Genomic DNA, 57,671 nt, shown 5'->3' with positions numbered 1-57,671 from the left:
GGATGACGATAACGAATATTACTGTCTGCCAGTACGATATCACCGGTCAGCCCACGCTCTTTCATCAGTAACCAAGTCATTCCCCAACCCGTTAGAGTCGCCAAGGTAAAGGCGGAGCCAGCAAACATGGTGTTATGAGGGTTAAGGTTGGGATTCAACTGAGCGCTACACTCAAACTGATAACCCGTGTATTGGTTAATCTTGATGCCCATTTTGTCACTGATCGGGATCTGATTTTCCCAACGCTGCTGAAGCTCATTACACCATTCTGGTTTGCGCAGTACATCAGCCATTGGGTCAAGAGGTTTCACCATCTGTTGGTGACGCACAGGGCCGCGTTGATCGTTAATTTCACCTCGACGTTCAAACTCATTCTTCTCATAGAATGAGATCGCATCTTCACGTGCATTACACACCAAACGCTTCGCCCCTTCTTGACGTGCCAGTGACTCTAGCGCAACCAAGATAAGTGAGCCCATGCCTTTACTCTGGCGAGATTTCTTCACCGCCATATAGCGAATCTGCCCCTCTAGATCTGGGGTGATATAGAGACGACCAATCGCCATCGGGCGACCTCGACCATCGACAATCATGCGATGGTGACTCATGGCATCGTATTCATCGCGCTCTGAACCTACCGGCATTCGCCAAGGTTCACGGAGCATCTGCCAGCGAAAATGGTAATACTTGTTCAGTTGATTTTCGGTGGTCGGTGTTATGAGTTTAAACATGCTTATTCCTTTAAGCCTAAACTTGCAGCCAGAATGTTACTGGGCCATCATTAACCAAAGACACTTTCATGTCGGCTGCAAATCGGCCACGTTCCGTTGGTAACACTGATTCACACTGGTCAGAGAAATAGTTGTAAAGACGCTCTGCATCTTCTGGGTGAGCACCGCGAGAAAATCCTGCTCGTGTGCCTTTCTTAGTATCAGCTGGCAGAGTGAATTGAGAAACCACTAATACCTTACCTTCTACCTGCTTTACATTGAGATTCATTTTATCGTCTTCATCTCCAAAGACACGATAAGTGGTCACTCGTTCCATCAAACGTTTGGCTTTGGCTTCGTCATCACCTTTTTCTACGCCTAACAGAACCAATAAGCCTTGCTCAATCTCACCCACTACTTCGCCATCAACACGGACGGCAGCTTCACTTACTCTCTGGATCAGTGCTATCACTGTTGTTTCCTTGCTCTGTGATTTTGTCTTTATCCGACGAGTGTACCATTTCTTGCGAGTCACTCCACTGTTCCTGCTCGCCCAACGCGGCCGTCACCTCGGCACCCACCAACACAATCAACCAGCACAAATACACCCAGACAAAAAGAATGGGAATCGCCGCTAATGCGCCATAAATCAACTGGTAAGAGGGGAATTGAGTAATGTAAGCCGCAAAGCCTTTCTTACTGAGTTCGAACAACAGAGCCGCAACCAAAGAGCCCGCTGCCGCATGAGAAAAGTGTATCTTTTTGTTGGGAACCAACAGGTACAGACCGAAAAACGCAAAGAATGAGGTAATCAAAGGGAGCTTGCGAATCACGGTATTAAAGGCACTCGACACGACTTCGTTTTGTAACAAGTTCAATGATGTCACATACGACGTTGCAGCAATGCTCGCCCCAATCAAAATAGGTCCAAGCGTTAGCACCATCCAATACATTGAAAAGGACAACACGGCCCGACGCTTTTCTGTTACTCGCCAGATGTAGTTTAGATTCTTATCGATGTTGGAGATCAGCATCAATGCCGCAATGAATAAGAACACACTGCCCACCGCCGTCATCTTGCCGGTATTGGCAACGAACTCTAGTAGAGCACCATGCACCGCATCCCCAGATGCTGGAACAAAGTTGGTAATAACGAAGTTTTGAATCACTAGGCCAACATCAGCAAAGACTGAAAATGACGATAAGATAGAGAGCAAAACCGTCAACATCGGTACGATCGAGAGCAAAGTAATGTACGCCAAGTAACCCGCATTCACATTGACCCTATCGTGCGTCATTCGCGCCAAAAGATAGCGGGAAAACTGGATGCTTCCTGTGACTGCGTTTTTTATCTTCAACTTGTAACTCCCTGGTAACTCGTTCATAGTCCTAATTAATATTCCGTTGTATTAATCACAGTAAGTAAATGTTCAAAAATAGCGTAGGAAAAAGGCTTGAGAACAAGGCAGCTTTTTTTGATAAGTAGTTATTCTACAATCAAAAATTCTAACGCCGTTATCGAGCATTTTAACAAGCTAGGTTGAGCAGTTATTTACTACGATTGATATTATTTAACTATAGGAAACTAGGATGCCTTATTTAATAGTTATAGTCCTCTCTATTTTTACTCTTACTGGATGCCAGTCCGCTTATTACTCCGCCATGGAGCAAGTGGGTTACCACAAGCGTGACATTATGGTCGATAGAGTGGAAGACGCTAAAGAGTCGCAGCAGGATGCTCAGGAAGAGTTTACTAGCGCACTTGAAGCCTTGAGTAGCCTGACGAACTTCAGTGGCGGCGACCTTGAAGACATGTACAACCAAATCAACGATAAATACCAAGACAGCGAGAAAGCCGCACAAAATGTCAGTGATCGCATTGCTGCGATTGAAGACGTGTCAGATGCGCTGTTTGCAGAGTGGCAGAGCGAGTTAAACCTCTACACCAGTGCTTCACTGCGCCGTTCGAGTGAACAAAAACTGCGAGAAACCCAATCGTCTTACAAGACCATGCTTTCAGCAATGAAACGCGCTGAGAAGAAAATGGACCCGGTACTCAACACCCTTCGCGACAATACGCTTTATCTCAAACACAACCTCAATGCGAGTGCTGTCGGTTCGTTGCAGGGCGAATTTATGAGCTTAGAAAAAGACATCGCCTACGCGATAGAACAGATGAATGCTGCAATAGCAGAATCGGATAAGTTCCTAGCTCAACTGAACCAGAAGTAGCGCTACAGATAAAGAACACGATGCAACCTATCATTATTACTGGCGGCCCCGGAGCCGGGAAGACAACACTGATCAATGCCTTGGGTGACATGGGTTACCCAACCTTCGCGGAATCTTCTCGACAGTTAATTGAACAACAGAGCCAACTTGAGAACGGTATCTTACCTTGGTTAGACCTACCGGGCTTTGCTCGCCTGTGTCTCACTGTCATGAATGAGCAAAAGGAACAGGCCAACCAGCATCCAGTTGCGTTTCTCGATCGCGCCATTCCAGATATCTGCGGTTACTTAACTCAGGCGAACCTTGAGATTGACAAAATCTACCGAGAAGCTAGCCAAGGCTATCACTCACAAGCCTTGTTCTGTCGCCCTGAGGCATCTATTTACGTACAAGATGATGTTAGGCCTTATCCGCTTGAAGAGGCATTAGAGATTCACCACGCGTTGGTCAGAGTCTATCAAGAGCTTGGGTATGAGGTGGTCGAGGTGCCATTTATGTCAGTCGAAGAGCGGGCTCTATTTGTTAAAAGCCAACTAGGTATCAAAAGCTAGCTCCCCAACTCGGTCGTTCCTCCCTCTTGAGGATGACGAAGACTTGAACGCCCTTCGTATCTCTCATCTCGTTTACCCGTATCTGAACAAACTTACCGTCATTCCCTACAGTGAAGAACGAGCGTGATAGGGAATCTCTTGTATGCCGAAAAAGAAAGATTCCAGATATCTCGTCCCTCAATTCTGGAATGACGATTCAATGAATTGGTATGGAGCATGCTCTTCGTATCTCGCATCTCGTTTACCCGTATCTACTTCAATATCACATAAAACAAAAGCCCCGTGTAGCTAGGCTACTCGGGGCTTTCTTACTTATTCTAAAACGTATTGCTTGATAGCTAGAAGCTAGTCAGCTGGCAATTAAGCCTTAGCTGGACGTGCTGCACGCTTACGGTCGTTTTCAGTAAGAAGTTTCTTACGGATACGTACGTTTAGTGGCGTTACTTCTACTAGTTCATCTTCATCGATAAACTCAAGAGCTTGCTCTAGAGTGTGCTTGATCGGTGGAGAAAGAACTTGTGCTTCATCAGTACCAGATGCACGAACGTTCGTTAGTTGCTTACCTTTCAGACAGTTTACTGTCAGGTCGTTTGAACGGTTGTGAATACCGATTACTTGACCTTCATAAACTTCATCAGCATGCTCTGTGAATAGACGACCACGAGCTTGAAGGAAGAACAATGCGTAAGTCAGTGCTTTACCCGTTGCGTTCGAAATTAGAACACCGTTGTTACGCTGACCAATGATACCGCCTTTGTAAGGACCGTAGTGATCGAACGAGTGGTAAATAAGACCAGAACCAGACGTCATTGTAAGGAATTCAGTTTGGAAACCGATAAGACCACGAGAAGGCATCATGAAGTCCATGCGAACACGGCCTTTACCATCTGGTGCCATATCTGTTAGCTCACCCTTACGTAGACCGATGCTTTCCATGATCGCACCTTGGTGCTCTTCAACTACATCGATAGTAACCGTTTCGAACGGTTCCATTTTCTGACCATCTTCTTCTTTGATGATTACTTCTGGACGAGATACTGCTAGCTCGAAACCTTCACGACGCATGTTTTCGATCAGGATAGAAAGGTGAAGCTCACCACGGCCTGATACGCGGAAACGGTCTGGACTTTCAGTTTCTTCAACACGTAGTGCAACGTTATGAACCAATTCTTTTTCAAGACGCTCAAGGATGTTACGTGAAGTTACAAACTTACCTTCTTTACCCGCGAACGGAGAAGTGTTTACTTGGAAAGTCATTGTTACTGTTGGTTCATCAACAGACAGTGGTTCCATTGCTTCAACATTGTTTACGTCACAGATAGTGTCTGAAATTTTCAGTTCACCAAGACCTGTGATTGCAATGATGTCGCCAGCGTTAGCTTGTTCTACTTCGTGACGCTCAAGACCTAGGTAACCAAGTACAGTACCTACTTTACCGTTACGTTTTTTGCCTTCAGCATTCACGATAGTTACTTGTTGGTTTGGTTTAACAGAACCACGAGTAACACGAGCAACACCGATAACACCTACGTAAGAGCTGTAATCAAGTTGCGAAATTTGCATTTGAAGTGGGCCTTCAAGGTCAACTGCAGGTGCTTCTACTGTATCAACAACAGCTTGGAACAATGGTTCCATGTCTGTGCCAACTTCGCCTTCTTCCATTGTTGCCCAACCGTTTAGAGCTGAAGCGTAAACAACAGTAAAGTCTAGTTGCTCATCAGTCGCGCCTAGGTTGTCGAACAAGTCAAATACTTGGTCCATAACCCAATCAGGACGAGCACCAGGACGGTCAATCTTGTTGATAACAACGATTGGCTTAAGGCCGTGTGCGAAAGCTTTTTGCGTTACGAAACGAGTTTGAGGCATTGGGCCATCAACTGCATCAACGATCAGAAGAACTGAATCAACCATAGACATGATACGTTCAACTTCACCACCGAAGTCCGCGTGTCCAGGGGTATCTACGATGTTGATACGGTAGTCATTCCAGTCAATTGCTGTGTTCTTAGCAAGGATTGTAATGCCACGCTCTTTTTCGATGTCATTCGAATCCATGACACGCTCTTCAGCTTCACCACGAGACTCAAGAGTGCCTGACTGTTGTAGTAGTTTATCAACCAAAGTCGTTTTACCGTGGTCAACGTGCGCGATGATCGCGATATTTCTTAACTTATCAATCTGTGGAGTAGACATGGATTCTCGATTCACTCATAAAAGGTAGCCGTCAATTATCTCAAAAGTTTGGATAATAACCGCTAGCTTGATTTAAAAAACGGTCAATAATATACCAGATTTTAGACAAAAACCCAGAAATATGTGATCTCAACCAAGGCTTTTTTCTTTATTAGCGATTCATATCCGCTTAACTTTGATTCAATACAGTATCTAACAGTCTAATTCGTAGGATTCTAAAAAAGCATCCGCCGCAAGATGGGCAGCCAAATCTCCGGCAAAATAACAAAAGTGGATTGACAACTTAGGCAATTCATTGCTGAATGGTGCTCGCTTATGTTTCATATTGGTGCACAGATAAACAATTGCACCAATAATGTGCACCAGGAGATCATTTTGGTGCAAAAACCAGAATTAACGAAACAAGTAAACAAGTAAATCATTGAAATTAATGGAATAATTTTTTTGGCACGTTTTTGGCTATAGATAAATCAGCATCGATTAATGCACTTATAGACATTAATCAATGCTAGTTTCAACCGAATCGAGCTAATACCGAATTAATAACACTGGAGGTTATCCAAGATGTCAGTAGAAAATGTACTATCCCTGATCCAAGAGAACGAAGTTAAATTTATCGACTTACGTTTTACTGATACAAAAGGTAAAGAGCAGCACATCTCTATTCCTTCTCACCAAGTTGATGCAGACTTCTTCGAAGAAGGTAAAATGTTTGACGGCTCTTCAGTAGCTGGTTGGAAAGGCATTAACGAATCTGACATGGTAATGATGCCAGACGCAGCTTCAGCTGTACTGGACCCATTCACAGAAGATGCAACGCTAAACATCCGTTGTGACATCCTTGAGCCTGCAACAATGCAAGGCTACGACCGTGACCCACGCTCTATCGCTAAGCGTTCTGAAGAATACCTACGATCTACTGGTATCGCAGATACAGTTCTAGTGGGTCCAGAGCCAGAATTCTTCCTATTTGATGACGTTAAGTTCTCAAACGACATGTCTGGTTCTTTCTTCAAGATTGATGACGTAGAAGCAGCTTGGAACACAGGTTCTGACATCGAAGGCGGTAACAAAGGTCACCGTCCTGGCGTTAAAGGCGGTTACTTCCCAGTAGCTCCTGTAGATTCATCTCAAGACATCCGTTCAGCAATGTGTCTAGTAATGGAAGAGATGGGCCTAGTAGTTGAAGCTCACCACCACGAAGTAGCAACTGCGGGTCAAAACGAAATCGCAACTCGCTTCAACACGCTAACAACAAAAGCGGATGAGACTCAAATCTACAAGTACGTTGTACACAACGTTGCTCACGCATTTGGTAAAACAGCGACATTCATGCCTAAGCCACTAGTTGGTGACAACGGTTCTGGTATGCACGTTCACCAATCTCTAGCAAAAGACGGCGTTAACCTGTTTGCTGGTGATAAGTACGGCGGCCTATCTGAAATGGCGCTTTACTACATCGGTGGTGTAATCAAGCACGCTCGTGCAATCAACGCATTTGCTAACCCATCAACGAACTCGTACAAGCGTCTTGTACCTGGTTTTGAAGCTCCGGTAATGCTTGCTTACTCAGCACGTAACCGTTCTGCTTCTATCCGTATCCCAGTAGTACCAAGCCCGAAAGCACGTCGTATCGAGCTACGTTTTGGTGACCCAGCAGCGAACCCATACCTATGTTACTCAGCAATGCTGATGGCTGGCCTTGACGGTATCAAGAACAAGATCCACCCAGGCGAAGCTATGGATAAAGATCTATACGACCTTCCAGCAGAAGAAGCGGCTGAAATCCCAACCGTTGCTGAATCTCTAGAAGTAGCACTTAAAGCGCTAGACGACGATCGTGAGTTCCTAACAGCTGGCGGCGTATTCTCTGACGATTTCATTGATTCTTACATCACACTGAAATCTGACGACGTACAACGCGTGAACATGGCAACACACCCACTTGAGTTTGAACTGTACTACTCAGTTTAATCTCCTGTAGAGATAAGCCATTTCTTACTGCAACCTTGTAAGAATTGCTGACTAAATATTAGGCTCGCCTCGCAGGCGGGCCTTTTTTATATACTCCCTCCCCCTGCTTCCTCGTACCATACCTTAGACAAAAGCCCTCAGAGGCTACTGCTATAAAAACAATAAAATCAATAACAAAACCAACGCCAAACGTGAAATCACCTAGCGGTGAAAAGAGGCTAAAGATATGAAAAATATACTGTTCCTGATCGGGTTAACAGTCGCGATCTCGTGCTCTGCTCAAACGGTGTATACCTGGGTGGATGAGGATGGTGTTCTCCACTTTAGTGATAACCCTAGCGCTCAAGATGCCAAATCTCTTCGCCTACCGGATGTGCAAGCATCAGCGCCGGCTCCTAAATTTGAAGCCTCGACGCCCGTTGATGCTGCAGCTTCATCTACAACTAAAACGGCAACGCCAGCTCAGGCTCAGGAAAAAACAGAAAGCACGAAACGTGAGGCACCAGCTCAACTAGCCCTCATCATGCTGACTCCCGTTCATGACCAAACCATCCGTAGCAACCGCGGCTTAATCCCTATTCAAATAGAACTTAGCCGCAAGCTTGGTATTGGAGAACAGTTGCAATTGATGCTCGATGGTCGTCGCTATGGCGCCCCACAAACCCAACCGAATTGGGAACTGAAAGGTATCGATCGAGGTACTCACACCATTGCAATTCAAGCACATAGAAGCGGCAAGCTTATTGCATCTACTAGTCCAGTCACCGTGTATTTACATCGAGCGACGCTCAAGTAGGCCAATGTGTTAAAAGAGACTGAATTACCTCTACTTTTCACCTAATCGAAGCAGCTTTCAGCGACTCTAATGAATTATCTTTAGCTTCTGGTTGATATGCGCCATACTTGAACTTAGCTACGCACCAATTTGGTGCAGTGAGAAAAACACCAGTTCAAGGACGAAATAGTGAATCGATCAGCCAAAAGCGACAGCATAGATACACATCATCTTTCCAGCGCCATTCTCGACAACATGGTGACCTCAACATTGATGCTCGATGAGCAACTGTATGTCCGATACGCCAACCCGGCGGCTGAACAACTCTTTTCACAAAGCGCGCGACGCATCGTCGATCACCCATTGAGCCAACTCATCCAACACGCCTCACTGGATTTGGCGCTTCTGACGCAACCGCTACAAAGTGGCCAGAGCATTACCGACAGTGACGTTACCTTCGTTGTTGATAACCGCCCACTGATGCTTGAAGTCACGGTTAGCCCAATCTCTTGGCAACGAGAGACGCTGTTATTGGTTGAGATGCGCAAGATAGACCAGCAAAGACGCCTCAGCCAAGAACTCAACCAACACGCACAACAACAAGCAGCTAAGCTGTTGGTGCGCGGGTTAGCACATGAGATTAAGAACCCACTCGGTGGCTTAAGAGGTGCGGCGCAGTTACTTGGGAAAATGCTTCCTGATCAGTCTCTTAATGAATATACGCAGATCATTATTGAGCAAGCCGACCGCCTAAGAGCTTTAGTTGATCGCCTGCTTGGCCCTCAGAAGCCGGGGACCAAGTCAGAAGAGAACCTACACCAGATACTTGAGAAAGTCAGGCAGCTCGTGGAACTCGAGTCGGGTTCAACGCTCGCCATCGAACGAGATTACGACCCGAGCTTACCGGACATTCTGATGGATTCAGCACAAGTTGAACAAGCGATGCTCAATATCGTGAGTAACGCGGCACAGATTTTAAAGGCGCAAGAATCAGGGAAAATCACCATTCGCACCAGAACGGTGCATCAAGCCAATATTCATGGGCAGCGACACAAACTCGCAGCGCGCATTGAGATCAGCGATAACGGCCCCGGCATCCCCGATGATTTAAAAGACACGCTGTTTTACCCAATGGTCAGCGGACGAGAGGGTGGCACAGGGCTGGGACTATCGATTTCTCAAAACCTGATCGATCAGCACAATGGAAAAATTGATGTTGAGAGCTGGCCGGGTAACACCACATTCACGATTTACCTACCCATTTAGGTCAACAGAACCTCGCGATTGGACAGCGAGATGAAAGGCTTAACTCGGTAACACAAAGATTAAAGACATCATAAAAACAACAATGATTATCACAATAGAATTGGCTGCAAAGGAATTGAATTATGAGTAAGGGATACGTTTGGGTCGTCGATGACGACAGTTCTATACGCTGGGTCGTAGAGAAAACACTGTCATCTGCGGATATAAAGTGTGAAACATTTGCTGATGCTGAGAGCGTATTGCTTGCTCTTGAACGCGAAACACCAGACGTTTTGGTGTCCGACATTCGCATGCCTGGCATTGACGGGATTGAGCTGTTACACCAAGTTCACCAGCGCTCTCCCGACCTGCCAGTGATCATTATGACCGCGCACTCAGACCTCGATGCAGCGGTGAATGCTTATCAAAAAGGGGCTTTTGAGTATCTACCTAAGCCGTTTGATATTGATGAGACACTGACTCTAGTAGAGCGAGCCATCGCACACAGCCAAGAGCAAAAGCGAGAACAAGCCAGCGAAGTAGCCGAAGAGACCAACGCACCAGAAATCATCGGTGAAGCACCGGCAATGCAGGAAGTTTTCCGAGCTATTGGCCGTTTGTCTCGTTCATCCATTTCGGTTCTTATTAATGGTGAATCGGGGACTGGTAAAGAATTAGTCGCGCACGCTCTGCATCGTCACAGCCCAAGAGCTAAAAAGCCATTCATTGCATTAAACATGGCGGCAATCCCTAAAGACTTGATCGAATCAGAGCTGTTTGGCCACGAGAAAGGCGCCTTTACTGGCGCTAACAGTGTTCGCCAAGGACGATTCGAACAAGCCAACGGCGGCACTCTGTTTCTTGATGAAATAGGCGATATGCCACTCGATATTCAGACTCGGCTACTGCGCGTGCTTTCTGATGGTCAATTTTATCGTGTCGGTGGGCATTCTGCGGTTAAGGTTGATGTTCGTATCGTTGCAGCAACCCACCAAGATCTTGAGCGCTTGGTGCATGACGGTGGTTTCCGTGAAGACCTTTTCCATCGACTGAACGTTATCCGAATCCATATTCCGGCACTGCGCGAACGTAAACAGGACATTGAAAAACTGACTCACCACTTCCTAGCATCAGCCGCTGAAGAGCTTGGTGTAGAAGTGAAGACACTGCACTCAGAGACCATCATGAAGCTCAATCAGCTAAATTGGCCGGGCAACGTACGTCAGCTTGAGAACATCTGTCGTTGGCTCACAGTCATGGCGAGCGGCAGTGAAATACTCCCTTCAGACTTGCCTCCAGAACTATTGGAAGAAAAAGTGGTGACGACCTCAGGGACTGGAGACAACTGGCAACAACTGCTCGCTAATTGGGCAAAATGTGCGCTTGATTCCGGAGAAAAAGAGCTACTAACTTATGCTCTGCCAGAGTTTGAACGTATACTGCTAGAGGCTGCACTCAACCATACCAATGGTCATAAACAGGATGCAGCCAAGGTTTTAGGTTGGGGAAGAAACACCCTAACCCGTAAACTCAAAGAACTGTACTGACCAGATATGACTTTCGATACAGCGACTTTTTAACCAAAAAAGGGTCGCTTGGTTTGAATAGTGTCGGTACAATTAAGGTATGCCATTCACTAAAGTTGTAGCTAAAGATGTCTTTGAAAACACAAATTACATTGAGAACCGCGGTGGTTCTGCCATTCGTGATGATTTTTCTGTTCACTATGAGCGTAATGGTTTTCACTCAAAAGCAAAGCTACAAAGAGATGGTGAGTGATGTTAGTGCACGCCAACTAACATCACTTACTGACCATGTTCATCAAAGCCTGTCCAATTTTTTAGAAAAACCATTTCACGCGAACCTCTCGCTCAGCCATAACATTGGCTACCATCATCTTTATCAAGCGGGCAACCTTAGCAAGGTCCAAGACTACATTCTTTATACGTTTTCAGACCATTTCACAGCTATACCTCAACTCGATGTGATCGGCTTTGGTTCTGAAGATGGTAACTATGTCGGTTTTCGTAAAGAAGCTAACAACGGCTATACCTTGATGGTACAAGACGACCGTACTAACGATCAGCTGGTCATTTACCGTGGCAGCAAGATCAGCGAAGACATTCGATCGGTGATTTCAGGTTACGACCCGAGAGTCCGCCCTTGGTACACACCCGTTGCTACGCAAAAAAAGGCTGTATGGTCGCCAATTTATGCCAATGCAGATGAACGACAAGAGATCACCTTATCTGCCCTCGCCCCTATCTATGATGACAACGAATTCAAAGCCGTCGTCGTTAGCGACATTAAGATCAATACCTTTAATGCGTTTCTCAAAGAACTCAAAGATAAAACGGATGCCTCTGTTTATATCATTGATAAGCAGCAACGCTTGGTCGCTCACTCGGGCGGAGGTAGCGTGGTCTCTTGGGGAACAGGGAAAACCAATAAGGGCCAACGCTTACTGGCATCAGAGAGTGCTAACCCGGTAATACGTGAAAGTGCTAGCTACGTAGACCAATTTCACCTAATCGATAATTTGGGCGTGCAGCGCTTTAGTTTTCGCCTAGACAACGAACGATACTTCAACCAGATCACCCCTTATGAAGATGAGCACGGCATCACTTGGTTTATTGGTATGTCGATCCCTGAAAGCAACCTACTCGGTGAATTACCTGAAAACCAAAGAAACAGTTGGTTGCTCGGGCTAGCGCTGAGTTGCATTGGTGTCATTGCTGGGTTAATTGCGTTTAATCGCGTTACCCAACCCATCACCTCAACAGCGGATGCGGCAAAGCGTCTTGCTAAAGGTGATTGGGGCACGAGCATGCCAAAGACAGGGCATATCTATGAAACCAGCATGTTGGTGGAGTCATTCAATGAAATGGCCAACAACTTAAAGGCTTCCTTTCAAGCATTACAGTCTCAGCTTACCTATGACTCACTAACCAAATTATATAGTCGAGAAGGCTTTATCGACGCTGCCAAGAAAAACTCTGCAAACGAAAAAGGCACACTTTATTTAGTGGGTATTGATCGCTTCCGAGACATCAATGACAGCCTTGGTCATTACAATGGTGACCAATTGCTTATCATTGCGGCCGCTCGTTTAAGAGGTACATTGCCATCCGATTACCTATTAGCTCGCACTGGCGGTGATGAATTCGCCATTTACGCCCCGAACGTCATCCAAAGCAAGGAAGCTCAACTACTGACTAATCGCTTGCTTCAAACCTTTGCTTCCCCATTTTCAATGGAATCAGAAAGTGTCGCCATTAAGGTATCGATGGGCGTCGTCGGTGTATCTAACGTCCACGACATTGCGCTATTGCTGCGTAGTAGTAGCATTGCTTTGAGCAACGCAAAACAAGACAAAGCCAGTGTCAGCATTTACAGCCCTGAGATGGGTAAAGCATCAAGACATCGTACTAAGATGCTAGCGCGGATGAACCGAGCGATTGAACTTCAACAGTTCGAACCCTTCTATCAACCTATTATTGATCTAGAATCCGGATCGACCATTGGGGCTGAAGCTTTAGCACGCTGGATAGCCGATGAAGGAATAGTCTCACCACTTGAATTCATTCCTCTCGCTGAAGAGAGCGGGCTGATTTACGATATCGGCAAGCAAATTCTACATAAGTCGTGTCGAGATACTGCCATCGCGATTGAGTCAGGAAAATGGAGCAAGGACTTCTCTATTCACGTTAACCTTTCGGTCGATCAACTGAGTGAAAGTGGCTTTGTTGAACAAGTAAAAGGCACGCTACGTGACACCAAGCTACCAGCAAGCAACCTAACACTAGAGATCACTGAGTCACGCATCGTCGACAATGACCCAGCCATCATCGATAACATGCTGACGCTAAAAGCATTAGGCATCTCGATTGCAATTGATGACTTTGGTACCGGCTATTCGTCACTGGCTTATTTACACAAACTGCCATTTGATTGCTTAAAGATCGATCGCAGCTTCGTCAGCAAGCTCGAAAAAGAGAACCTAGATAGCTCTATCGTTGCAGCCATCGTCAATATCACCAAGGGCTTCAAGGTAAGCATAGTCGCAGAAGGTGTAGAAACTCAGCAACAAGCGGATCTACTCAAACAGCTGAAATGCCCGCAGGCACAGGGGTTCTTATACAGCCGCCCGGTTCCTTTTGAGCAATGGCCAACCGACCTCTGCAACGTAAAACAAAGCAGTAAAGAAAGCATGATGTAAAGTAGATAGAGAATTGACTTACAGATAGACACAAAAATGCCAGCATAATGCTGGCATTTTTTATATTTCTGTTCTCAATCGAACGATTAAATCACACGAGAGAACTGCTGTTGACGAGCCTTAGCACGTAGGTATTTATCGAAACACATACAGATATTACGAATCAACAAACGGCCACGCAAAGTCACGCGGATTTCTTTGTCGTCGACTTCAACCAACTCATCGTTGATGAAGGTTTGCAGTAGCCCTAAATCTTCTTTGAAGTAACGATTAAAGTTAACCGAGAACTCAGATTCGATCATGGTTTTATCAAGCTTAAAATTACAGATAAGCTGTTTGATCACTTCACGACGTAGAAGGTCGTCACTGTCTAGAGCAACACCTTTCCAAAGCGCGTGGCGAAGGTCATTCACCTGAGCGTAATACTTCTTCAGCTCTTTCTGGTTTTGAGCGTAAGCATCACCGACCATAGAGATTGCAGAAACACCGAAGCCAATTAGGTCAGCTTCACCTTGGGTCGTGTAGCCTTGGAAGTTACGATGCAGAATACCTTCACGCTGTGCTACTGCTAGCTCGTCTTCAGGCAGAGCAAAGTGATCCATACCAATGAACTGGTAGCCCGCGCCCGTTAAAGTCTCAATGGTATCTTGGAGGATTGCCATTTTCTCTTTTGGTTCAGGTAAGTCTTCATCTTTAATCTTACGCTGCGCAGCAAACAGTTGCGGCATGTGTGCGTAGTTAAATACCGATAAACGACCCGGTTTCATTTCTAACACTTGCTTCAATGTTTCCGCGAACAAAGCTTGAGTCTGCTTTGGTAGGCCGTAGATCAAATCAAGGTTGGTTGAACGGAAGCCTAGCTCTTTCGCTCGTTTAACCATCGCAATGATGAACTCTTCATCTTGCTCACGGTTAACCAGTTTCTGCACTTCTTTATTGAAGTCTTGCACACCAATGCTCAGGCGGTTGAAGCCTTCGTTACGCAGGTGGTCAAGTACGTCTAGCTCAATCTCACGTGGGTCAACTTCAATACTGATTTCAGCGTCAGCTGTGAAGTTAAATTCCTCACGCAGAATCATCATCAAGCGAGTAATTTGTGTTTTGGTCAAGAACGTTGGCGTACCACCACCGAAGTGCAATTGCGTCACTTGACGGCCATTCAACAAAGAGGCGCGCTGGCGGATTTCATGTTCAATCACATCTAAGTACTCATCCGCTTTATGCGAGTGACGAGTAATGACTTTATTACAACCACAGTAGTAACAAAGCTTATGACAGAACGGGATATGCACGTAAAGAGAGAGTGGACGCTCAGGGTACTGAGTACACGCCATGTCGTAATCAGCGACGGTAAACGCTTCATGAAACTCCAACGCTGTTGGATATGAAGTGTAACGAGGTCCCGAATAGTTGTACTTGTTTAAGATCTCTTGATCCCAAACGATTTGCTGATTCGTTGTTACTGGCTTGCTCGACATAGCGGTAATTCCAATTTAGATCCGCGAGAACCTAAGGTCTCTCAAATCATTTTACATACATTAAAATATAGACGGGTTATTTTGCCACACGACCAGTAAGGTCGTTCCAAGACAAAATCAATTTTTCAGACAAAAACTCAGAACTGCTAGCTTGATCACTAACAAAGCGTCGGGATTAACGAGACGCAAAAGGTAAGAAGGCTCATTTAACATCGTCTATTAAAGACAAGGCGACTTAAAAACAAGATGCTTTTAGGACAAAAAGTCTTAAATGCATAGGTATTAAAAGCAGCGCGTCTAAAAACTAAATGTTAAACAAGCCTCTATATTTAAAAGTCTTAGTGACTAGATCATCTGAATGTTGATTTGGTTGTTGAGAGGCTTAACCTTCTCCTGCAACCTTTTCAAATCTTCAATGACCGCATCATTCAAGCGAGTCTCCGCCTTATGGCGTGTGAGATTCTGCTGCATGCGCTCTTTCTTCGTCAGTTCCTGCCTTCCGTCTCCGCGAGCCATATCTTTTACGATATGGTACAGCTCAGAAAGAGCAGGATACTCAGAATCAAAATCGACACGCTCATCACCCTGAACGTTATCCATAATGATACACACTCGGATACTGATCTCAGGTAAGTCACACTGGCCTTGAATACCCGCTAAGCACAGAGTATTTACGTTTTCGTAAATCGTCGCGTTACGTTTTTCAATGGCAAGTGCTTGATGCTGCTTTTGCAACTCCGTCTGCTTCTTCACTTGAAGTAGAAGGTAACCTGCGTAAGAGCCCAAGCCGAGAATGATAATTCCACCAGCAATTGCTAATAAGGTTACGTTCATTGGCTATTAACCTTTAAAGCTGTCTAAGTCGAAATCTTCGAATTGAGATAGCAAGTCTTCGTCAGAGCTTGCTTTCTTCTTAGATGCAACTGGTGCTTCTTCGAAGATCTCTTCTTCATCGTCTTCTGGCTCTAGCAGACCTAAGCGGCCCATTAGGTGTTCGATACGATCAAGTTTCTCATCAACAAACTTCTGCAGGCCAGCACCTAGGTTTTCACCATTTTCGATACGATCTAGCAATGTGTTCAGTTGAGCATCATTCTCAAGCATCTCTAACTCTTGTTCGTTAGATAGCTTGCGCTCTTGTTTGGTCGACTTCTTCGCTGGTTCAACAATCAGCGGGATTTTTTTCTTGCTGCCTAAACGAGGGTCGCGAGCTAGTGCAGCTTTACGCTGTTTTGCTTCGCTACCATCTGAGTGACGGCTGCCAGACTTAAGGCCTTTACGCTTTTTAACACGCTTACGTTCACGACCTTCAACATCAGATTCACTACGGTTACGAGTAACCATAGGTTCCGGAGCGCCAAGTGCTCCCGGTTTTCTTGATTTCTTACTACGACCCATTACTGCACTTTCCTCAGTAAAATTACATCATTTCCAAAAAATTCTAGTTCGAGCTTATCCCGCTCTGCCAAAAACTGGAATGTTTGACGACTAAAGAAGACGACATGTGTCGGGTCATTCTTGTAGTGCCAACCAGCAAACGCGTCTACGTCTATTACTAGTTTAGTCATAAGACCAATCCAGCCCTTGGGTTTAACTAAATTCAACCATTGCTGCCACACTTTGTCTGGGTGATAAAGATGCTCTATCACCTCCGTGGCAGTCATAAAGTCATACGTTTTTTCCAACACAGAAGCTTCTGGGTGGTAATAGATATCGTACAACTCCATGGTGTGTCCGGCTTCTTCTAACATAATAGATAGCGTAGGGCCTGGGCCACAACCAAAATCCAACCCGTGTGAGTTAGATGAAATTTTGTCTGTTAGTGGATCCGCGATGCGAGATAGAAAACGGCGATAGCCTGCATCACTAGGATCGTTCTCATGGAGATCATAGTGTGCTTTCTCTTCTTTTGCTTCTAACCTTTGTTCAGGTTTAACAAATACCAGTTCACATTGCTGACATTGCAGATAGGCTCTGCGTTTGTCTTCAAAATAGTGATTCACGCCTTGGTGATGGCATAAGGGACAAGTATACATAGCACATCCTTAAACAGGGATGCGAAACATACCAGAAACTGAGTTTATAGTGGAGAGGTATTGGGTGTTTTTTCATCAAATCAATAAAAAAAGCGATAGGAAAACCTATCGCTCTCTAAATCTGCCTATATCGGCCAAAATTTGCATACTCAACTTGGTACACAAATCTCCATTTGTTATTGGTGCTTTCCATGCCAAATTTGTTTGTTGTTCATCGTCCTGATGAGTTTTGGCTATCCTTTTCTAACACCTTGTTGCTGGGCAGTCCTAGCCTGATCCGTTTCTGTCTATACCGTTAGACTAGATGACCATCCGTATCTAAGTCAGCTCCTAGCTGATGGCCGTTACTTTACCGTGTTACAAAAAGACTACAAGAGTTCAAGTTCACACTTTTGTACACAAATCGATCACACATTGATAAATCAGACATCAGCGCAAAACATATTAATAAAACCAATACAAAAGAAAACGCCCCGACCATTACTGATCGGGGCGTCTCTTCAATCTCGCTCGAGCGTACATTTCTTTACTCTGGCTAAGAGCAAGAAACCGACATATTAGTGTAAACCACCAACGTACTTCGATAAGGTATCAATATCTGCGTCTGTTAACTTTTTAGCTACATCACGCATCATCGCATTCATGTCGTTATTACGGCTACCATCGCGGAATTTCTCAAGTTGAGCCTTGATGTAATCTGCGTGCTGGCCTGAAATCTTAGGGAAACCAGAAAGTTCGGTACCGTTACCACGTGGACCGTGACAAGCAATACACGCCGTTACGCCGCGTTCTGCGTTACCCGCGGTGTAAAGAACCTTACCTTCATCTACTACATTCTCAGGAGTAGAGTTACTAGAGATAGGTAGCGATGCGTAGTACGCCGCTAGGTCAGCCATATCTTCTTCAGATAAAGACATCGCCATTGCACCCATTACAGGTTCATTACGACCTTGCTTGCCACCACTGGTCATACCGAGCTTAAGCTCTTTTAACTGCTTCTCTAGGTACTTCTCATGTTGACCAGCCAGTTTAGGGTACTGCGTGATCAGACTGTTGCCGTCAGCACCGTGGCAGGCAACACATGTTTGTGATTTGGCTTTACCAGCTTCAATACTACCTTGAGCCCATACTGAGCAGCTGGCTAAAAGACTCAAAATTAGCGCTAATTTCTTCATGACATTCCATTATAATTATCAAGCTTCCAGTACCACTCTATGTTGCCACTCATGGTACAATAGGCGACCTTATGCCGAGCACGGTTATTTTACACAAATTCACAAAAAAGTAATCAATCGACTACACAAAGTCGAGATGGAGTTAACAGTGAGCGTAAAAATTCATTATCAAAACACGCATTTCATTACCAGTGCACCTGATATTCGTCATTTACCAGAAGACGAAGGGATCGAAATTGCGTTTGCAGGACGCTCCAATGCTGGTAAATCTAGCGCGCTAAATCGCGTTACAAACCAAAAAGGCTTGGCGAAAACCAGTAAAACACCCGGTCGAACTCAGCTAATTAACCTATTTAAGGTAACGGACGGTTGTCATATCGTCGATTTACCTGGATATGGCTTTGCTCAAGTCCCTCTTGAGCTGAAGAAAAAATGGCAGAAATCGCTAGGTGAATACCTACAGCGACGCGAAAGCTTGAAAGGTTTAGTGGTATTGATGGATATCCGTCACCCAATGAAAGACCTTGACCAACAAATGATCTACTGGGCTATCGATAGCCGCATCCCAGTACAAGTTTTGTTAACAAAAGCAGACAAACTGAAAAGTGGCGCTCGTAAAGCGCAACTACTGAAAATCCGTAATGATGCGAAATCTTTCGGTGGTGATGTAGCGGTTGATGTCTTCTCTTCAATGAAGGGCATCGGCGTTGATCAACTGCGAGCCAAGATGGATGAGTGGTTTGCCCCAGCTTTTGCTGACCAGATTCTTGATGAACTGGCTGACGAAGAGCACAACGACGCAGAGTAGTTCTTCTATCTATAGCTTTATCTATAATTAGAAGTTAAAGCACTTACAGCAAGTGATTTAGCCTTATTAATACCCTTCCTCATATAGGTGGGGTATTTTTTTTCCCAAAAATTAGTGAGTTAAACCTAAGTCTTGAGAATTAAAGACAAGATTAACCAGTTAGAAACGAGAGAAGTGAACCATACTAAAAGACACATCTAAATAAACAGAACAATGAGAAAGGAATACTCATGTGGAAAACACCGTTGGCCATCATTGCACTAATGCTGGTCTCATTGACAGGGTTCGCCTCTGAAGCAGAACAAGAACAAGCCCCACTGATCAATGTTGATATGACCTTGGACTTGGATGGTATGGAAAAATACGCTCAAGATGCGAGTGAGTCTCTTGAGGTGATATCGCAATCTTTGCAGGCGATCGTCAACAACCCCAACCTTAGTGAAGACCAACAACAAGCTCTGAACCAAACCGTTGAAAGCATCAACAAGCTTGCGAGCTCAACCAAGACATCACTCAATCAGCTCCCACAAGCCTTAGACCAATCTCGACTCGCCTTTAAAAAGACCAGTCAAATGCTGTTGGATGATATTCAGACCAAGATCATCATTGCGTTAGCAGCCGTTATCGCTGTCATTGTCATCGCTTTGACTGCTATCTACCTACTTATCCTAAAACCCATGCAGCAAACCTTGGTGAAAGCGACCAACAATATCTCTTCTATGGCGCAATCCATCCAAATCACCGCCGAAGCGCTGAAATACAGTACTGAGAAACAACAAGAAATCATGGATTACATTGAGCATTCACCCACTCAATACACTGATAAGTAAGGTGTAAGCGATCAATCCTTTATCGGCAACTTGTAAAATAAAAGTTATTTTAAATGATAAAACAATCAAATGAGAGACGGATTTAAATTACCAAATGCTGATCGAGTTCCAGATCTAAGGCAAATCAGGTGTTTATCACTGTGCTTGAGAAAGCGTAAGAAAAGACACTAAAAAGGGTGGGTTTACGGGAGTAATAGTAGGTTAGAAATATTTTTCTTTCGCACAAGAAAAAACGCCCCAGTCAAATACTGACTGGGGCGGCTGAATCAGCCTAATCCAATAACGTGAAACAAAAGGTCTGAAAGATAGAACATCTTACCTCTGTACCCTACAAGATTTAATGTACAACAATTGCTCAGAAATGAAAACAATTTTTGTAGTTTTTTTTCATGAATGTTTTATTAAAACACCTAAATTCTTCTTACGGCTCAACTTTATTCGAGACAAAAAAAAGCCAGTGTTTGTGCACTGGCTCATACTAATTCACTCAATAAGGTCAAAAACTGATTAGTGGGCTTGATCCCAGTTGTCACCGTGGCCTGCTTCCGCGACTAACGGTACTTCTAGATCAGCGGCTGACTCCATCAATTGTTGTACTTTACTTTCAATTTCGGCTAAAGCTGACTCTTGAACTTCAAATACCAATTCATCGTGTACTTGCATCAATAGCTTCACACGACCATCGCCTTCCGCTTGAATCCACTCATCCACTAACAACATCGCTTTCTTAATGATGTCTGCTGCCGTACCTTGCATCGGTGCATTGATCGCCGCACGTTCAGCGGCTTTACGACGCATGCCATTACGAGATTGGATTTCAGGCAGGTGCAACCGACGACCGTAAATGGTTTCAACGAAGCCTTGCTCTGAAGCAGCGCTGCGTGTGTCTTCCATGTACTGCATTACACCAGGGTAGCGTTCAAAGTAAGTGTCCATGTAGTGCTGTGCTTCACCACGAGGAATCCCCAGTTGCTTAGCCAAGCCAAAGGCACTCATGCCGTAAATAAGGCCGAAGTTAACGGCTTTAGCACGACGACGCTGTTCAGTGGTAACTTGATCAATAGCCACGCCGATAATCTCAGCAGCCGTTGCCGCGTGAATATCTTTGCCTTGTTGGAACGCTTCCAGCAGCGCTTTATCAGCCGATAGGTGCGCCATGATACGCAATTCAATTTGAGAGTAATCGACCGCTAGGATCTTCCAACCATGTTGTGCAACGAATGCTTGGCGAATACGACGACCTTCTTCATTACGAATTGGGATATTTTGTAGGTTTGGATCAGTCGAAGACAAACGACCGGTTGCCGTTACCGCTTGGTGGTAAGAAGTATGAACGCGACCCGTTTCAGCGTTGATCATCTTCGGCAGTTTATCTGTGTAAGTAGACTTCAGTTTCGCAAGGCCACGATACTCAATGATCAGCTTAGGCAACGGGTAATCAAGGGCCAGCTCTTGCAACACTTCTTCGTTAGTTGAAGGCGCACCTGATGGCGTTTTCTTGATAACCGGTAGACCCATTTTTTCAAACAGGATCGCTTGCAGCTGTTTTGGCGAGTTCATGTTGAACTCTTGCTCTGCAATCTCGTAAGCTTTCTGCTCTAACTCATCCAGACGAACCGCAATCTCTTGTGATTGAGCCCCTAAGAGCATGTCATCGATGAATACGCCAGTACGCTCAATGCGAGACATCACAGGAATCAGTGGTACTTCGATTTCTTCATAGATGGTTTTAAGCTTTTCATCTTGCTCGATGTTTTCCATCAGGCGGTTATGCAGACGTAGTGTCACGTCAGCATCTTCTGCAGCGTATGGAGACGCTTCACCCAGCTCAATCTGGTTGAAAGTAAGTTGTTTCTTACCTTTACCTGCGATTTGCTCAAATGAGATGCAGCTATGCTGTAGGAAGCGTAGCGCTAGGCTGTCCATATCGTGCTTGCCACCTACGCTATTGAAAACGTAAGACGCCAGCATAGTGTCGTGTTTGATGCCTTTCATCTCGATACCGTAGCGCGCTAGCACACTCATATCGTACTTTAGGTTTTGACCCACTTTTGCTTGAGCATCATCTTCAAGAATCGGCTTAAGCTGTTCAAGCACCCAATCACGATCCAGCTGCTGCGGTGCGTCTAGGTAATCATGAGCAACCGGCACGTAAGCGGCAACGCCTTCTTCGGTTGCGAATGACAAGCCAACGAGGTTCGCAACCATGTAATCTAAGCTGTCTGTTTCAGTGTCGAAAGCAAACAATTCAGCGGCTTTAAGCTTTTCTAGCCAAACATTGAATGACGCTTCATCTAGAATCGTTTCGTAGTTACTGCGATCAATCGTCACGGCAGACGTATTCATCTCTACAGTAGACGTTGTTGCAGAAGCGCTGCTGCGTACTGAACCAGCTCCCGTTGCTGCAGATCTTTCATCCGCCTCAACCACACCACTGCCACCTTCAAGCAGCTCGTTCAACCAAGATTTGAAAACCAGTTGGCCGTATAGTTTGATCAGCTCGTCGATATTTGGCTGTGCTTTGACGAGTGACTCTGGTGTATCTTCAAGTTCAACATCTAACTTAATTGTCGCAAGCTGGTAAGACATATCAGCATTGTCTTTATTATCAGCCAGCTTCTTAGCCATGGTTTTCGAACCACGGAAACCAAGCGCCGCAATATCATCAAGATTTTGATACAACTTTTCGATACTACCGATACCTTGCAGCAATGCCGTCGCAGTCTTATCGCCAACACCTGGAATGCCCGGAATGTTATCCACTTTATCGCCCATCAACGCGAGATAATCGATAATAAGCTCAGGCGGAATACCAAACTTCTCAATAACACCTTCACGATCCATTACCACGTTGGTCATGGTGTTGATTAGGGTAACGTTGTCATCGACCAACTGCGCCATATCTTTATCACCGGTACTGATAAGCACAGGCATACCCATCGCAGAAGCTTGAGAAGCCAACGTACCAATCACGTCATCTGCTTCAACGCCAGGAATAGAGATAAGTGGCAAACCCATCGCACGAATCACGTTGTGCAATGGTTCTATCTGGCAACGAAGATCGTCAGGCATCGGTGGGCGGTTTGCTTTGTACTCTGGGTACATATCATCACGGAACGTTTTCCCTTTCGCATCAAAAATAACCGCAATACGATCAGAAGCAAATTGACGCATCATGCTGCGTAGCATGTTAACCACACCATAAACAGCATTCGTTGGGATATCACCATTGCTCATGGTGCCAGGGTAAGCATGGAACGCGCGATATAGGTAAGAAGAGCCATCGATCAGAATCAATGGATTATCAGGAATACGAGCCATAATGTTTGTGAATCCAGTAAGTACAGAAATTATCTGTTAAGAATGCCACGTCTGTTGGTTGGATTCTACGTTGTCGATCTGTATCCGTTCACTCGGTTGTGTTCGTAATAATCGATTTGTTGTTATTTTTTGTTCTTAGACACAAGCGCTCTGTGGATAACTCTGTTTATATTATTTACCCACCCTGTTGAGAACTAAGGTAAACCACCAAAAAAACGCAAATAAACTATTGAAAATAAAGGATAAAATTACAGATCGAACATATGATCAACGATCTTTTCTCGATCTTGCATTGTGGAAAAGAATGCTGATGGCGTTTTATTCATAAAAAAACGTGCCACTAAATATGCATCTTGTTGAAATGGAGGTATAAAAAAAGCGACACCCGAAGATGTCGCCTAGCAAAAACCGGTAAAGCCATTCAAATTGAATACCACAGCTTTACCTAAAAGCTATAAATTACACTGGAAGCAATGTGAGCAATGTCGTGTCAAAAAGAACTTAGTACAAGTTCGCGAGAATTCTGTTGGGTAACCAAGTAAATACTTGAGTACTTAACATCCTTGTGAACATTTCCTCATTCCCTAAGACGAAGTTAATAATAATGATTCTCATTTAATAGTCAACACTTAAATGATAATAAATCTCATTTAATTTATAAACCGTTAGCCACAGTGCTCAAATTTGCTTCAGAAAATGAATTCTATGGGCATTAATGTCTTCTTTTTCTTCTAATTTTTCGATTAGGTAACCGTTTTTCAATAACAGACGCAGCATCGCGGGAAACAGGTTACGAGATTTCACTTTCAGCTGTTGGTAGCCCTGTTGCTTCACCCACTGTTCGTGAATATCTAATTGCGCCTGTGCAACGCCTTTATTCCTTGCGATCGGTAACACGCCCCCAAACCAGCTGTAAAACGTGTTTTCATCCAATTCATAACCGATCTTAAAACCCAGTAACACACCCGCCTCTTCAGCAACGAGGATCAGGCTTGTTTTACCCGCTAGTCGCTCCGATAAAGACGCTACACTCTCTTTTCTGGCGAACTCGGCAATCTGTTCAACAACAGAAACAACCTCTTCTAATGAGCCTTCACGCACAATGACAGACATCTTGTTTCATCCTCATAAAACAAAAGGGCTGGCACAACGGCCAACCCTTTGGTGATCATATGGTTTGCTTGATCGTACTTACTTGCCTTGCAAGTGCTCAGCAGCTTGTGCGTTATCTTCAGCAAGCCACTCTGCGACATCTTTAGCGAAATACGTCAGGATGCCATCTGCGCCAGCACGCTTAAAGCACAACAGTGATTCCATTACGGTTTCGCGCTCTTTCAGCCAGCCGTTTTGAATCGCCGCTTTATGCATCGCGTACTCACCAGATACTTGGTAAGCAAACGTAGGCGCTTGCAGTTCGTGCTTAACACGACGAACAATATCAAGGTAAGGCATGCCGGGTTTCACCATCACCATGTCCGCACCTTCATTAAGATCCATCGCGACTTCATGAATCGCTTCATCGCTGTTGGCTGGATCCATCTGGTAGTTCTTCTTGTTACCGCCTTTCAGGTTCGAAGCACTGCCAACTGCATCACGGAATGGGCCGTAGTAGCACGATGCATATTTTGCAGAGTACGCCATGATTTGAGTATGAATGTAGCCAGCTTCTTCTAACGCTTCACGGATTTTACCAATACGGCCATCCATCATATCCGACGGTGCAACCACATCAGCACCCGCTTCAGCATGAGACAGAGCCTGCTTGATTAAGACTTCAGTCGTCTCGTCATTCATCACGTAACCATCTTCATCGATGATGCCGTCTTGACCGTGAGTAGTGAACGGATCCAGTGCTACGTCAGTAATCACACCCATATTTGGCACGTGCTCTTTGAGTAAGCGTACTGCTCGTTGTACCAAACCTTCAGAGTTATGAGCTTCAGCCGCGCATAAACTTTTAGCATCTTGGTTCACTACCGGAAACAGAGCAATTGCAGGAACACCCAATTTTGACAGGTAATCCGCTTCCTCAAGCATAAGATCGATAGACAGGCGTTCAACGCCTGGCATTGACTCTACAGGCTCACGACGCTCTTTACCCATAAGAATAAACATTGGGTAGATTAGATCATCCACAGACAATTGATTTTCTGCCATTAGGCGACGGCTAAAGTCGTGCTTACGCATACGGCGCATACGGCGACCTGGGAATTGACCTTGAATTGAAACAGACACTAGATTCTCCTTGCCTAGTCTAAGCACCGAAATGCTTAGATATGAAAAGTGCAAAATACAGGCAAAAGCATATCACTGATGGCTCAGGACGCTAACAGTAAAATATAAAACCCACTCAAAAACAGGGATAAATGGCAAAAAATGACCTTCTCCTCACACTGCCGTATACTCATGACAACTCAGAAAAGACCGCTTTCAGGACACAATAATGATCGACACCCACGCCCATATTTACGCGAGCGAATTCGATGAAGACCGCGAACAAGTCGTGCAACGCGCGCTTGCTCAAGGCATTGATACGATTCTACTGCCTAACATCGATTTAGAATCTATCGAGCCAATGCTCGCGACGGAAGCTCAGTTTCCGGAGGTATGTCGTTCAATGATGGGCTTACATCCTTGTTATGTGGATGCAAATATCGAACAGACCCTGAAAACCATTCGAGCTTGGTTCGATAAGCATGACTTTATCGCCGTGGGTGAGATAGGTATCGACCTGTACTGGGATAAAACCTTTAAAGCAGAACAAGAGATGGCGTTTGTGACTCAGCTGCAGTGGGCAAAAGAGCTCAATCTACCTGTGGTGATCCACACGCGAGATTCCATTGAAGAAACACTCACCCTACTTCGCAAAGAACAAGATGGAAGCTTACGCGGCGTATTCCACTGCTTTGGCAGCAGCTTAGAGGAAGCTCAAGCGATCAACGAGCTAGGCTTTCATTTAGGTTTAGGCGGCGTATCGACCTTTAAGAACTCGGGGATGGATAAGGTAATCCCACATCTTGATATGAATTACGTCATCCTAGAGACAGATTGCCCGTATTTGGCACCAACACCGAATCGCGGTAAACGCAACGAGCCCGCGTACACCGAACTGGTGGCAAAACGCGTCGCTGAATTACGCGGAATTACCCTTGAAGAAGTCGAAAACATAACCACCATCAATGCTAAATCATTATTTAATCTATGATGAATCTATTAATAAGTAAATATTACGGATTTACCCTCAATTTATTTGAGAAAACAATGTGATATGTATACTATCAACCGCCTGCATATGGAGGTAGTTGATTATGTGTGACCATTCACAACACTTACAACGTCAACATCGAACTCTATGGCATAAAATTTGGGGCATCAAAGAGCTCTATATATGCCAAAACTGTGGTTATCAGTTAAAGATTCGATAAACAGACATAATAAAAAAGCGGCCTAGGGCCGCTTTTTTATTATGTGATTTTTACTGAAGAACTCTAACGATCATGCTCATCCGTAATGACTACTGCTTTAGCATCTGCGAATTAAGACTCCGCTTCTTCCTCTTCATCCGCATCTGGTTTACGCACATAGAAACGCGCGAAGAACAGGCCAATCTCAAACAGAATACACATTGGAATCGCCAACAGTGTCTGCGAAATCATATCAGGCGGCGTTAGCATCATGCCGACAATAAACGCACCGACAACAATGTAAGGACGCTTTTCTGCCAGTTCTTTAGGTGTCGTTGCACCCGTCCAACATAGCAAGATAATGGCGACTGGTACTTCAAAAGCGATACCAAAGGCAAAGAACAGCGCGAGTACAAAATCAAGATAACTCGATATGTCGGTTGCGAACTCTACTCCCCCTAATGATATAGCGGTAAAAAAGCCAAATACCAACGGGAATACAATGAAGTAAGCGAACGCCACACCACAGTAAAACAGCAATGAGCTTGAAGCCAATAACGGCATGATCAAGCGCTTCTCATGCTTGTATAAGCCCGGAGCGACAAAAGCCCACACCTGATACAAAATAAACGGAACCGCGAGGAATATAGACGCGATCAAGGTCAGTTTTAAGGGTGTGAAAAATGGTGACGCTACATCTGTTGCGATCATCGTCGCGCCTTCAGGTAAGCGATCTACCAAAGGTGCAGAGACGAACTCATAAATATCATTAGCGAAATAAATTAGCCCAACAAACACCACCAAAACCGCAACAATCGCGCGCAATAGGCGATTACGCAGTTCTAGAAGATGGCTAATTAAAGGCTGTGTCTGCTCAGTCGAAGACATGTCAAACCTCTTAAACAGGAAGATCGAAAAGGAGCCGCGCACCTATCTATCCAGTTGAATTGGTATCCACTTGAATAGATATCTACTTAAATAGCTATCGACTTAAACATCTAGCGACTCAAGTATCTGGCGACTCCTCCTTGCGAGACTATTCGGCTTTCTTATCTGACGGTGCTGAAGCTTCACTGTTGACCTGAATGGTTTCAGATTCCACAGTTTCCGTGACACTAGGTTCAGTCTCACTCGGCTTATCAGACTCAGGCTTGGCATACGGGCGTTGAACTTGAGCAGCGGCCTGCTTAAGTTCATCAACTGATGCTTTTAGGTCTGGAGATAAATCTTCCATACCCATTTTTTCCGCCTTGCGTAGGTTTTCTTGCAGCTCTTGCACCTTAAGCTCGTGAGAAAGTTCATCTTTCACACTGTTTGCCATGCTTTTCGCTTGTCCAACAAACTTGGAAATACTGCGAATCGCCACAGGCAAACGCTCAGGTCCTAAAACGACTAACCCAACGACAGATATTAATACCAGTTCCCAAAAACCGATATCAAACACGATTTACGCCTGCTCTTTGTCTTTCTTTGTTTCAGCAGTCGTTTCAGCGCTAGCTTCTTTCTTCTGCTGTTCAATGTTCTTTGGTTCAAAGTCTGCGTCTTTCTTATCTGCAGGCTTGTCTTCATCGCTCATTGCTTTTTTGAAGCCTTTCACCGCTGAACCTAAGTCACCGCCCATGCCGCGCAGTTTCTTCGTTCCGAAAAGTAAAATTACAATCACAGCAATGATTAGAAGTTGCCAAATACTGATACCACCCATTGTCATTGTCCTCGGGTCTGTCTACACATAAAAAATATTAAGGGAGTCTACTGTCTAACGACGGTAAGCTCGCCAACTTAGCAGCCAAAATGTGACACCTGCGATGCCACAGCCCATAGATAGCTGCTCATAAGGGCTTGAAACTAATATTGCGGAGCATACGACTAAAGTAGCTCCAACGCCAAACAAAAACTTTCCTGTTGCTTGCTGGCGCTTACTATCTCGGTAACCTTGATAAAGCTGATCCATTCTGTGGTTCATGGCTTTACCTTGGCGCAAGCTGTCATAAAGTAGCTCTGGCAGCTCTGGCAGTTTTTCTGCCCAGAATGGCGCACGCTCTTTTACTGCGTTAATCACAGCTTGAGGCCCCACCTGATTCATCATCCAGGTTTCAAGGAAAGGCTTCGCCGTTGCCCACAAATCAAGTTGCGGATACAGCTGACGGCCTAGGCCTTCGACATACAACAAGGTCTTCTGAAGAAGCACCAACTGAGGTTGAACCTCCATGTTGAAACGTCTTGCTGTATTAAATAAGTTTAGCAACACATGGCCAAATGAGATCTCGCCAAGTGGTTTTGCAAAAATTGGCTCACACACCATGCGAATCGCGAACTCGAAATCGTTAACGTTGGTGTCGTGTGGCACCCAACCTGAATCCACGTGCAGCTCTGCGACCTTACGGTAATCTCGATTGAAGAAGGCCAGCAGGTTCTCTGCTAAATAACGCTTATCTTCGCTGTTGAGCGTGCCAACAATGCCACAATCCAAGCCAATCCACTGAGGGTTGTCTGGATTTTCTGGATTAACGAATACGTTACCTGGGTGCATGTCGGCATGGAAAAAACTGTCGCGGAACACTTGGGTGAAGAATACCGTCACACCACGTTCAGCCAGCAATTTCATGTTGGTGCCGTTGGCGTTTAGAGTTTCAATATCGGAAACCTGAATACCATAGATTCGCTCTGACACCATCAGGGTTTCACTGCTTAAATCAGGGATAACCTCTGGGACATACAGCTCTTCGCTGCCTTCAAAATTACGTCGCAACTGAATGGCATTGGCTGCCTCTCGGCGCAGGTCTAGTTCATCAATTAACGTTTTTTCGTACTCGTGAACGACCTCAACCGGTTTCAAACGACGTGCTTCAGGAAGAGACTTAGCGACTATACGCGCCATTCGGTGCATCAGTTTTAGATCTGCATCAATCACCGGGCGAATATCAGGTCGAATTACCTTCAGAACAATCTCGCGGCCGCTCTCTTTTAGCTTTGCCGTATGCACCTGAGCGATAGAAGCCGAGGCCAGTGGCTCGATATCAAAGTCGGTAAACCAGTTATCTAAACTACCACCCAGTGCCTTTTCCATATCTTGCTTGGCCAATGCGCCATCAAATGGAGCGACTTGGTCTTGCAATAAAGCCAATTGATCAGCGATATGAGGAGGGAACAGATCACGACGTGTCGACATCATTTGACCAAACTTGATCCACACTGGCCCAAGTTCTTGCAGCGCAAGGCGTAAGCGATGACCCAACTCTTTATCTTGATGCTTGTTCTTAAGCCAAAACAGTGACTTTCGCGCCAGCAAAGGAGCTTTAGTCAAATGGTGCTCAGGCATCAATTCATCAAGGCCGTACTCTAACTGTACCTTGATAATATGATAAAGACGTTTCAGTTCTGTTGGGGTCATATTTTCTCCAACAGAGCGTTCAACTTAACTTCAAGGCGAGCTACCGAGCTTTTTACGTCATCAACCTGATCGCAAAAATGCACTACTTCTAACGGAGCCGGTGCAATCTTCCACTCTTCTGTCAGAATCTGAGCAACATGGTTTTGATGCTTAGTTGCTTGCTTCGCCACAAAACCACCGACGTTTTTAACGCCTTGTACCACGGTATGCGCAACCACATCGCCCGTTACGCGCGATAGCCACTCTTCTAAGTCCGGCTTGCAGTCTGTCATCAGCTGAGCAAATTTCTGAGCCAGTTGAATATCACCCTCTAAGATCAGCTTATCTTGCTTGATCAGCTTGGTGATGTTCGATTGCTCACGCAGTTCAGGCAGTACCGATAGGTTCAAAGATAGGTAGCAATCAGGCTGCCCTTCGTATTCCGACAACACATCGATCTGTTGGCTGAAAACGAAAGTGAGTGTTTTATTCAACTCTTTCAAATTAACTTGAATGATCTGCCCCTTTAAACGAGACAAACGACGAACCAAGGCTGGATCATCGTTCACGAAAGTATTTAAAGAGGTTTCAATAACCGCGGTTACCAATGGATCAAATGGCATGACTGTCCTTACCTTTGAAAACGGATAAGCCTTAACCTATCCGTTCTGTCTTTATTCTTATTTTTAGCACGCCCTACGAGCCTGCTACCAAGTTCGACTAGAACTTGTAACCACGGTGCAGCGCAACAATGCCGCCCGTTAGGTTGAAGTATTTCGTATTTTCAAAACCCGCTTCTTGCATCATGCCTTCCAAGGTTTCTTGGTTCGGGTGCATGCGGATAGATTCTGCTAGGTAACGATAGCTGTCTGCGTCGTTGGCAATCAGCTCACCCATTTTTGGCAACAGGTGGAAAGAGTAGGCATCGTAAACCTTTGAAAGAGGCTCAAGTACTGGCTTAGAAAACTCAAGAACCAACAGACGACCGCCCGGCTTCAGCACACGGTACATTGAACGCAGCGCTTGGTCTTTGTCGGTAACATTACGCAGACAGAAGCTGATGGTAATGCAATCGAAGTAGTTATCTGGGAAAGGCAGCTCTTCAGCATTGGCTTGAACGTAATGTACGTTGCCAACAATACCGCTATCACGCAGTTTATCGCGGCCAACATTCAGCATTGAGTTGTTGATATCAGCAAGAACCACGTGGCCTTTTTCACCCACGATACGCGAGAATTTCGCAGTCAGGTCGCCAGTACCACCACCAAGATCTAGGATACGTTGACCTGGGCGAACGCCACTGCAATCAATCGTGAATCGCTTCCACAAGCGGTGAACACCACCCGACATTAAGTCATTCATGATGTCGTATTTAGCGGCTACAGAGTGAAATACCTCTGCTACTTTCGCGACTTTTTCGTCTTTTGCGACTGTTTCGAAACCAAAGTGTGTGGTTTCTGACTCTACTGCTGAATTTGTCTGCACGCTTGTGTCCATAATGCTGTTATCTACCATGGTAAGTTCTCATCGACAGCACACTCTCTATTTAGAGGCACTGCGGCCGATTAGTTTACTTTATCCTCAGTAGGTTGTCTTTCTACTAAAGAGACATTTTCTGAAAAAGCCTCATTTTGCGCCATTTCAGCTATCCCAATCGAGATCGACTTTTTCACTTCAACACCAAGGTGTTTGAAGCTTTCAGCCTGACGAATCACATTGCCACGCCCAGTCACTAGCTTATTCATTGCTCCTTGGTAGCTTTGGTTGGCTCTATCTAATGAACTGCCGAGACCTTCCATATCATCAACGAACAGGCGTAATTTGTCGTAAAGCTTGCTCGCGCGTTCAGCGATAACTTGCGCGTTCTGGTTCTGTCTGTCATTACGCCACAGGTTATCAATGGTGCGCAGTGCCACCAGCAGGGTCGTAGGACTGACCAAGATAATGTTTTGCTCCATCGCATCTTTGACCAAGCTAGGGTCGGCTTGAATCGCCACCTGAAACGCAGGCTCTACCGGAATAAACATCAACACATAATCCAAGCTCTGAATGCCTTTAAGCTGATGATAATCTTTCTGGCTTAACCCTTTTATGTGCGCTCGCAGCGACACCAAGTGATCACGCAATGCAGCATCACGTTGTTGATCAGTTTCAGCATTGAAGTAACGCTCAAACGCCACCAAAGCCATTTTTGAATCCACCACCACTTGCTTGTCTTGTGGCAAATGCACAATCACATCCGGCTGGTAACGCTTGCCCGCATCGTTTTGCAGGTTCACTTGAGTTTGATATTCATGGCCTTCGCGCAGCCCTGATTCTGCCAGAACCCGTGCCAGTACTACTTCGCCCCAGTTACCCTGCTGTTTGTTATCGCCCTTTAGTGCTTGAGTCAGATTCACCGCTTCACGAGTCATGCTCTCATTAAGACGTTGCAGGTTTTTAAGCTCATGAACTAAGGTATGACGCTCTTTGGCTTCTTGGCTAAAGCTGTCGTTCACTTGTTTCTTGAAGCCTTCTAGTTGCTCTTTCAGCGGCGACAACAAACCCTCTAAGCTTTGCTTGTTTTGTTGATCGACCTTAGCGGTTTTGCTCTCAAACAGTTGATTCGCTAACAGTTCAAACTGCTGCTTAAGTCGATATTCTGCTTGTTCTAGCAGTTGCAGCTTTTCACTATTGGCGAGGTTTTCTTGGTCATGTCTTGCCTCTTGCTCTCTAAGCTCAGCCTCTAACTCAGACTTATGCTCCTTAAGAACATTGATATCATCGGCATACTGTTGGCGCTCTTGCTTGACCGCCTCAAAGTAGCGCAGCTTTTCCATCGCGGCCATCACCTTGCCGTGCGCTTGCTTGAGCTCGAATGCCGCTTTGTCTCGGTCATCATCCAACTCATTGAGCTCTTGTTGTGCCTCTGCGAGCGAGGATTTGAGCTGGGATTGTTGAGACTCATGCAGCAAACGGTCGGACTCTAGCTGCTGTTCAAGAAGTCGCTGTTGAAAAGAGAACTTCTGTTTGATCCACCAACCCACCACACCGCCACTGACGAGCGCGCCAGAAATTGCAGCAATAAGCGGTGCTTGATGTTCGATAATCCATTGCATGATAATGATTTAGCCTAATTGGAAGTAACTCATTAAATGGTATTTTGATACTGGATAAATGTCCAGTTTGCCGTATTAAATTTCGACAGATAGACTAGGCGCTCCGTATTCTGTCCCATCAAATTAGAATGAGTTGCTATGAACGAACGTCGTGCCTTGGGCTTTGGCCTTTCCGCGGTATTACTGTGGTCAACAGTTGCTACTGCTTTTAAGCTGACCCTTGCTGAGTTTTCGCCGATTCAAATGCTGACCATTGCCAGCATAGTGTCATCAATGGCACTGATCGCCATCTGCGCCTTTCAAGGCAAGCTTTCTCAGCTGAGCACTACGTTTCTTTCAAACCCTTGGTATTACCTACTGCTCGGCCTGGTCAATCCACTGGCCTACTACCTGATTCTATTCAAAGCATACGACCTATTGCCAGCATCTCAAGCTCAGGCCATCAACTACAGTTGGGCAATTACGCTAACCTTGATGGCGGCGGTTTTTCTGGGGCAAAAGATTCGTAAGCAAGATTGGATTGCTTGTACCTTCAGTTATGCGGGTGTGGTGGTCATTGCCACCAAAGGCGATGTGCTAGGAATGCAGTTCGATAGTCCACTCGGTGTGGCTCTGGCATTACTTTCAACCTTGCTTTGGGCGGGATACTGGATTCTAAACACCAAAAACAAGGCTGACCCTGTGATTGGCGTATTGCTTGGTTTCTTAGTGGCATTGCCCTTCGCGATCGGTTTAACCCTTTACGAAGGCGAGAGCTTTAGCCAAATCACAGCAAAAGGTTGGATGGCTGTGACTTACGTAGGCCTGTTTGAGATGGGCATTACTTTTGTCTTATGGCTATCAGCACTGAAGCTGACCAACAACACAGCGCGTATCAGCAATCTGATTTTTGCCTCACCGTTTATTTCGCTAATGCTACTTTCAACCATCATTGGTGAAGAGATTCACCCAGCGACACTGTTTGGCTTGGTACTGATCATTGCCGGCTTGGTGATTCAACAGGTCAAGTTTTCAAAAAACAAACCTGCGTGAATGAGTAAATGAGTAAATGAGTAAATGAGTAAATGAGTAAATGAGCTAAAAGACTCGATTGAGCACGAAAAGCTATCGATAAATTCGAATCTAGAGCTAGATTACAGCTTATAGATACAAAAATGGCGAGTCATATGACTCGCCATTTTTATGTCATTTAAAATCTAATGGATAAGCTCAAAGCTTAAACCCACTGGCCTGATGCAAAGCCAGAGCTCCAGCACCATTGGAAGTTGTAGCCACCTAACCAACCTGTTACGTCCATGACTTCACCGATGAAGTAGAGGCCAGAGACCGTCTTACATTCCATGGTTTTTGAAGATAGGTGATTGGTGTCCACACCGCCTAGAGTCACTTCGGCCGTTCGGTAACCTTCCGTGCCGTTTGGCGCAATTTTCCAGTTCTCTAAATGCTCTACAATGTCATTCAGCTGTTTTTCATTGAACTGCTTGAGCGGCTTGTCTTCCAGCTCTTTACGATCAATCAACACTTCCACAAAACGCTTTGGTAATGCTTTCGCCAAGGTGTTTTTCAGGCTCTGATTTGGGTGTTTCTCACGAGAGTTTTCAAGTAGTTCAGCAACGTCCACTTCTGGTACTAGATTAATCGAAACCGATTGACCCGCTTTCCAGAAAGAAGAAATTTGCAATACCGAAGGGCCAGATAAGCCGCGGTGAGTAAACAGCAACGCTTCTTTGAATAAGGTACCGTCTTGCGCGGTGATCTCGGCAGGAATCGCGATTCCTGAAAGCTCAGCAAAGGCTTCTTTGTCTTCTTTATGCAGAGTAAATGGCACCAAACCTGCTGTAGTCGGCATCACAGACAAACCAAACTGCTCGGCAATCTTATAGCCAAGTGGCGTCGCGCCTAGTTTCGGCATCGATAAACCGCCCGTCGCCACGACAAGTGAGTCACACTCAACTTCGTCAGTATTAAGGTGCATCTTAAAGCCAGCGTCTGTTTTTTCGATGGAGTGAACATCACAACGGTAGCGCTGTTCAACTTTCGCCTGCTTACACTCTTCAAGCAACATGCTCACGATGTCTTTTGCAGTGTGGTCATTCACACAGAACAATTGGCCGTGGTCTCGCTCTTCGAACTCAATACCGTACTTGCTCACCATCGAGATAAAATCCCAGTTGGTGTATTGAGATAAAGCTGACTTCACGAAGTGAGGGTTGTTACATAGGAAGTTGTTGGCTGAAACATCATAGTTAGTGAAGTTACAACGGCCGCCACCTGAGATTAAAATTTTTCTGCCTGGTTTCTTTGCATGATCAACCACCAGCACTCGTCGGCCACGTTTACCCGCTTCCGCAGCACACATTAAGCCCGCGGCGCCCGCACCAACTACGATTACATCAAACTTTTCACTCATTGGGGTTCTGCTTTCTTCACTTTTGCACCTCGAGTACGCCCTGTTCTCGAAATGCCATCAATAAAAAAGGATGTGCATAAACAGCACATCCTTACTAATTGCTCGCTATTCTAGCGGCAATTTTAAACTTTGCAATTGATGTTCAATTGTACAATCTGCAGACAGCAGCAAAACCACTACTTGGCTTAGCAAACCAACAACCGAAGCTTTACACCAAAACCTGAATTCTACTTCACACGTACTAAATAACTTAGACGATGAAAGAAGACAGCAACGTTACACCCAGCAGAGCAGAAGAAAGTATAAACAACTGTCTTACGCGATCACACTTCGACATAAACACTTCGTCGTGATGATGGTGATACTCTTTGCTTTTGATGTAACTAAACAAGCGAACCTGTTTGGTCATATTGCCATGAGTTGTGAAGAATCCACCTCCGTCTACTTGTTGATAAAGTAGAGGATGTGCTTCTCGCATTATATAAATGAGTGTTCTTAGCGCAGTAAAATATCGCGCCCAGTTCACGCAAGTCACAACCATTAGTGCAAATAGAATAGTGTCGCCGCTGATCATCCTTTCCTCCCTACATCTTCATAAGAAAACTCAAAAGAAAAAGATAATCAGTGTCTTTCCCGTACTACCTAAACGGCAGGAGCTTCCATAATTGAAGATGAACCATCTTTTGCCAATTGCGCTAGGTCTTTATCAATAAAGAACAGTGCTTTACCGTCTTCACCAACAAGCTCTAGCTTATCCAATACACCTTTAAACAACTTCTCTTCTTCGTGTTGCTCTGCAACGTACCATTGCAGGAAGTTAAAGGTTGAGTAATCTTGTGTGCTGAAAGCAACGTGAGCCAGTTTGTTGATCTTTTGAGTAATCATTTGCTCATGTTCGTAAGTTTCACGGAACACGGCACCAAGGCTATCAAATTCATGTTTTGGCGCTTCAATCGCACCAAGAATTGGCATTGCACCTGTTTCACTTACGTAAGTGAAAAGACGCTGCATATGTTCCATTTCTTCTACCGCATGAACACGCAGAAACTCTGCTGCACCTTCAAATCCTTTGTCTTCACACCAAGCACTCATTTGTAAGTATAGATTGGATGAGAAAAATTCTAGGTTAATTTGATCATTCAGTTGCTCAACCATAGTTTTTGACAGCATTTAAGACTCCTAATTACATCCTCAATTTTCTCTACTATATCACTATTTAATGAATATCTCGCAGGCCATTAGTTAACCAATATTTCGAGCTGTCATTACGCAAGACAGTGGATATGAGATCACTTCAGCAAAAAAAGCCATCGCATAGTGCTAATCTTAAATCAGACAATGAATAAAGGAGGTAGCGATATGAGTTACAAACATATTTTGGTCGCGGTCGATTTATCAGAAGACAGCAAATTAATTGTGGATAAAGCGGTAGCATTGGCTAAGCCATTGGAAGCCAAAGTCTCTTTTATCCATATCGATATTAACTACGCAGAGCTGTATACCGGCCTGATTGATATCAACATGGCAGAAACCCAACATAACGCGATGGAAGCATCTCGAGTTCAGCTGCAAAATTTTGCTGAGCATGCTCAATACCCAATCACCCATACCTTAGTGGGCAGTGGCGATTTGAGTCATGAGCTGTGTGACACCATCAACGAGTTTAATGTTGATTTAGTGGTTTGTGGTCACCATCAAGACTTCTGGAGCAAGCTGCTTTCTTCAACACGACAACTGATCAACGCCTCTCCGGTTGATATGCTGGTCGTGCCTCTAAGAGATTCAGAAGACTAATGAATTAAGGTTAGGTAACATACAGCTCATATCTTATTAACGAAGTTTTACTATGAGCTATTTAGCTGGTGTTACCCTCCTATGGGCCTTCTCCTTTAGCCTGATCGGCGTTTACCTTGCTGGTCAGGTTGATGCTTGGTTCTCTGTACTGATGCGTGTTGCCCTTGCAGGTATCGTGTTTATTCCTTTCCTTAAGTTCCGTGGCGTCTCGCGTCAGCTGATCGCCAAATTGATGGCCATTGGTGGCATCCAGCTTGGCTTAATGTACTGCTTCTACTATCAGTCTTTCTTGCTGCTATCCGTTCCTGAAGTCCTTTTGTTTACCGTCTTTACCCCAATTTACGTCACGCTTATTTATGACTTTCTCAAAGGGCAATTCTCACCTTGGTATCTCGTGACCGCCGCTATTGCAGTGCTGGGCGCGGTGTTTATTAAATTCGCGGGCATCAACGAAAACTTTTTAATCGGCTTCCTTGTCGTGCAAGGGGCGAACCTGTGCTTTGCTATCGGTCAGGTCGGCTACAAGGTGGTAATGGAAAAAGAAGCGACTGAATTACCTCAGCGAACCGTATTTGGTTACTTCTACTTAGGGGCGTTATGCGTCGCTTCCGTTGCTTTCATGCTACTGGGCAATCCAGAGAAGCTGCCAACCACCTCTCTTCAATGGGGAATCCTGATCTACCTTGGCTTGATTGCTTCGGGGCTGGGTTACTTTATGTGGAACAAAGGCGCGTGCATGGTCAATGCTGGCGCACTGGCTGTGATGAACAATGTCTTAGTTCCAGCTGGCCTTGTGGTGAACATCCTGATTTGGAACAGAGATGTCGATTTGGTTCGATTGTCTATTGGTGGTGCCGTTATCTTGTTCTCTTTGTTCGTCAATGAGACGTGGGTGAAGAAGCGTGTTGCGAGAGATGCTAGCAATGCCTAGCGCGTTAAGCTAACAAGCTGTATTTAACTAATAAGCTTTGTTTGACTAGCAAGATTCTTATTTAAAATAATACCCAGAAAGCAAAAGAGCGACCGTAGGTCGCTCTTTTTAAATCATCTGTGTAGCAATATTAACTTCAGTGGATGTGATTGTGGCTCACCACCTGAGTCTTGCTTTCAGTGAAGGCAACGTCATCAAGTTGTAGGTTGATGCGTTCAAGATCACTTTCCAGTTTTTGGCTTTTCTTAAACAGCTTTTGCTGTTTCTTAATCATCTTCGCTAGCTTTTTGTTGTACTTCTCTTGTTTCTTCGCCGCTTTCTTCGCTTGTTTGAGTTCAGCTTTCTCATCGCCGCTCGCCTTCGCCATCAATTTTTTCAGCTTGGCTTTTTTCAACGCGACTTTATCCGCTTTTTCTACGATAGCAGGATCAAAGATTTGTACCGTTGGCTCAACGCTGTCCATTACCTCGATAAGAGAAACTTCTGGAGTTGGCAATGTTTCGGCAAGTAGACCACACGCGACTTTTTCTTCAACGGGTTTATTCTGACAATCAATCGGTGGGATGGCTGTTGGTTTGCACAGGTTCGCTTGATCCGCCGAAGAACGCGCACAAGAACGACACACAAACTTAGGTTGGGTAACCAAGCTGTGGATCTCGCCTAGGTGTTCAGTGATATCTCGACGGTTTAACTTACAAAAGCGTTTAGCCATGCTACAACTCCAGCTAAGAATAATAATGATTCTTAGTTAGATATACATCCGTAACGCGACTATCGCAAGTGTTAAATGGCAATTTATCGTATTTATGACGGGAAACTTTCTTAGCGTGTCTCTAAGTTATTGATGCTTCAATTAAGTCATTGATGCTTTCACATACACATCAAAACGGTTCTTTTTGGTTTCGATCGCCATGCTTGGTTTTTGCTCATCTAACCATGCTGCGTAATCCGGTCTTTTGACCACAACTCGCTTAGATGCGAGTTTAAGGGCTGGTTGCAATAAAGCATCAGCATCCATATCGGCACCCACCAATGATTGGAATACACGCATCTCTTTCTTAACCAACGCCGATTTCTTCTTGTTCTCAGGATGCGGGTACATTGGGTCTAGGTACACCACATCAGGCTGTTCGAAATTTGGATCGTTGCTGAGTTTATCTAACGCATCGTGACTTGAAGCATGAATCAACTTCATACGTTCAGTTACCCAACCACCGATGTCAGGGTCTTGCTGAGCTCGCTGCAAGCCATCATCGAGCAGTGCTGCCACAACAGGGTGACGCTCGACCATCTGTACTTTACAGCCCAACGACGCCAACACAAACGCATCACGTCCTAGACCAGCGGTACCATCGAGGATAGTTGGCGTTGCACCTTTGTTTAAACCTGCCGCTTTAGCAATCGCCTGACCTTTACCACCGCCAAACTTACGTCTGTGACCGACTGCGCCTCCCACTAAATCAACAAAAATAGCGCCAAGCTTAGGCTCATCGACTTTACGTAGCTCAAGTCGCTCGCAAGTCAGTACCAAAGCAAAATCGCTGTTTTCATCATGAGATAAATTCCAACGGGTCGCTAAGTCATTTAGATGATCGATTTGGGTAGCATCTTCGCAAATCAGTTGTAGTTGCAAGGTCGTCTCCAACAGACAGTAGTATTCAAAACAAAAGAGGCAACCAGTTTACCTGATTGCCTCAACAATACATATTAGCGGTGAAAAGTATTCCCGGCTAAAGTCGGCTTACCTAAACCAATGGCTCTGTCTCTCGTTCTTGTCTTAACTCTTCAACGAGCTCCGCGAGTGGCTTAGGTCGGCCTATGATGTAGCCCTGCGCGTAGTTCACACCCAGTTCGATCAGCTTATCGATGATCTGGGTATTTTCAACGAACTCAGCCACGGTGTGCTTGCCCATCTGCTTGGCGAGATCATTGATCGAGCGAACCATCACATGGTCCATCTCGTTGACATCAATATCACGCACAAACAAGCCATCGATCTTCACAATGTCGACCGGCAGTTTCTTCAGGTAGCCAAACGACGATAATCCAGAGCCAAAATCATCCAGTGCAATCATACAGCCAAGCTCTTTGATGCGAGTGAAGAACTTGATCGCCTGCTTCATGTTACTCATCGCAGCCGTTTCGGTGATCTCTAAACAGATTTTATGGCACGGTATCGACGAGTCTCTCAAGCTCTCAACCAAGAATTCGACAAATTCTCGATTACCCATCGAATGACCAGAAAGGTTGATTGAACACATCCCTAGTTCCTCAATAACCTCAGGGCGTTGCTCCAACCAACTCAAGGTTTGACTGACAACTTGGCGGTCAATCAAATGCGCTATGTTATAGCGCTCTGAGGCTGGCATGAAAATCCCCGGAGAGATGTATTCACCGTGGATATTCTTGATGCGAACCAAGATTTCAAAGTGCATTTTCTCGCTGTCTTTGTCTAAACCAAGAATGCGCTGAGCAAACAACTCTAAGCGATCGTTAGCCAAAGCCTCATGCACTAGATTCACGCATTCCATCTCTAGGTGACGACGACGCAGGTCTTCATCATCTTGATGGTAAAGGTTGTAACGGTTACGCCCTTCCTCTTTAGCAGCATGACAAGCAGCATCGGCCTGAGCATGTACCATCTGTGGTGAGGCCGCAGTATGGTCAATTAATCGGATACCAATAGAGCTGGTAAGATTAAGGCGAATATCACCCCACAAGAATGGGTTCTCGCTCATCGTCGAGATAATACTGCGACACACATTCACCGCATCTCGCTCAGTACAGTCTTTCATTAATACTGCAAATTCGTCACCACCCATTCGCGCTAACACGGCATTGTATGGCAGAACCTCTTCCAGAAGCTTGGCACTGAACATGATTGCGGCATCTCCCGCTTCATGCCCCGCCGTATCGTTCAAGACCTTAAGTTGGTCTAAATCCAAGAACAGCATAGCGTGAGTTCGCATGTGGCTCTCAACCTCTTTGAGCGCCTTTTGCAGCTCTTGCTCAAAGTGGTTACGGTTAAACGTATCCGTCAGCAAGTCATAACGAGCTTGATATTCTAGCTTTTCAGACAACTCACGAGTTTCGGTAATGTCTTCTCCAACAATCAACAACTGATCAGACTCAACCAGCGGGCGAATATTTTCACGAATCCAGATGGTGCTGCCATTAGCATGGCGATATTCAATATCACGACGCCATACGCCACGAATCTTATGTTGTGGTTGCAATAAGATATGACGCGGGATCATTGAGTTTTCATCGACATAGAACTCTCTAGGACGATGACCTAGTAGCTGGTCTAGCGGGTAACCTAGTAACTGCTCAGCAAACTGGTTCACTTGTTGAATACGGTTATTGCCATCGAGCGTTATCATCATTACTGGTTGTTTGTCGTAATACAGCTTTAGATTGGCTTCACGTTGGAACAGTTTGTTTTCCGCGAGTTTACGTGAGGTGACATCACGCGCTTCAAACAAGAATTGATTATCATCCCCTTCACTGCCCGGCATTGGCTTTAATGAAACATCCAACACCATCGCACCACGATCACGACACCACACTTCCGCTTCAAATCGTAAAACCTGATGTTCCTCTCGAGAGATGAAATACTCCTTCAACACCTGCCTAGCCGAGTCTTCCCAGTGTTGGTGATGTTGAAGAGATGTTCCCAATTTATAGCCTTGGTTATAAAGCAGCTCATGCAGTTTACTGTTACTCGACAGCAATACACCGCCCTTATCAATGATCCCCATGAACTGCAGGCTTTGGTCGAATATCGACTCCAATAACAGTTGGCTTTGTCGGCTGGTACGCTCACTTTTCTTAAGGCGATTGAGGTAATACACCAAGGTCGCGATGACACACGACATAATCAAAAACAGCAAACCTATGGTGCGAATTTCATCTCGATAGCGCACTAAAAATGACTTAGGTTTGTTGAGAAAAGTCACCGCCGCTTCATTCTCTGCGCCCAAATCCCAACGAGATATTTGTTGGTAATCGAGTTTGATTTCTGGCGCGCCAGCAACCACTTGGGGCAGCGGTTTATCCGGATTAGCGAGCACATTCAGTAGCACTCGCCCAGTGTCTCGTCCTTGCGTTTCTCCACTGTGGATCACGCCACCAATCGCACCAAACCCAAGTCCTAAATCATGCACAATATACAATGGCATCTGAGTTTTTTTGTTGAGCTGACGCCAGTCTTCTTTGCTGCTGACACGACCATTGATGTCGCGGTAGTAGGCCCAGAACAACAAGCTTTTGGTTAGATCAGCGCGTTGCGCGAACGTCAGCAGTTCTTGATAAGAATCAGGCGTATATTGCTCCACCAGCCCAGAAAAATCAGGACGATTTTGTAGGAACAAACCCACTTGGGCGCGAATAGCTTCACCCGTTACCGAATGGTCGGTGACCACATATACTTTTTTAACCGTCGATTGCAGTCGCTTAATCAACTCGATATTGCTCGCCATATCAATATCTTCAGTGATACCAGTCGCGTGCAAGCCTTCTATCATCTGTGGAGAGAAATTGTTGATGCCGCCAAAAATAACAGGCGTGCCATTGAGTTCGGGCGCTAAGCGTTTCATCAGATTGAGGGCGTTATTATCACTGACGACTACAGCGGCAAACTCTTCATGTGACAGCTTGATGCGGTATAGCTGATAGATTCGCTCTAAGTATTCAGCGTTTTGAGTTCGCTTGGTATCGAGATAAACAACCCGGTAAGACAACCCATCTCGATCGAGTTCTTCAGCCAGCCCTTTATGGAAATCATCCGTCCAAAAAAAACCTTGATGATAAGAGTGAATAACCAACACATCTTTTGCCTGAGCTGAAACAAAAACACTCCAACACATCACAATAAAAAATAACGAAAATCGCACTGAATTCACCCTAACCCTATAGTTACTGCTAATATTATCACCCTTGGCTATGATGTGTACTCAAGCCGGTATGTTTTTCATTCAATCTAAGGATTATGCATGTCCACAACTACAGCTCGTCTAGATGATCTAGACCGTGCCATTCTCAAAACTTTGATGGAAGATGCACGTACTCCTTATGCTGAAATGGCAAAGCAGTTCGATGTCAGCCCTGCGACGATTCACGTTCGCATCGAAAAGATGAGATCAGCAGACATTATTGAGCGAACAGAAGTTGTGGTAAACACCAAAAAGCTGGGTTACGACGTGTGCTGCTTTATTGGTATTAACCTTAACGCAGCCCGCGACTACCACTCGGCCATTGCGAAGCTAAATGCTTTAGATGAAGTGGTCGAGGCGTACTACACCACCGGTGCTTACAATATTTTTGTAAAGCTGATGTGTAAGTCGATCGAAGAGCTGCAGTTCGTACTGATTGATAAATTGCAGGCGATTGACGAGGTTCAGTCGACAGAGACATTGATTTCATTGCAAAACCCTATCAATCGCAATGTGAATCCCTAGCTCACATACGAACTAGATTCTTTGGGGTGTCCCAAAAAGAAAAGGCTGAACGCAATGTTCTAATGCCGATCGTTTAAGAAGACTTGAACGATCCTGCAGTTAGAAGATAATCCTCATCAACAATGTTGATGGGGATTTTTTATGCTTGAACAAGAATTAGCAATGGCACACGAGACCATTGAAGATGCCGATAATTATGAATCTGTCGTCGACGCTATTCAGATTGAGTGGATAGAACAAGCTCTTCTTGAAACAAATAAAGCGAGCATAAGACGACGCCGACTTCCCGCGCAGCAAGCTGTCTGGTTAGTTATTTGGATGGGGTTGCAACGCAACATGTCTATCAAAGAGGTATGCAGTTCATTAGACATTGCGCTTCAGCCTAAACCTGAAGATAGTTGGTCTCGTGTCGCACCTAGTGTCCTAACTGATTCACGTCGACGTCTAGATGAGAGCCCATTAGCAGCTCTATTTAACACAACGGTGAAGGCTTGGCACGGAGATATCCTTCAACAAGACAGAGACTTAGAACTTAATGTACTTGCTGTGGATGGAACAACATTTAGATGTCAAGATTCCACAGAGAACGCTGAAGAATTTGGGTTCATCTCTAAAAAATTGAAACCTTACCCTCAACTTCGTTTAGTCGCTTTGATGTCAACAGAAACACGAATGATTATGGGGGCGGCTTTTGATGGTTGTCATGTCGGTGAAACGACCTTAGCTAAGCGCCTATTCAATGATATCCCCGCACACTCATTGACCTTACTTGATCGTTGTTATTTCTCGGCAGACCTTTTGTTGTCGTGGCAAGAGAGTGCGGAAAATACTCACTGGTTAATGCCTGCAAAACGTAAACTACGCTATGAAGTGTTGGAGAAATATGCGGAAAACGACATGCTCATTTCAATGCCTATCTCTCCTCAAGCTCAACGGCAGAATCCGAATTTACCCGCACGTTGGGAAGCCAGATTAGTCCTATATCAAGAGCCAAAAGGTGAGATAAAAGGTTTTATTACTTCACTTACAGACCCTAGCAAATACTCGCTAGAAAGCCTGCTGCGTGTTTATTGGCAACGCTGGGAGATTGAAGAGGGTTATGGTGAAATTAAACAGACTCAACTGCAAAGTCACGTCACTTTACGAAGTCGTTTTTCTGCCGGTGTGAAGCAAGAGCTTTGGGGCGTATTACTTGCCTATAACTTAGTGCGATTAGAGATGGTTAAGATAGCTTCAGAAGCCGGGGTTCGAGCGACTAGGGTAAGCTTTACTGCTGCAATTAACCTTATAGATGCTCAGTTACGTTGGTTAGCTTTAAGTCCAGACGGAACCCTACCAGTCAAACTTAAAAGGATGAGAGAAAGTCTGAGTCACTTCATTCTTCCAGATAAAAGAAAGGACCGAACGTTTCCACGTTCAGTCCTCTTTGTTCCAGCCAAATATCCGTTTAGGTTCAAGCAGTAATGCTTATCCGAACGGCATTAGAACGCAATGTTCAGCCTTTAATCTATCTAGCTTATGTCGTCTCGAATCTAAGCTTGAATACCCGCGTGACGAAGCATCGCATCGATTTGAGGCTCACGACCACGGAAGCGTTTGAACAGCTCCATTGGCTCTTCACTGCCACCCATCTCAAGGATGTTGTTCAGGAAGCGGTTACCGGTTTCAGTGTTGAAGATACCCTCTTCTTCAAATGCCGAGAACGCATCTGCAGACAATACCTCTGCCCATAGGTAACTGTAGTAGCCTGCACTGTAGCCACCAGCAAAGATGTGGCCAAAGCTATGTGAGAAGCGGTTCCAATCAAGACTTGGCAGTACCGATACCTTAGACTTCACGTCAGCTAGTGTTTCTAGTACGCGAGCACCGACTTCTGGATCGTATTCTGTGTGCAGCGTGAAATCGAACAGGCCAAGCTCTAGCTGACGCAGGATAAACATCGCTGACTGGAAGTTCTTCGCTGCTAGCATCTTCTCTAGCATCTCTTTTGGTAAAGCTTCACCTGTTTCGAAGTGACCAGAGATAAACGACAGCGCTTCTTCTTCCCAACACCAGTTCTCTAAGAACTGACTTGGCAATTCAACCGCGTCCCAAGGCACACCATTGATACCAGAAACCGCACCCGCTTCAACTTGCGTCAGCATGTGGTGGATACCGTGACCGAATTCGTGGAATAACGTCACCACTTCATCGTGAGTAAATAGCGCAGGCTTATCACCGACTGGCTTATTGAAGTTACACGTTAGGTAAGCCACCGGCGTTTGTAGTTCGCCAGATTCAGTCATGCGACGACCACGGCAGTCATCCATCCATGCGCCGCCACGTTTGTGTTCACGTGCGTATAGGTCTAGGTAGAAGCTCCCGCGCAATGTTCCAGTCGCATCAAAGATGTCAAAGAAGCGAACCGACTCATGCCAAGTATCCACGCCTTCACGCTCTGTCACCGACATACCAAATACGCGGTTCAACACCTCAAACAAACCTGAAACCACATTTGATTCAGGGAAATATGGACGAAGCTCTTCATCAGAGATATCGAACAGGTCCTGTTTTTGCTTTTCGCTGTAATAAGCGATGTCCCACAGGTTTAGCTCAGACACGCCAAACTCTTTCTCTGCAAACCGACGTAGCTCTTCTACTTCACGCTCACCTTGTGGTTTGGCTTTTACTGCTAGGTCATTTAGGAAGCCAAGCACTTGGTCTGGCGTTTCTGCCATCTTGGTCGACAAAGATTTCTCGCTGTAAGTGCTAAAGCCAAGCATGCGTGCGATCTCGTGGCGCAGCTTAAGTTGCTCTGTGATGATCTCAGTGTTGTCCCACTTGCCAGCATTTGGACCGCGATCTGAAGCGCGAGTTACGTAAGCTTCGTACAGCTCTTTACGTAGTTCTTGGTTATCACAGTAGGTCATCACCGGTAGGTATGATGGGATATCTAGAGTCAGTAGGTAACCTTCCTGCTCTTTAGCTTCTGCCGCGGCTTGTGCTGCTGCCAATGCCGACTCGGGCATACCGGCCAGCTCAGCCACGTCTGTCACCTGCTTGCTCCAACCCATGGTTGCATCAAGCACGTTATTTGAGAATTGAGAACCCAGCTCAGACTGACGCTTGCTGATCTCGCCGTAGCGGTGCTGCTCGTCTGCAGGTAAGCCAATGCCTGACAATTCAAAGTCACGCAGTGCGTCAGTAATGGTTTTCTGTTGAGCTTGGTCTAATGCCGAGAATGCTTCACTCGCCTTGATCGCCTTGTAAGCTTCGAACAAACCTTTGTGTTGACCAACCCAAGTGCCGTACTCAGAAAGTACCGGCAGACAGCTCTCATAAGCGTCACGCAGCTCATCGCTGTTCATCACAGAATTCATATGGCTTACTGGTGACCAAATACGGCCTAAACGATCATCCACTTCTTCAATCGGAGCAACAAGGTTGTCCCAGCTTGGTGAAGTATTACCTTCAAGTACTTGTTCTATCTTGTTGCGACACTCTTCAATCACTTGCTCAACCGCTGGCTTAACATGCTCAGGTTTGATTTGTGAAAACGGAGGTAAGTCCGTGAAGGTTAATAGCGGATTAGACATATAAACATTCCTTTGGCTTTAGAGACTTTCGTCTTTTTTGTAATGAGGTCGTCTTACAGTCATCAGGCTAAGGGTCGCCCTAAAAAATCACCTGCGAATAGTTATTAAATAGTGCCCATGAAGGCAAATTTCAATAGCAGAACCAATAACTAACTGCATATTGCGAACGACTGTTCCTGAATTGATCGAGAATTTATGGTCCATTGAGGGTTATAATAGTCTGATTAACCCCACCTACACTAACCACACTCTAATTCGAGAGTGTTACGAGAGTTTAATTTGTTAAGTTATCGCCACAGCTTCCACGCAGGTAACCATGCCGACGTAGTAAAGCATATCGTACAGAGCCTTATTCTTAATTCTTTGAAACAAAAGGATAAGCCTTTTGTTTATCATGACACTCACTCTGGTGTAGGTCGTTACGACTTAACGCATGAATGGTCTGAAAAAACGGGCGAATACAAACAAGGTATTGCACGCGTTTGGGCACAAACAGAACTTCCTGAAGACATTCAAAGCTACCTTGAGTCTATCTCAGCACTCAACAATGGCGAAAAGCTGCGTTTCTACCCGGGCTCTCCACGTGTTGCACGTGCACACCTGCGCGACCAAGACCGCATGGTACTGACTGAGCTTCACCCTGCAGACCACCCGCTGCTTGAGCAAGAGTTCCACCGCGATCGTCAGGTGTCTATCTACAAAGAAGATGGCTTCCAACGCTTAAAAGGCAGCCTGCCACCAAAAGAGCGTCGTGGTTTAGTGCTTATCGACCCACCTTATGAGCTGGCAAAAGAGTACCGCGATGTTGTGACTGCGATTGCTCAAAGCCATAAGCGCTGGGCAACCGGTATCTACGCAATTTGGTACCCCGTGGTAAACCGTTGTGATATCGAAGACATGATCGAAGGGCTAGAAAGCTTAGGTATCAACAAAATTCTACAAATCGAACTTGGCGTATCACCAGACACCAACGAGCGTGGCATGACAGCATCAGGCATGATTGTTATCAACCCGCCTTGGAAGCTAGAAAGCCAAATGAACGAAATTCTTCCATTCTTGAAGGAAGCAATTGCGCCGGCGACCGGTCACTTCAAAGTAGAGTGGATCGTACCTGAGTAATCTCGAACTTAACGTCACAGTTTGCAGAATCTTCAACAGATTGTGACGTATACGAATAAATTTTAAACAGGGAGATTGAGTTCAACCGATCTGCCCTCAATATAATAATTAGATAATTTAAGAATCTATAGGACGTAGGTATCCAGTGCTCTCACTGTACCCACAACCCTCAATAAATGGAGAAAGTAATGGCGACTCATTTTGATTACATCTGTATCGGCGGCGGTTCAGGCGGCATCGCATCAGCTAACCGCGCAGCAATGCACGGTGCAAAAGTTGCACTTATCGAAGCTCAAGACCTTGGTGGTACTTGTGTAAACGTTGGTTGTGTTCCTAAAAAGGTTATGTGGCACGGTGCTCAAGTCGCTGAAGCGATCAACCTATACTCAAAAGACTACGGCTTCGACGTTGACGTAAAAGGCTTCAACTGGGGCAAACTGGTTGAAAACCGTCAAGCGTACATTGGTCGTATTCACCAGTCTTACGATCGCGTTCTTGGTAACAATAAAATAAACGTAATCAAAGGCTTTGCTAAGTTTGTGGATGAAAAAACCGTTGAAGTTAACGGTGAACACTACACTGCAGATCACATCCTGATCGCGGTAGGTGGTCGTCCAACCATTCCAAACATCCCTGGCGCAGAGCACGGCATCGACTCAAACGGTTTCTTCGACCTGATGGAGCAACCTAAACGTGTTGCTGTTATCGGCGCGGGCTACATCGCAGTAGAAATCGCTGGCGTACTAAGTGCGCTTGGCACAGAAACACACCTGTTCTGTCGTAAAGAGTCTCCACTACGTAGCTTCGACCCAATGATCATCGAGACGTTGGTTGAAGTAATGGAAGCGGAAGGCCCAACACTTCACACGCACTCTGTTCCTAAAGAAGTTGTGAAAGAAGCAGATGGCACGCTAACTCTTCACCTTGAGAACGGCAACACTCAAAACGTTGACCACCTAATTTGGGCTATCGGCCGCCACCCAGCAACTGACGCTATCAACCTAGCATCAACGGGCGTTGCAACAAACGACCGTGGCTACATCAAAGTAGACGAGTTCCAAGCAACAAACGTTCCTGGCATCTACTGTGTTGGCGACATCATGGAAGGCGGCATCGAGCTAACACCTGTTGCTGTTAAAGCAGGTCGTCAACTTTCTGAGCGCCTATTCAACGGCCAAACAAACGCGAAGATGGACTACACGCTCGTTCCTACTGTTGTATTCAGCCACCCACCTATCGGCACGATCGGTCTAACGACTCAAGAAGCTGAAGAGAAGTACGGCAAAGACAACATCAAGGTTTACACATCTGGCTTCACTGCAATGTACACAGCAGTAACCAAGCACCGTCAACCTTGTAAGATGAAGCTTGTCTGTGCTGGTGAAGAAGAGACAGTAGTCGGCCTGCACGGCATCGGCTTCACTGTTGATGAAATGCTTCAAGGCTTCGGCGTTGCAATGAAGATGGGCGCAACCAAAGCAGACTTCGACTCTGTTGTGGCTATCCACCCAACGGGCAGCGAAGAGTTCGTTACCATGTAGATCGTAGTCTGGAAAATCTACTCTTTAGATTTGTAAAGTCTGGAAAACATACTAGCCTCAATAGAGTTCAACACTCTGCGAGGCTAGTATGGTTACGGTTATCCACTCAAAAGATTTCAATGTTCCTCGCATATTTCCTACGTCAAAAATCTCAAAGTCTTTCTTACTAAAAGGCTTTCCAACTTTCTACTCAAACGAAAATGAGTATATTCTTCCCGTAAATCTCTGGTTAAATTATCTTCAAAATATCAGAAGCGCATCTGATATTTCTTGCTGCGTTAGAGCAATGAAAAGGTACTGGCAATTTCTTGAAGATACTGGATGTGCCTGGAATGCTTTTCCTCCTACAGATTACCTAAAGCCTACTTACAGGTTTAGAAACGATAACTTACTCAACGCAGCTAAAAAGGGAGAGATCGCATACTCAACTGCATCGCTCTATATGCTGCAAGTTATTAAGTTTTATGAATGGGCGGCTCACGAACGTTTTATAACTTTTACGGAAGATAATAAACCGTTTAACTACCAGTTAGTTCATATCGCAAACACAGGGATGATGAGCCACAACAACCCTAAATTTGTTGTTCGCTCCACAGATCTAAGAATTAGAAAACCAGCCAAAAACGAAAACCAAAGACTTAATCCTTTATCAAAAGAAGAACTTGCTCAATTTGCAACCTGCTTAACAAACTATTCTGAAGAATTCATTATTCATCAACTATTACAGATTCAATCAGGGTTAAGAGTCGAAGAGGCATGCACGTTCTCTATTGCTTCCGTAGAAAAACCAGCCCCCAACTCAAAGAGATTCGAAGTAGAAATCGGCCCCTCCAATGGGGTGCACACAAAATTCAAGAAAACCAGAAAGGTCGAAGTTCCATTTTCACTGATGCAAAGGATGTACTATTACAGCGTCTCAGAACGTCGATTCAATCGAGCAAAAAAGACCAACCAAGAGCACTCTACTCTTTTACTCAATAATCGTGGAATGCCTCTATGTAGCAATAATATTCAACAGTATTTTCGCCGTCTACGAGAAGAGATTAAGAACAGGTTTCAAACATCATTCGATCATAGAACACATGACTTGAGAGCAACTTATGGAACCTACCGGTTAGATGCTCTTTTAGAGCATCTAGCTGTTGGTGATGCGCTTGCGCTAGTAATGGCTTGGATGGGTCACAAGGATGACAAAACAACATGGAAATACCTTAAATACCTTCGCAAAGAGAAAGCTAATCAATCAGCGATGGTTCTCCTTGATCAGATTCTAGAGGAGTCACTTAAATGAGCTATTCTCCCCCTATTTTGACCATAAGAATGCGCACCGGTATTGATCAGTATTTTACATACGATTTCACTCGATTTTTTTATCATGGTGTAGCCTTTAAAAGGAGCTTTGAATCAGCAAGGCCAGCAAATCGTGATGATGATGTTTTACGTTGGTATCGATTTTTTAATGATACCAATGAATATTCAGATCTTACCAAGCAAAGCTACCTTCGAGACTTTGCTCTCTTTGTTCGTTATTGTGATTCAAAGAACCTTCGACCTGAGAGCCAGGAAGCTGTTGAGTCTTTAGAAAGGCATTTAATAGAACAAGTTAGAATTGAAAAAATGAATGTGAACTCCGCTAGAAAGCAGATTTCATGTGTAAAAAAATGTTTAGAAAGGCTAGGGAACCCCAGCTCAACTTGGTTCTCGCCTTATACCTTGTTTCGTTCTGAAATAAACCCAACTGAAAGTTATTCCGATCAAGAGTTAAGTGTTCTTATAAAAGTCATCTATCGTTTTTTTAACCAGCTATCAAAACAAATCTTAGATAACCCAGAAAAATTCCTTCAAGCTACAACCAATAAACGTATTGGAACCTTTATATACCAAGGGTTTACCCATAATATTACATCCCCCATAACAAAATGTTTTAGCGCAGCTTATTTCTTACTGGCGTATTACACATGGGGAAACACAACCGTGCTACTAAACATGACCAAACCAAAAGAAAAAATTTATGAAGGCGGAGCTTGGTTTGAGCAAAGTGTATTGAAACCTAGAGCAAATAAGTTTGTATCAGTTTCAATTGGTGACAATGGCACTTACCACGTCCCCAAGATAGCTCTACGTTTTTTTGAGCAACTTCTTAAACTTAGCACGTCAATATCAACCGATTCCCACTTGCTATATCAAGGTAAATCAGGAAAAGCAGCACCATTGCAACAAGGTCATATTCAAACATTCTCAAATTGGCTGCAGCAAACATTTTCTCTGATAACTGATGATAATAAACCACTAAGACCAACAGCATCGAGATTCCGAGCTAGTGGTAGTTATCGATATTTAGCGAAGACCGGTAACGCAGTAGAGACATCTCTTTTATTGGGAAACACTCCTCGCACATTTAATAAACACTATTCATCGGGCAATACTGTAGAAAATGAAAAACAGCTTCTGGCAGCGACATACACAATAGAAGGAGTAGCAAAGTGCTCTGATATTAATCAAGCAAAAGAACATGCAAAGAAAGAACTAGGTATTGAGGTTCTCCCGTATGAAGAGTTTTTAAACAAATACTCTGAGTCTAATGGTCAAAAAACCGTACTTGGCACTGGGTGTAAGAATGCGTTCTCTGCACATGTCGATAAATATCGGAGAAGAAATCACTTTAATCCAAAAGACTTTGTTGTTGATCACCTAGCGTGCTCGGACATTCACAACTGCTTCAACTGCGAAAACCAAGTGATAATAGAGAGTGTCGAAGACATTTGGTGCCTTTTAAGTTATCGAGAATCAATCAAGGACTCAAAGGTTTATCATTTAGACGAACAGCATTTTTCCAACAATTACTCCGACCTCCTCGCATCAATTAATCGCATAATCTTCACAATTCATCCTAGGGTCAAAAGGCTCGCAGAAAAAAAACTTGAAAACGAAGGCCGTCATCCTCTTTGGCCAGACGGCATCAATATCGACTTTTAGGAGAATACATCATGACACCTCTTTTTGAGCTACCAAAAAATATCCTGCAAGAAAACATTTCTGAGTACAAAAGAATAATTCAGCTTTATGTAGACAAAAAATACCGAGAGCTAGAAAGCGTTGTTGTCACCAAAAATTATGATGGCTCTGCAAAAAGTTACATGGGAGATGAGGAATGGAATTTTCAAGCTTATCTTGACGCAAGAGTCACCTATAAAAAAACTATCGTATTTTCCAAAATCGAAGATGACAGTTTAGCTAGAGAAATGAAGCTAATTTGTTTCTCATGGTTGTACGTCGCAGGTCACCATAGAAAAGGGGCTGTAATAAAGCCATCAACTCTCATTGCTCGTTATTCAAAGCTATGCATTGTATATAAGTTTCTAGATAGCGAAGGTTATACTTCTATAGGGAGCCTTACTTCTAATTTGGTTTTTAGCCAGTTTTGCATATTCGTTCGAAGCCAGAATTACAGTGTCGCTCAAGTAGAAGGCTTATTTAATGCAATTATGCATGCCGGAAAAATAGCAAGATATTTACCCATCAACCTAGTTCTTCCAGATGGGTACACACAAACTATTTTTTCTAAAGAGACCACTGGAAAAACTAGACAAGACAGTAAGAATCAGTTCTACGCAATTCCCACTCGCCTAATGGAAAAGATATATAGCCATTGCTTTGGGTTAGTCGAAAAGTACTATCCGCACAAAGAAGCATTACACGAGTTGCTACATGATATGAGACAAAACTACGAAGAAGGTAAGAGAAGGGTTGATGATAAAATTAAAGCCGGCACTTGGCACTGGATAGACGAAACCTCTCCAGACTATCGAGTAGAGGTCAATAAACATCAGCCTTTTAGTTATAGTAGTATTTTTCAAGCTCACCTAGAGCACTCTGAACTAGCTATGTTGTTACCAAGACACGCAGTAAAAGTTCAAGGGAAAGTAATAGAGTTACAAACGGCTTGCTACATTGTATGCGGTGCACTAACGGGGATGCGTCGCTCAGAGTTATTCTGCCTTCATTCAAACAGTTATAAAGAAAAAGAAGTATATGGGCGTACTTATACTGTTCTTCAATCTGAGCAGCATAAGTTTAGTCAAGGTTCAGGGAAGCGCGCCGAGTGGGTAACAACTCCTTTAGCACGAAAAGCAATCGAACTTGCAGAAGCCATTTCTAGATATATGAGAATTCAGTTATTAGAAGATGATGACCCCATGAGCAACTATGATTCAAGTTGTTTGTGGTTAGGGCAAGGTAGAAAATCTCAAAAACCAATTATTCGTCAAGACGGAAGTATGCGTACACATTTCAACAGGTTATGTAAGGATGCTGGCGCAATTATTACAGCTCAAGACTTGATAGAATTTGAAGTTATAAATCCAAATAGAGAACCGAATCATGCTGACGAAAGGATTGCTGAAGGTTGTGTATGGCCATTAACGACCCATCAACTTCGTCGCACTTTTGCTGTATTTTCAAAACGCCACAATCTTTGCAGCGATATCGCAATTAAACAGCAGTTTAAACATTTAGACTTACCTACAACAGAATGGTATGGCGAAGGCGGGCTCGCAAGTAAAATTAAAGCCCTACAAATAGACACAGAATTACAGTCTTTCTTGAACGATGTTATTCAAGAATCTACAACACAAAAAATCCATGAATGGTACGAAGGAAAGGAGTCGAACAACCTTATGGGGCATATGGCAGGGTCTATCAATAAGAATCGGCTGACCCTTCCCCAAAAGTATAAATCTTGGGATGCGATAAATGAGCACGTTAAAGCTGGTCGTCTAAATCTCGTTGGTACACTACACTCATATTGCATGGCAGGATATGAGTGCCAGATGCATAAGATAAGTTCACCTGCAAACTGCATGAGTTGTGAAAACCAACTCATCGGCCAAGAGCAAGTTGAAAGTTGGCAAAAGCGTCATGCCTGGGTCTCTCAACAAGTTAAAGATATGGATGCTATCGGCACATTAACAAGTTCGATGTATTCTCATTTCATAACGCAGATTAGAGCGGCAGAAAAAGTACTGCACCGATTTAAAATTCCATTCGAAAAATTCGACATAGGAAGCGACCAGTATGATCAAGTCCCAAATTACGAGGGTTGAGCTTGAAAATGCGCTAAAGCGTATTCTAAGTGGGCAAACCGAACGTATAGATCCAAATAGAAAGATTTCAGTCAAAGCCGTAGAAGAAGAAGCAGGGTTAGGTGATGGGTCCGCATATTACTACAAAGACATAGTCTCAACGATAAAAGAGACAGCGATTAAGAGCTCACCAAAAACGAGAAAGCAAAACCTCTACGAAGAAAAAATCGCAAACCTGAGAGAGCGTTTAGCGAATGAAAAGCGCTTGAAAGAAAAATATTACAAGCAAGCTGAAGACTATAAACAACAATTAAGTGAAATGGCCAGTCAGCATAACCAACTGGCCTTAATGATTCAGCAGTATCAATACAAAATTTCCGAACTCGATTCGGAAGTCTCAGCGATTCCCTCTCCTGAAAAGTGTAAATAATAGTTCAGGTTTGACGATACTTAAGCGCTACACTCGAACTCGGTTCGCAACTTTCACTGCTTGTAAAGTCTGGTTTTGTTGCAGCACCAAGTTATAAGTATTGTTATCACCCTGCGCCCTAATAGAGACAACAAGGGAATAGTTCAGTGGTTCCAGTTCCGTTTGGCTATCTCCGCCTTGCTCTCTAGCATGATACTTAACATCAAACACAGGATTTAGAAGAGTGTCTTTTTTAAATCGTTGAGATCTAGAGATGCACGTTTCCCATTTGTGCGCATCTTCCCTTAATTCATCTTCTGTTTCATATAAATTCCCCACAGAAAAGAACGTTTTTGAATCAGCATGATCTGCTTCATCATTTTTTTTCTTACCTTCATTACTCCGAAACACAATATCTAAGCCACTTCTCGTATAGTGTAAAGGATGCTCGGGATCTGTAATTGCATTAAAGCAAAATGTCGCTTTTAAGTGAACCCAAGTACAATCAATCCCCTCGGGAATTGGGATTGGGATTCTCAAATGCTCTGACTTGTTTAGCTCACCTTGGTATACAATTATCGCTTCATCATCCAAACACTCCACTACAGACTCAGGAGAACTTGGCAACAACCCCCACCCAACATCATTTTGCTCTTTTTCGTCACGATTAGCGTGATGCACCATTAGAGCTTTTACTGTTGATGCGTTTAAATCAAAATCCGTTATAGAATCAATTCCAGCCGCAACCCTCAATGCATAAGGTGCCGAATAGCTTGTACCAAGCGTGCCCACAATAGAATGAGTCAGTGGTGAGTAAACTTTAAAAAGCTCTTTATCTGAACCACCAAAAATCACTCCATCCGGCTTTACAACTCCAGGGCTTCTACCAGGCCCAATACAGCTGTATGAAGCTCTTTCCCAATCATCACCTCTAGAGTCACTCGCTCCTACAGCAAAACAATTAACCATGTCACTCGGTGGTTGTATCCTAGCAAATTCACCATCTAGGTCACCATCGTTACCAATAGCAACAGTGGCAAAGCAATGACCATCTTGTAAAAGTCTATCAATAACAGAAGTCCATACATGTACATCATCATCATCTATAGCCAGTCTTGGCCCTAAACTTAAATTTATGTACTTATAATCTTTTCTCTTTAAGACATCTTCAATTCTAGTCAGTACGTCAAACAAGTCAGGGTCTGTATCTGTGGCAGATAACACGCGCACAATATCCACTTTGGAATACGGTTCTCCCATTGATAGACTACCATCAGCGTAAGGCCCAAACAGATATGTAGAACATACCTCACTACCATGAGATAGCAAACTAGGGTGCCCATGCGTTACATCTGAGGGAATATATTCAGTTATCCAATCGTGAAGGATATGCTCAGAGCCTATACCGCCATCAAAAATACAAACCTTGAAATCATTACTTAACACTTTAAATTGAGGTAACTCAAAAGCCTCTTTAAGAGACTCTCGCATGACGTCGGGATGGTTGAGCCTTAGTTGCGGCATACTCCGAAGAGCCCTTAGATGAGAAAATTGCGCCAAGTCATGCTCTGTGCCGTTATCAATAGTGACAGGTAAAAAAGTCAGACCTCCCACCGTTTTGGATCTTTTCCAGTCAACACCGCCACCAAGAGAAACTAAATAGTCATTAAACGAGTTTCTAACAACTTGATCGTGTACCGACGCATGCAGAACAACCTCTAGTTTTAACTCTTCACTCTGACTGTCTATATGTTTAATCTTTTCATCAGGAGCTACTGAGCTTACGTTTTCGATAGATCTAATAATATCCCTCGTAGACTCAGGTAAGTTATCATGCTGAATGCTATGTAACATTGCTTCAAATTTCGACTTGCTTCCTGATACAAAAATACACGATGTAAGCCCCTCTTCTGGATGTTTTTTAACTGCCCAT

General features: G+C 44.6%; 49 protein-coding genes (2 of these 49 cut by a window edge). 21 read left to right on the top strand and 28 right to left on the bottom strand.

Annotation, left to right across the window (positions count from 1 at the left end; genetic code table 11):
* The 3 genes in view from AC3CIA_RS00515 to AC3CIA_RS00505 are tightly spaced (at most 16 nt apart) and all read right to left on the bottom strand, a layout consistent with a single transcriptional unit that may run on beyond the window.
* On the bottom strand, positions 1 to 731 hold the 5' portion of the coding sequence (locus tag AC3CIA_RS00515) for a bifunctional GNAT family N-acetyltransferase/hotdog fold thioesterase (RefSeq protein ID WP_004735591.1). 205 nt of this gene lie to the left of the window's left edge; 731 of the gene's 936 nt are visible here — the first part of the coding sequence; it begins with the start codon at positions 729 to 731; the stop codon falls past the left edge of the window.
* A 16-nt stretch (positions 732 to 747) separates the two neighbouring features.
* Positions 748 to 1,182, bottom strand: a complete 435-nt coding sequence (gene dtd / locus AC3CIA_RS00510) for a D-aminoacyl-tRNA deacylase (RefSeq protein ID WP_004735590.1) — start codon at positions 1,180 to 1,182, stop codon at positions 748 to 750.
* Positions 1,154 to 2,095, bottom strand: coding sequence for a virulence factor BrkB family protein (locus AC3CIA_RS00505; protein WP_054542072.1), 942 nt, complete (start codon positions 2,093 to 2,095; stop codon positions 1,154 to 1,156). The genes dtd and AC3CIA_RS00505 overlap by 29 nt, the downstream gene beginning before the upstream one ends.
* Before the next feature lie 205 nt (positions 2,096 to 2,300).
* Between AC3CIA_RS00505 and AC3CIA_RS00500 the strand changes: the two genes are divergently transcribed.
* Together AC3CIA_RS00500 and AC3CIA_RS00495 are read left to right on the top strand one after the other, a co-directional pair.
* Entirely contained in the window at positions 2,301 to 2,942 is a 642-nt protein-coding gene (locus AC3CIA_RS00500) for a DUF2959 domain-containing protein (protein ID WP_171309066.1), read from the top strand.
* Between the two features lie 20 nt (positions 2,943 to 2,962).
* Positions 2,963 to 3,493: an AAA family ATPase gene (locus AC3CIA_RS00495; protein WP_171309065.1), complete on the top strand. Its 531-nt coding sequence runs from the start codon at positions 2,963 to 2,965 to the stop codon at positions 3,491 to 3,493.
* 360 nt (positions 3,494 to 3,853) lie between these two features.
* On the opposite strand, the gene typA is transcribed toward AC3CIA_RS00495, so the two are convergent.
* The gene (gene typA, locus AC3CIA_RS00490; RefSeq protein ID WP_004735586.1) at positions 3,854 to 5,686 is read right to left on the bottom strand and encodes a translational GTPase TypA; all 1,833 of its coding nucleotides are present in this window, start codon (positions 5,684 to 5,686) and stop codon (positions 3,854 to 3,856) included.
* A 564-nt stretch (positions 5,687 to 6,250) separates the two neighbouring features.
* Here typA and glnA point away from each other — a divergent pair.
* From glnA to gepA, 5 genes are all read left to right on the top strand, one after another.
* A complete protein-coding gene (gene glnA, locus AC3CIA_RS00485; protein WP_004735585.1) occupies positions 6,251 to 7,660 on the top strand; it encodes a glutamate--ammonia ligase in 1,410 nt (469 codons plus the stop codon).
* A 226-nt stretch (positions 7,661 to 7,886) separates the two neighbouring features.
* A complete protein-coding gene (locus AC3CIA_RS00480) occupies positions 7,887 to 8,456 on the top strand; it encodes a DUF4124 domain-containing protein (protein ID WP_488518329.1) in 570 nt (189 codons plus the stop codon).
* A gap of 168 nt (positions 8,457 to 8,624) precedes the next feature.
* Positions 8,625 to 9,701, top strand: a complete 1,077-nt coding sequence (glnL, locus tag AC3CIA_RS00475) for a nitrogen regulation protein NR(II) (protein WP_017079339.1) — start codon at positions 8,625 to 8,627, stop codon at positions 9,699 to 9,701.
* A 122-nt stretch (positions 9,702 to 9,823) separates the two neighbouring features.
* Complete coding sequence (glnG, locus tag AC3CIA_RS00470) at positions 9,824 to 11,227, top strand: nitrogen regulation protein NR(I) (RefSeq protein WP_017081697.1); 1,404 nt, start codon at positions 9,824 to 9,826, stop codon at positions 11,225 to 11,227.
* Between the two features lie 107 nt (positions 11,228 to 11,334).
* On the top strand, positions 11,335 to 13,899 hold the full coding sequence (gene gepA, locus AC3CIA_RS00465; RefSeq protein ID WP_488518328.1) for a phosphodiesterase GepA: 2,565 nt from the start codon (positions 11,335 to 11,337) through the stop codon (positions 13,897 to 13,899).
* An 86-nt stretch (positions 13,900 to 13,985) separates the two neighbouring features.
* Here gepA and hemN read toward each other — a convergent pair whose 3' ends face one another.
* The 5 genes from hemN to AC3CIA_RS00440 form a co-directional block, all read right to left on the bottom strand.
* Positions 13,986 to 15,377 carry an oxygen-independent coproporphyrinogen III oxidase gene (gene hemN / locus AC3CIA_RS00460; protein ID WP_017095620.1) on the bottom strand — a complete coding sequence of 464 codons (1,392 nt, stop codon included), beginning with the start codon at positions 15,375 to 15,377 and terminating at the stop codon, positions 13,986 to 13,988.
* Between the two features lie 345 nt (positions 15,378 to 15,722).
* Entirely contained in the window at positions 15,723 to 16,211 is a 489-nt protein-coding gene (locus AC3CIA_RS00455; protein ID WP_017079341.1) for a DUF2489 domain-containing protein, read from the bottom strand.
* Between the two features lie 6 nt (positions 16,212 to 16,217).
* Positions 16,218 to 16,775, bottom strand: a complete 558-nt coding sequence (gene yihI / locus AC3CIA_RS00450) for a Der GTPase-activating protein YihI (protein ID WP_004735577.1) — start codon at positions 16,773 to 16,775, stop codon at positions 16,218 to 16,220.
* A complete protein-coding gene (locus tag AC3CIA_RS00445) occupies positions 16,775 to 17,413 on the bottom strand; it encodes a class I SAM-dependent methyltransferase (RefSeq protein ID WP_004735576.1) in 639 nt (212 codons plus the stop codon). Before AC3CIA_RS00445 ends, yihI begins: the two co-directional genes overlap by 1 nt.
* 557 nt (positions 17,414 to 17,970) lie before the next feature.
* The gene (locus AC3CIA_RS00440) at positions 17,971 to 18,588 is read right to left on the bottom strand and encodes a c-type cytochrome (RefSeq protein ID WP_004735574.1); all 618 of its coding nucleotides are present in this window, start codon (positions 18,586 to 18,588) and stop codon (positions 17,971 to 17,973) included.
* Between the two features lie 148 nt (positions 18,589 to 18,736).
* On the opposite strand from AC3CIA_RS00440, the gene yihA reads away from it, so the two are divergent.
* Positions 18,737 to 19,396, top strand: coding sequence for a ribosome biogenesis GTP-binding protein YihA/YsxC (yihA, locus tag AC3CIA_RS00435; RefSeq protein ID WP_054547998.1), 660 nt, complete (start codon positions 18,737 to 18,739; stop codon positions 19,394 to 19,396).
* Positions 19,397 to 19,626: 230 nt separating this feature from the next.
* Complete coding sequence (locus AC3CIA_RS00430; protein WP_017081700.1) at positions 19,627 to 20,226, top strand: hypothetical protein; 600 nt, start codon at positions 19,627 to 19,629, stop codon at positions 20,224 to 20,226.
* Between the two features lie 266 nt (positions 20,227 to 20,492).
* On the opposite strand, the gene spfP is transcribed toward AC3CIA_RS00430, so the two are convergent.
* The 4 genes from spfP to hemB form a co-directional block, all read right to left on the bottom strand.
* Entirely contained in the window at positions 20,493 to 20,540 is a 48-nt protein-coding gene (gene spfP / locus AC3CIA_RS00425) for a small protein SpfP (protein WP_438356636.1), read from the bottom strand.
* Positions 20,541 to 20,733: 193 nt separating this feature from the next.
* Complete coding sequence (gene polA, locus AC3CIA_RS00420; RefSeq protein ID WP_488518327.1) at positions 20,734 to 23,547, bottom strand: DNA polymerase I; 2,814 nt, start codon at positions 23,545 to 23,547, stop codon at positions 20,734 to 20,736.
* A gap of 678 nt (positions 23,548 to 24,225) precedes the next feature.
* A complete protein-coding gene (locus AC3CIA_RS00415) occupies positions 24,226 to 24,660 on the bottom strand; it encodes a GNAT family N-acetyltransferase (protein ID WP_488518326.1) in 435 nt (144 codons plus the stop codon).
* Positions 24,661 to 24,738: 78 nt separating this feature from the next.
* Positions 24,739 to 25,782, bottom strand: coding sequence for a porphobilinogen synthase (hemB, locus tag AC3CIA_RS00410; RefSeq protein WP_004735569.1), 1,044 nt, complete (start codon positions 25,780 to 25,782; stop codon positions 24,739 to 24,741).
* A 208-nt stretch (positions 25,783 to 25,990) separates the two neighbouring features.
* Between hemB and AC3CIA_RS00405 the strand changes: the two genes are divergently transcribed.
* Positions 25,991 to 26,752, top strand: coding sequence for a TatD family hydrolase (locus tag AC3CIA_RS00405; RefSeq protein ID WP_054548002.1), 762 nt, complete (start codon positions 25,991 to 25,993; stop codon positions 26,750 to 26,752).
* A 331-nt stretch (positions 26,753 to 27,083) separates the two neighbouring features.
* On the opposite strand, the gene tatC is transcribed toward AC3CIA_RS00405, so the two are convergent.
* The 7 genes from tatC to rmuC form a co-directional block, all read right to left on the bottom strand.
* Positions 27,084 to 27,839: a twin-arginine translocase subunit TatC gene (gene tatC, locus AC3CIA_RS00400; protein ID WP_004735567.1), complete on the bottom strand. Its 756-nt coding sequence runs from the start codon at positions 27,837 to 27,839 to the stop codon at positions 27,084 to 27,086.
* A 148-nt stretch (positions 27,840 to 27,987) separates the two neighbouring features.
* On the bottom strand, positions 27,988 to 28,395 hold the full coding sequence (gene tatB / locus AC3CIA_RS00395) for a Sec-independent protein translocase protein TatB (protein ID WP_004735566.1): 408 nt from the start codon (positions 28,393 to 28,395) through the stop codon (positions 27,988 to 27,990).
* 3 nt (positions 28,396 to 28,398) lie between these two features.
* Positions 28,399 to 28,653 (bottom strand): Sec-independent protein translocase subunit TatA, encoded by a 255-nt coding sequence (gene tatA / locus AC3CIA_RS00390; RefSeq protein WP_004735565.1) that lies wholly within the window; start codon positions 28,651 to 28,653, stop codon positions 28,399 to 28,401.
* 54 nt (positions 28,654 to 28,707) lie between these two features.
* Entirely contained in the window at positions 28,708 to 30,342 is a 1,635-nt protein-coding gene (gene ubiB, locus AC3CIA_RS00385) for a ubiquinone biosynthesis regulatory protein kinase UbiB (protein WP_017079346.1), read from the bottom strand.
* The gene (locus AC3CIA_RS00380) at positions 30,339 to 30,944 is read right to left on the bottom strand and encodes a ubiquinone biosynthesis accessory factor UbiJ (protein WP_488518325.1); all 606 of its coding nucleotides are present in this window, start codon (positions 30,942 to 30,944) and stop codon (positions 30,339 to 30,341) included. The genes ubiB and AC3CIA_RS00380 overlap by 4 nt, the downstream gene beginning before the upstream one ends.
* Before the next feature lie 97 nt (positions 30,945 to 31,041).
* Positions 31,042 to 31,821 carry a bifunctional demethylmenaquinone methyltransferase/2-methoxy-6-polyprenyl-1,4-benzoquinol methylase UbiE gene (gene ubiE, locus AC3CIA_RS00375; RefSeq protein WP_026012235.1) on the bottom strand — a complete coding sequence of 260 codons (780 nt, stop codon included), beginning with the start codon at positions 31,819 to 31,821 and terminating at the stop codon, positions 31,042 to 31,044.
* 65 nt (positions 31,822 to 31,886) lie between these two features.
* Positions 31,887 to 33,419, bottom strand: coding sequence for a DNA recombination protein RmuC (gene rmuC / locus AC3CIA_RS00370; protein WP_488518324.1), 1,533 nt, complete (start codon positions 33,417 to 33,419; stop codon positions 31,887 to 31,889).
* Between the two features lie 138 nt (positions 33,420 to 33,557).
* Here rmuC and AC3CIA_RS00365 point away from each other — a divergent pair, with 138 nt between their 5' ends.
* Positions 33,558 to 34,451, top strand: a complete 894-nt coding sequence (locus tag AC3CIA_RS00365; RefSeq protein ID WP_004735560.1) for a DMT family transporter — start codon at positions 33,558 to 33,560, stop codon at positions 34,449 to 34,451.
* Positions 34,452 to 34,635: 184 nt separating this feature from the next.
* Here the strand turns inward: AC3CIA_RS00365 and AC3CIA_RS00360 are convergent, their stop codons facing one another.
* The 3 genes from AC3CIA_RS00360 to ftnA form a co-directional block, all read right to left on the bottom strand.
* The gene (locus tag AC3CIA_RS00360) at positions 34,636 to 35,829 is read right to left on the bottom strand and encodes a BaiN/RdsA family NAD(P)/FAD-dependent oxidoreductase (RefSeq protein ID WP_488518323.1); all 1,194 of its coding nucleotides are present in this window, start codon (positions 35,827 to 35,829) and stop codon (positions 34,636 to 34,638) included.
* Positions 35,830 to 36,079: 250 nt separating this feature from the next.
* Positions 36,080 to 36,403, bottom strand: a complete 324-nt coding sequence (gene uspB / locus AC3CIA_RS00355; RefSeq protein ID WP_004735557.1) for a universal stress protein UspB — start codon at positions 36,401 to 36,403, stop codon at positions 36,080 to 36,082.
* Between the two features lie 68 nt (positions 36,404 to 36,471).
* Positions 36,472 to 36,999 carry a non-heme ferritin gene (ftnA, locus tag AC3CIA_RS00350; protein WP_004735556.1) on the bottom strand — a complete coding sequence of 176 codons (528 nt, stop codon included), beginning with the start codon at positions 36,997 to 36,999 and terminating at the stop codon, positions 36,472 to 36,474.
* Between the two features lie 189 nt (positions 37,000 to 37,188).
* On the opposite strand from ftnA, the gene uspA reads away from it, so the two are divergent.
* Entirely contained in the window at positions 37,189 to 37,623 is a 435-nt protein-coding gene (gene uspA, locus AC3CIA_RS00345; protein WP_004735555.1) for a universal stress protein UspA, read from the top strand.
* Between the two features lie 52 nt (positions 37,624 to 37,675).
* Positions 37,676 to 38,554, top strand: coding sequence for a carboxylate/amino acid/amine transporter (locus AC3CIA_RS00340; RefSeq protein WP_488518322.1), 879 nt, complete (start codon positions 37,676 to 37,678; stop codon positions 38,552 to 38,554).
* Positions 38,555 to 38,690: 136 nt separating this feature from the next.
* Here the strand turns inward: AC3CIA_RS00340 and AC3CIA_RS00335 are convergent, their stop codons facing one another.
* The 3 genes from AC3CIA_RS00335 to AC3CIA_RS00325 form a co-directional block, all read right to left on the bottom strand.
* A complete protein-coding gene (locus tag AC3CIA_RS00335) occupies positions 38,691 to 39,266 on the bottom strand; it encodes a hypothetical protein (protein ID WP_488518321.1) in 576 nt (191 codons plus the stop codon).
* Between the two features lie 141 nt (positions 39,267 to 39,407).
* Entirely contained in the window at positions 39,408 to 40,187 is a 780-nt protein-coding gene (locus tag AC3CIA_RS00330; protein WP_017081709.1) for a class I SAM-dependent methyltransferase, read from the bottom strand.
* A 112-nt stretch (positions 40,188 to 40,299) separates the two neighbouring features.
* On the bottom strand, positions 40,300 to 43,422 hold the full coding sequence (locus AC3CIA_RS00325) for an EAL domain-containing protein (protein WP_488518864.1): 3,123 nt from the start codon (positions 43,420 to 43,422) through the stop codon (positions 40,300 to 40,302).
* Positions 43,423 to 43,548: 126 nt separating this feature from the next.
* Here AC3CIA_RS00325 and asnC point away from each other — a divergent pair, with 126 nt between their 5' ends.
* Complete coding sequence (gene asnC, locus AC3CIA_RS00320; protein WP_004735550.1) at positions 43,549 to 44,013, top strand: transcriptional regulator AsnC; 465 nt, start codon at positions 43,549 to 43,551, stop codon at positions 44,011 to 44,013.
* 141 nt (positions 44,014 to 44,154) lie between these two features.
* On the top strand, positions 44,155 to 45,477 hold the full coding sequence (locus tag AC3CIA_RS00315) for an IS4 family transposase (RefSeq protein WP_488518169.1): 1,323 nt from the start codon (positions 44,155 to 44,157) through the stop codon (positions 45,475 to 45,477).
* Positions 45,478 to 45,545: 68 nt separating this feature from the next.
* Here AC3CIA_RS00315 and prlC read toward each other — a convergent pair whose 3' ends face one another.
* Positions 45,546 to 47,588 carry an oligopeptidase A gene (gene prlC, locus AC3CIA_RS00310; RefSeq protein ID WP_488518320.1) on the bottom strand — a complete coding sequence of 681 codons (2,043 nt, stop codon included), beginning with the start codon at positions 47,586 to 47,588 and terminating at the stop codon, positions 45,546 to 45,548.
* A 279-nt stretch (positions 47,589 to 47,867) separates the two neighbouring features.
* Between prlC and AC3CIA_RS00305 the strand changes: the two genes are divergently transcribed.
* The 6 genes from AC3CIA_RS00305 (at position 47,868) to AC3CIA_RS00280 (ending at position 55,759) form a co-directional block, all read left to right on the top strand.
* Positions 47,868 to 48,707, top strand: coding sequence for a 23S rRNA (adenine(2030)-N(6))-methyltransferase RlmJ (locus tag AC3CIA_RS00305; RefSeq protein ID WP_102465825.1), 840 nt, complete (start codon positions 47,868 to 47,870; stop codon positions 48,705 to 48,707).
* A gap of 188 nt (positions 48,708 to 48,895) precedes the next feature.
* Entirely contained in the window at positions 48,896 to 50,248 is a 1,353-nt protein-coding gene (gene gorA, locus AC3CIA_RS00300) for a glutathione-disulfide reductase (protein WP_488518319.1), read from the top strand.
* Positions 50,249 to 50,336: 88 nt separating this feature from the next.
* Positions 50,337 to 51,539 carry a tyrosine-type recombinase/integrase gene (locus AC3CIA_RS00295; RefSeq protein ID WP_488518318.1) on the top strand — a complete coding sequence of 401 codons (1,203 nt, stop codon included), beginning with the start codon at positions 50,337 to 50,339 and terminating at the stop codon, positions 51,537 to 51,539.
* Positions 51,536 to 53,224, top strand: a complete 1,689-nt coding sequence (locus tag AC3CIA_RS00290; RefSeq protein WP_488518317.1) for a hypothetical protein — start codon at positions 51,536 to 51,538, stop codon at positions 53,222 to 53,224. The genes AC3CIA_RS00295 and AC3CIA_RS00290 overlap by 4 nt, the downstream gene beginning before the upstream one ends.
* Before the next feature lie 11 nt (positions 53,225 to 53,235).
* Positions 53,236 to 55,350, top strand: a complete 2,115-nt coding sequence (locus AC3CIA_RS00285) for an integrase (protein WP_488518316.1) — start codon at positions 53,236 to 53,238, stop codon at positions 55,348 to 55,350.
* On the top strand, positions 55,322 to 55,759 hold the full coding sequence (locus AC3CIA_RS00280; RefSeq protein ID WP_488518315.1) for a hypothetical protein: 438 nt from the start codon (positions 55,322 to 55,324) through the stop codon (positions 55,757 to 55,759). The genes AC3CIA_RS00285 and AC3CIA_RS00280 overlap by 29 nt, the downstream gene beginning before the upstream one ends.
* A gap of 27 nt (positions 55,760 to 55,786) precedes the next feature.
* Here the strand turns inward: AC3CIA_RS00280 and AC3CIA_RS00275 are convergent, their stop codons facing one another.
* A protein-coding gene (locus AC3CIA_RS00275; RefSeq protein ID WP_488518314.1) for a S8 family peptidase crosses the window boundary here: on the bottom strand, positions 55,787 to 57,671 show its 3' portion. Its footprint extends 305 nt past the window's final position; 1,885 of the gene's 2,190 nt are visible here — the last part of the coding sequence; the start codon falls outside the window, past its right edge; the stop codon is at positions 55,787 to 55,789.

This window comes from Vibrio sp. QJM3NY_27, assembly GCF_057785955.1.
This window is presented reverse-complemented; position numbering and strand designations above follow the sequence as displayed.

Excerpts from the sequence above, each read along its gene's own strand:
- AC3CIA_RS00315 (WP_488518169.1), top strand. The coding sequence starts at position 44,155 with ATGCTTGAACAAGAATTAGCAATGGCACACGAGACCATTGAAGATGCC.
- AC3CIA_RS00405 (WP_054548002.1), top strand. The coding sequence starts at position 25,991 with ATGATCGACACCCACGCCCATATTTACGCGAGCGAATTCGATGAAGAC.
- typA (WP_004735586.1), bottom strand. The coding sequence starts at position 5,686 with ATGTCTACTCCACAGATTGATAAGTTAAGAAATATCGCGATCATCGCG.
- uspA (WP_004735555.1), top strand. The coding sequence starts at position 37,189 with ATGAGTTACAAACATATTTTGGTCGCGGTCGATTTATCAGAAGACAGC.
- AC3CIA_RS00415 (WP_488518326.1), bottom strand. The coding sequence starts at position 24,660 with ATGTCTGTCATTGTGCGTGAAGGCTCATTAGAAGAGGTTGTTTCTGTT.
- uspB (WP_004735557.1), bottom strand. The coding sequence starts at position 36,403 with ATGATCAGCGGCGACACTATTCTATTTGCACTAATGGTTGTGACTTGC.
- AC3CIA_RS00505 (WP_054542072.1), bottom strand. The coding sequence starts at position 2,095 with ATGAACGAGTTACCAGGGAGTTACAAGTTGAAGATAAAAAACGCAGTC.
- asnC (WP_004735550.1), top strand. The coding sequence starts at position 43,549 with ATGTCCACAACTACAGCTCGTCTAGATGATCTAGACCGTGCCATTCTC.
- AC3CIA_RS00430 (WP_017081700.1), top strand. The coding sequence starts at position 19,627 with ATGTGGAAAACACCGTTGGCCATCATTGCACTAATGCTGGTCTCATTG.
- AC3CIA_RS00295 (WP_488518318.1), top strand. The coding sequence starts at position 50,337 with ATGGTTACGGTTATCCACTCAAAAGATTTCAATGTTCCTCGCATATTT.
- glnA (WP_004735585.1), top strand. The coding sequence starts at position 6,251 with ATGTCAGTAGAAAATGTACTATCCCTGATCCAAGAGAACGAAGTTAAA.
- AC3CIA_RS00340 (WP_488518322.1), top strand. The coding sequence starts at position 37,676 with ATGAGCTATTTAGCTGGTGTTACCCTCCTATGGGCCTTCTCCTTTAGC.
- AC3CIA_RS00500 (WP_171309066.1), top strand. The coding sequence starts at position 2,301 with ATGCCTTATTTAATAGTTATAGTCCTCTCTATTTTTACTCTTACTGGA.
- rmuC (WP_488518324.1), bottom strand. The coding sequence starts at position 33,419 with ATGCAATGGATTATCGAACATCAAGCACCGCTTATTGCTGCAATTTCT.
- gepA (WP_488518328.1), top strand. The coding sequence starts at position 11,335 with ATGTCTTTGAAAACACAAATTACATTGAGAACCGCGGTGGTTCTGCCA.
- AC3CIA_RS00360 (WP_488518323.1), bottom strand. The coding sequence starts at position 35,829 with ATGAGTGAAAAGTTTGATGTAATCGTAGTTGGTGCGGGCGCCGCGGGC.
- AC3CIA_RS00290 (WP_488518317.1), top strand. The coding sequence starts at position 51,536 with ATGAGCTATTCTCCCCCTATTTTGACCATAAGAATGCGCACCGGTATT.
- glnG (WP_017081697.1), top strand. The coding sequence starts at position 9,824 with ATGAGTAAGGGATACGTTTGGGTCGTCGATGACGACAGTTCTATACGC.
- yihI (WP_004735577.1), bottom strand. The coding sequence starts at position 16,775 with ATGGGTCGTAGTAAGAAATCAAGAAAACCGGGAGCACTTGGCGCTCCG.
- AC3CIA_RS00455 (WP_017079341.1), bottom strand. The coding sequence starts at position 16,211 with ATGAACGTAACCTTATTAGCAATTGCTGGTGGAATTATCATTCTCGGC.
- AC3CIA_RS00365 (WP_004735560.1), top strand. The coding sequence starts at position 33,558 with ATGAACGAACGTCGTGCCTTGGGCTTTGGCCTTTCCGCGGTATTACTG.
- AC3CIA_RS00285 (WP_488518316.1), top strand. The coding sequence starts at position 53,236 with ATGACACCTCTTTTTGAGCTACCAAAAAATATCCTGCAAGAAAACATT.
- polA (WP_488518327.1), bottom strand. The coding sequence starts at position 23,547 with ATGGCTCGTATTCCTGATAATCCATTGATTCTGATCGATGGCTCTTCT.
- AC3CIA_RS00445 (WP_004735576.1), bottom strand. The coding sequence starts at position 17,413 with ATGTATACTTGTCCCTTATGCCATCACCAAGGCGTGAATCACTATTTT.
- gorA (WP_488518319.1), top strand. The coding sequence starts at position 48,896 with ATGGCGACTCATTTTGATTACATCTGTATCGGCGGCGGTTCAGGCGGC.
- ftnA (WP_004735556.1), bottom strand. The coding sequence starts at position 36,999 with ATGCTGTCAAAAACTATGGTTGAGCAACTGAATGATCAAATTAACCTA.
- hemN (WP_017095620.1), bottom strand. The coding sequence starts at position 15,377 with ATGTCGAGCAAGCCAGTAACAACGAATCAGCAAATCGTTTGGGATCAA.
- AC3CIA_RS00495 (WP_171309065.1), top strand. The coding sequence starts at position 2,963 with ATGCAACCTATCATTATTACTGGCGGCCCCGGAGCCGGGAAGACAACA.
- tatC (WP_004735567.1), bottom strand. The coding sequence starts at position 27,839 with ATGTCTTCGACTGAGCAGACACAGCCTTTAATTAGCCATCTTCTAGAA.
- AC3CIA_RS00480 (WP_488518329.1), top strand. The coding sequence starts at position 7,887 with ATGAAAAATATACTGTTCCTGATCGGGTTAACAGTCGCGATCTCGTGC.
- prlC (WP_488518320.1), bottom strand. The coding sequence starts at position 47,588 with ATGTCTAATCCGCTATTAACCTTCACGGACTTACCTCCGTTTTCACAA.
- ubiB (WP_017079346.1), bottom strand. The coding sequence starts at position 30,342 with ATGACCCCAACAGAACTGAAACGTCTTTATCATATTATCAAGGTACAG.
- AC3CIA_RS00335 (WP_488518321.1), bottom strand. The coding sequence starts at position 39,266 with ATGGCTAAACGCTTTTGTAAGTTAAACCGTCGAGATATCACTGAACAC.
- AC3CIA_RS00280 (WP_488518315.1), top strand. The coding sequence starts at position 55,322 with ATGATCAAGTCCCAAATTACGAGGGTTGAGCTTGAAAATGCGCTAAAG.
- tatA (WP_004735565.1), bottom strand. The coding sequence starts at position 28,653 with ATGGGTGGTATCAGTATTTGGCAACTTCTAATCATTGCTGTGATTGTA.
- AC3CIA_RS00380 (WP_488518325.1), bottom strand. The coding sequence starts at position 30,944 with ATGCCATTTGATCCATTGGTAACCGCGGTTATTGAAACCTCTTTAAAT.
- AC3CIA_RS00325 (WP_488518864.1), bottom strand. The coding sequence starts at position 43,422 with ATGTGTTGGAGTGTTTTTGTTTCAGCTCAGGCAAAAGATGTGTTGGTT.
- AC3CIA_RS00440 (WP_004735574.1), bottom strand. The coding sequence starts at position 18,588 with ATGAAGAAATTAGCGCTAATTTTGAGTCTTTTAGCCAGCTGCTCAGTA.